Here is a 56097-nt window from a genome sequence, read left to right on the forward strand (position 1 = left end):
CCAAAAAACGTATGGCCCGCCCCGTCCGCAAGAGTTTTTATTCGACTGGCAACTGACTGGTCTGCATCAACGTATACGGCATAACGGCTGGGCCGTTGCCAAGATGGAGAGCCGCACGTCCCTGGCCTCATAAAAGTCACGGCATCAAGTGCCATTTTTTTGGTCAGGCTGTTGGGACGTCGGTGAACCGTCAGGCCATCTTCAAAATTCCTCCCGCAGACATTCCGTGGATCACCAAACAGGTCGTCTGCCGGTGATCGATTGCATCAAGCGACTATCGCCGGTTTAAGAGAAAACACGGCCTTGTGCCTGATCAGCGCCCAGACGATCCGAGCCATTTTGTTGGCCAGCGCCACAACGACCGCGTTGCGATGTCGCCTTGCGAGCAGATCACGTAACCATTGCCCCAATGCTGAGTCGGTTTTCTCCAGAGTGGGCAGCGCGGCTCTCGCGCCGTGGATCAATAGCGTCCGCAAATACGTGTTCCCACGCTTGCTGATACCAAGCAACCTGGGTCTGCCACCGGTGGTGTGCTGCCTGGGCACCAGACCTAGCCAGGCGCCAAAATCTCTCGCGTGGTCGAAGCCTTCGGCGTTTCCGGCCGCGGCCAGTAGCGCCGTCGCGTTAAGCGCGCCAATCCCCGGGATCGAGGTCAGTCGTCGCGCAGTTTCGTCGGCACGAGCAAGTGCAACAAACTCTGTGTCGAGATTGCCTATCCGGGCGTCCAGACCTAACCATTCTTCGCGCATGTCGACCACGAGCTGCCGCACACGTCCTTCGGGCAAACGCTCAGGATCGTTGAGCAGCCCTTCAATAGCCTGTTCGAACTTGCGTCGCCCTTGAGGCGCAGTCATGCCCCGTTCGAGCAGCACAGCCCGGAGCTGGTTGATCAGGCTTGTGCGAGCGCCCACGAGACGGGAGCGCACCCGGTGCAGCGATTGAATATCAAGCTGCTCCTGCGTCTTGAGGTCGACAAAGCGCATCGTCGGACGCGTCGCCGCTTCCGCTATCGCTTCAGCGTCTCGATCGTCATTTTTCTGCGCTTTCACGTAGGGGCGCACATACTCCGGCGCCATCAGCTTGACCGTGTGGCCCTGAGACGACAGCAGCCGGCCGAGATAGTGCGCTCCGCAGCATGCCTCCATCGCGATCGTACAATGGGGTTGCTTTGCCGCAAAACTTACAATCGTCGCCGGCTGCATCCGACGCCGCAAAACCACCGCGCCGCTCTCATCCAGTCCGGCAAGGCTGCAGCTGTTCTTGCCTAAATCGATTCCGATCATCACAATAGTCATGGCTCGTTCCTCCTCTATTCAAGCACCGGCATTGTAACCGATGTCGGGAGAGTTGGGGCGGGCCATTCCATAAAAGCGCGACTGGCGGGGCGTGAAGATCGGCTGATCCCCGGTGAGCCTGTCGGCTTGTTGCTTTTCTTAACAGTTTGCCGTTAGCGTGGCGGCGCTCACGGAGACGTGGGCGGAGGCGTCGAAACCTTCATGACATAGAGCCGGTCGAGCTTATCGACCGGGTGGCGGACGCGTATGTCCAAGGCCACCCGGCCCAAAGGCGGCCGCGCCTGAACTATGTCTCAGGTTTCGAACACCCGGTTCCAGGGCCGGCACGTCTCAAATAAGGGGCGTGCCGCCGGCTGTCCGGAACACTTGGCGCGACAATGAGCTTGGAGAACCTTTTGACCGAGTAGGACATGCGTGAATAGTCATCTGCCTGTCGGCCGCCTCGCCGATCGTCTTCACTCCCTGCCGCGCGAACGCGCCTGGTTCGCGATCCTCCTCAGCGTCACGGCGCTGGCGCTGGCGAACGCACATTTTCCCCGGATAGGTCTCGCGCCGCTCTATATCCCGATCGTCTGCGCCGCCTGCTGGGCGCTGGGAAGCCGCGCGGGCTATCTGGTGGCAATCGTTGCGGCGGTCCTCGCCGTCGTGCCGCATGTCGCCGAGCTGCCCAGGCTCTCTCCCGCCCTGCTAGGGGCAAGGATGGCCGTGCGTGCCGTCACCTATGTTATCGTCGCCGCCATTGTTCTCAGCTTCCGCCGGTCCTTCGATCGGGAGCGTCACCTGGCGGCGCGCGACCGCATGACCGATGCGCTCAACAAGGAGACATTCCGGGAGCGCGTGATCCATCGTCTCGGTCAAGCAGTGCCTGCCCGGCAATCCTTCCTGCTCGCAATCCTTGATCTCGACGACTTCAAGGGCATCAACAACCGCCACGGCCATGTTGCCGGCGACGAGGTGCTGCGCGCCTTCGCGCAGGGCGCACGGAAGATCATCCGGCGCGAGGATGATTTCGGCCGGATTGGCGGCGACGAGTTCGCCTTCTTGCTTCCCGTCCATTCGGCCGAGGAAGGGGTATATTTCGCTCGATCGCTTCACAAGCGCCTGTCGTCGGTTCTGGCCGGCACGCCTCATCCGGTGACGTGCAGCATGGGCGCGCTGCTGATTCAGCCCCATACCCCGCGCGACGAACCCTCGTTGATGCACGCGGTCGATCAGCTCATGTATGCGGTCAAGCGCGCCGGGAAGAACGCCGTGGAGATCGGCCGCGCAACGACCGAGCGAGGCCGGGATACCCCTGTTACGTCCAGGCTCCGGGTAATGGAGGCCACATGACGAGCAAGCAGCCGGAGAGGGCTCATCAGAGCGATGGGCGGAGCCGCATGGACGAGCGGGCACAGGAGATCGCGACTGCGATCAGCCTCATGAAGAGGGCGATGGCATCGCTCGACAAGGCCGACGAGCGCGGCAATGTCGCCGTGCACCTTCAAGCGGCGCTTGACGCGGCCGAGGACAAGTCCCCCGAGCAGCAACGGGCCGAAGCCGTGTCCTTGAGGCGCGGCTGTTCCCTCCTGGGGAATGACAATGCAGCCATCCGATGCTTGCTGCCGAAAGCGGGAATAGGAGCCCCTCTATCCCCGCAATCCGAGGCGCGCAGGCCTAGCAGCCAGCATCGAGCGCGCGGCAGAGCGCCCCGACCACAAGCTCGCGCGACGCGGGCTTGTGGCAGATCGGGCGTGAGGCGTGGACAGCCGGGATCATGCTGGTCGCGCCCGTGGCGAAGATGAAGGGCACGCCGCGCCGATTCAGTTCGTCCGCGATCGGGAATGAGGTTTCGGAGCCAAGTTGCACATCGAGGCTGGCAACATGAGGCGACGAGTCCAGCGCCGAGAGGGCGTCCCGCACGCAATCGACAGGGCCGACGACTTCTGCGCCGGCGTCGGATATTATCTCAACCAGCGTGGCCGCGACCCAGTAATCATCTTCAACAACCAGCACACGAAGGCCGCTGATCCCGTCTCGTGTAGTCATGTCGCACCAAGCATTTACGCAGCCGTTCCACCGACCAGCGCAGCAACGCGCCGTCTGGCTCTGCGCTCCACGCGGACATGCAAAATGTTCGTCTTGGGCGATCGATTGATCTAAATAGCCGGGTAGGGGGCGCGTAGAGTTATGGTCGATACTGAAACCCGGATTCGTGAGCTTGAGCATCGGTTCAGGAACATTCTCACTATCGTTCGTTCTCTTGTCAGCCAGAGCTTGCAGGCGGCCGATTCGATCGAAGACGCCCGATCGACCATTGACGAGCGATTGGCGGCGCTGGGTAGCGCGACCGAGCAGCTTCTATCCCATAATTGGGAGACCGCGCCCCTCCCGGCGCTGGCCGAGAATGCACTGGCGCACTTCACCCTCTACGCGGAGCGGCTTCGCCTTGATGGCCCCACGGTCACGATCGGCCCCAAGGCGGCGATGACGTTGACCCTCGCCTTTCACGAGCTGGCGACGAACGCGATCAAATATGGTGCGCTGTCCAACGAAACAGGCACTATCGAGCTGACGTGGAAAGTGCTGGGATCGGGCATCGAGGCCGAGCTTTGGATGCAATGGGCCGAACATGGCGGCCCGCCAGTCGTCAGGCCCGAGCGGCGGGGCTTTGGATCGCGGCTGATATGCACGGCCGCAAGCCGCAGCTTGCGCGGCCGTGCCGAGTTGGAATTTCCCGTCTCGGGCGTCGTGTGGACCTTGCTCGCCCCTCTGGCCGCGGTCGAGCTATGATCGAATCCGGATACGGGTCATCCCCGCCGCTAAGCCTTGGGTTCATCGCGCATGCCTGTCTCTTCGGCCCACGCTCCTTGTCCGACTGGATCCCTCCCGTCACTTTGATCGTCTCTTTTGTCAGGGTCTGAAATCCGGAGCACGTCTGTATGTCCAAACCGCTCTCCCCCGAAACAATGGCTTTGGTGAAAGCTACGGCGCCTGCGCTCCAGCAGCATGGCGTGGAGATCACCACGCGCATGTACCAGCGCCTGTTCGTCGATCCGGAGATCAAGGCGTTGTTCGACATGGCCGCGCACGAATCCGGCGCGCAGCCCAAGCGGCTCGCGGCGGCGATCCTCGCCTTCGCGCAGAATGTCGATAAGCTCGACGCGCTGAAACCGGCGATCGAGCGGATCGCCGCGCGTCATGTCGAAACACACATCAAGCCCGAGCATTACCCCACCGTGGCGAACGCGCTGCTCCCCGCCATCCGCGATATTCTCGGCGAAGCCGCGACCGAGGAAATATTGACGGCATGGGGCGAGGCCTATTGGTTTCTAGCCGATATCCTTATCAACCGTGAGGCGCAGCTCTACCAGACCAAGGCGGCATGATCGCCGCAGCAGGCCGCTCCTCCCAAAGGATGTGAGAAGCCGATCCTAGAATCGTGGCTGCGGTAGCCAAGATGCTCATTGTTCGACGTCATTTGCCAGTTTGAGAAGCTTGGTCTCGATGCCTTTCAGGCCGGCAATGGCCTCATGGTCGGCGACTGACCAACCATCGCGATCTACATGTTTCTGGTTTCGCTGCATCCTTGCGATGATCGAGGCTGCCTCATAAACCTCATTCGCCCCGCCATGACCACCAACATCAAGTCGGTGCGCCAGCGTCGTGAGGCGATCCACAAAGTTCGTCCGGGCTGCGATACCAGTGCTACGGGCGAGAGCCTTCGGCCCCGCTTTGAGGGCGTCTCCCAAGGTTTTCAACGCTTCCTGATGTGGGGAATCGGACACGGCACCCCGGAGGGATCGTCATCATCGTTCATAATCACGAAAGTGAAGGACGACGGGATGTTCCCGTCGTCCCCCGTCTCAGAAAGGATAGGTCGAGCCGTAATAGCCATAGACCTGCTCGCCATAGGTGCGATCGAAAGCAGGTTCTTCGCCCGCTCGATAGCGCGGCGCGCCTTCGAGCCGTTCTTTTGTTAGATCGACGACATAGCCGCCCTGGTCCGTGTCATAGGTGAGCTGGTCCCAAGGCAGCGGATGATATTCCTCGCCGATGCCGAGGAATCCGCCGAAGGACATGACCGCATATTCGACACGACCCGCGCGCTTATCGACCATGAAGTTGTAAACCGAGCCGAGTCGATTGCCATTACGGTCGTAAACAGCCGTACCTTCAACCTTGTTGGAGGCGATCAGGCGATTGGTTTCATCGGTAGCGATGTTGGTGTCTGCCATTTCTGGAGTCTCCTTTCGTTAAAGGAGAACGACACAGCCCTGATGGGTTTCCGATGAAATCGAGCAATGGGTGGCGCAGAACGATAAAGCGGGCCAGCGCCTTCAATTTGGCGGCATGCCCATAGACGACTAGCGAGCGTTCTGATCCGAAAATCAAAAGTTTCGGCTCGTGGCCGAGATCGCGCAAATCCGCACCTCTTTCCGATGCAATAATCTGACGCTGGCTGAAGCGTGATTCACATGCCGTTCTATGTATGATAATGTCCTTTATCATACATAGAACAGGCCGTGAATCTTGGCGGCTAGATATTGTCACTTATGTCATTTATTGCGTTTGCGGCGTTTATGCCCTACTTCAAGGGAGAAGGAGTCCACCATGAACATGCTCGCCCATCGCCAGATGCCGCCGACACCGCAGGATGCCGCCATAGCGCGCCTGTCGGGCCAAGTGCTTGCCGGCTATGCCCGCCAGAAACGCCCGCTGACCTTGCGCGTGCGCGACGCCGAACAGGAGAAGCCCATAGAGCTGCCCGCCGGCGCGGTGTCGCTGCTCATGGATATTCTCGACGCGATGGCCGCCGGTCGCGGTGTGACGATCATTCCCGAGGATGCGGAGCTGACCACCGTGCAGGCGGCCGACATGCTCAATGTCTCGCGCACTTTCCTCATCAACCTGCTCGATACCGGCGTGATCCCGCATCGCAAGGTCGGCACGCACCGCCGTATCCGCATGGAAGATTTGATGGCCTATAAGGCCCGTGACGACCGCGACCGGGAAACCGTGCTGGATGAACTGGCCCGAGAGGCCCAGGAACAGGACATGGGCTATCGTCACGCATGAGCCATTATACGGCGCTGCTGGACGCTAACGTCCTCTATCCCGCCTCCATGCGCGATCTGCTGATGCAGATTGCCGTTACCGATCTGTTCAAGGCCAAATGGAGCGCGGACATTCATCGCGAGTGGATCGAGGCGCTGGTACGCAACGAACCGCACCGCGACCGAGCCGCGCTGGAACGCACGCGCGACCGCATGGACAGGGCGATGCGCGACGCCCTTGTGACGGGCTATGACACGCTGATTCCATCTCTTGATTTGCCCGATCGCGGCGACCGGCATGTGCTGGCCGCCGCGATCGTCGGGCGCTGCGACGTGATCGTGACGCAGAACCTCAAGCATTTTCCCGCTTCGTCCCTCGCGTCCTATGGCATCGAGGCGCAGCATCCCGACGAATTTCTGACCAGCCATTTACACCTCGCACCCGGCGTCTTTTGCAGCGCCGTTGCAAAGGTGCGCGCCCGTCTTACCGCGCCGCCCTATACGGTCGAGGAATATCTCGCGATCCTGACCCGGCAAAGCCTGGTCGGCACCGTCGCCGAGTTGGCGCCATTTTCAAACCTTCTCTGAAAGGCCCGGAGCTGCCGGCAACCACCCATCTTGGCCATTTATCATGGCATCATGTGGCCAAATAGCGTGGCACTCAACATAATTTTTGTGCACCCGAAAATCATTGCTTCCTCGATTTAATGGGTGTACGCTATTTGCTATGGAAATCGAGTTCGACCCGGCCAAGGATGAAGCCAATATCGCCAAGCACGGCGTATCCTTGCGAGCTGCGGAAGATTTCGATTGGGATACGGCGTTTGAGCGCGAAGATGATCGCTTCGATTATGGAGAGGTTCGTTTCGTCGGCATGGGCCTGATCGGTGATCGCCTGCATGTGCTTTTTCACCGAAGGCTCTCATGACGATGCGGTGCGCGCCATCAGCCTACGCCCAGCAGAGAAGCACGAAGTGAGGTTCTATCATGGCCAAGTTTGATCCGAAGGTTCACGATGACAATCCGCCGATGGATGCGGCGTTCATGGCCGGGATGAAGCCTTCCCGGCGCGGGCGGCCGAAGTCGGAAGCGCCGAAGGTGGAGGTGAAAATCCGACTGGATGCAAAGACGGTGGAGCATCTGCGCGGCAGCGGCCCCGGATGGCAGACCCGTGTCAATGCCCTGCTGGGTCAACTCGTTGCAACGGGGCAGCTTTGATTCGTCTGACTGATCTTGAGGCGGCTTCATAATGCGCGCGGTTCACGACAGCATTGAGGGTCCGTTCGCGATTGGCGAGGACATGGCGCTCTATGGCACCATCACCGGCAACGCGACCCTGCAGGGCGGCGTGCGGTTCATCCTGCACGGCACGATCATGGGCGACTTGACGATCGAGCCGAAGGCACGCGCCATCCTCCACGGCACCATAGCGGGGCGCATCTACAACAAGGGCGGGCGGGTCGAGATATTCGGCATGGCCGGCGCGGTCGAAAATCTCAGCCGCCATGCCGAGACGATCATTGATCCTGGCGCGCATGTCCGGGGTGGACGACCGCGCCGCGAGGGGAGCGCGCGCGCATGAGCGGGATCGCCCACACGGCACCCCCGCAGCGCCGGCCTGTCATTCGCGCCGTCAGCTTCGATGAAGTCGGCGCGGCAATCGGCCGTTTGCTGCCCGTCGCTCTGCCCGCCACGCGCGCGGCCGAGACCGGCGCATCGCGCAAGGTGGCCGATTTCCTCCTGGCCTGGTGGAACGGCGACGAGTGCGGCCATTTCCCGATCCTGCACCTGTGCAACCTCGATGCCGTCATTGCCGAGGATATGCTGACGATCATGGCCTGGCTGGCGCAGGAGCCGACGACCTACGCCGACGCATGGGGCTACCGCGACGCGATGGGCGGCCTTTGGGTGCGCTATCGCGGCGACCCAGGCGAGGCCGTTTAAACGATCCCGAGATCCACCGCCGAAGGAAGCGATATGGACGACGACGAGGCTTTCGCTGACAACTACGCCGAGCGCGACCAGGCCAAGGCGCTGCGCGAGCAGGCCCGTGCGGGCGGGCTACGCTTCGAGGCGTATCTGACCGGCGATCAGGCCGATTGGCTGTTGGAGCGGGTCGAGCGCGGCATGTTCGTTGATCCATCCGAGGCGGTGTTCGCGATCGTCCAGAACTTTCGTGAATTGGAGCCGTACCGCGACCTACGCGACGAGTTGCTAGGCCGGGTGCTGGACGCATCGGCGGCCGAACTGGAATCGGTCCGCCCCGCCGACGAGGTGTTTGACGAGCTGCGCCGGGAGCTGGCGCAGCCGTGTCCCGAACCGGCGCGCTGGGAGAAGATTGCACGATGAACCAGCTCGCCCTCCTGCCCTCGCCCACGCTGGCGCTGCCGGCACTGATTGCGGCGGCCGACGACGCAACGCGGCTGCGCTTCCTTGAGTTCTTTGCCGTCACCATCCGCAACCCGCACACACGCCGCGCCTATGCGCGCGCGGCGGGCGACTTCCTGGCCTGGTGTGAGGCGCGCGGCGTCGCCTCCCTTGCCGGCGTGCAGCCGCTCCACGTCGCGGCCTGGATCGAGGCGCTGGGGCGCGAGCTGGCCGCGCCCAGCGTCAAGCAGCAACTCGCCGGCGTGAAGCATCTGTTCGATTGGCTGGTGACGGGCCATGTCGTGCCAGTGAACCCCGCCGCGTCGGTGCGTGGGCCGGCGCATAGCCAGCGGCGCGGCAAGACGCCGGTGCTGGCCCCCGACGAGGCGCGGGCGTTGCTCGACAGGATCGACGTGACCACCCATGCCGGCCTGCGCGATCGGGCGCTGATCGGGTTGATGGTCTATTCGTTCGCGCGGGTCGGCGCGGCGCTGGCGATGCGGGTGGAGGACGTGTTCGTGCAGAACCGCCGCCTATGGGTCCGGCTGCACGAAAAGGGCGGCAAGCGCCATGAGATGCCCTGCCACCACAATCTTGAGCATTACCTGGCCGAATATCTCGACGGCTGCGCGCTGAGCGACGATCGCAAGGGGCCGTTGTTCCGCACGATCGGACGCAAGACCAAGCGACTAAGCGATACCCCCCTGCCCCAGCCCAATGCGTTCGCGATGGTGCGCCGGCGCGCGGCGGCGGCCGGGATCGGCACGGCGATCGGCAATCACAGTTTCCGCGCGACCGGGATCACCACCTATTTGAAGAACGGTGGCACCTTGGAGACGGCCGCGACGATGGCGAACCATAGCTCGACGCGCACCACTCAGCTCTACGATCGCCGGCCCGATGACGTGACGCTGGACGAAGTGGAGCGCGTGCTGATCTAGCGTCTCGAAATTCGAGGGTTTTTCCTGGAAGTCGGCAAGGATGACGGGCTGCGCCTCTCGACCTTCTCCCGCTTCAATTTCAACAGCGGAAAGGGGAGCTTGAACGCCGATCTGTTCTATCCGCTGCCACGATTGTTGGGCGGGGGACCCGATTTTTATCTCTTTGGGCAGTCTTTCATCGGCTATGGTGAGCATCGTCATCTGGGCTGCCGACAGGCGGAGCGCGACCTCATGAGCACGGGGCCACATGAACTTTCTGCGCTCGAGACGCTTCGCATACACGCATAGCCCAGACCCGTCCCAGACTAGGGCCTTCAACCTGTCGCCCCTTTTCCCGCAGAACAGGAAAACCGCCCCCGAGAATGAATCAAGCTGGTCGAGGCAAGCATCTCGCCAACAGAGGCGGCAAAGCAGCTCGGCATCGGCTGATCGACCATCTATAGAGAAATGCGCCGCCTCGGCGTGGAAAGGCCTGTCTGAATGTCCAGACCAAAATCTGCCCATGATCTTTCGGGCCTGATGAAATATGTGGATCGTGAGCCCTGGGATGAAGCGATGGCCGAAATGCTGTCCGCACATCTGGAACCGGCGTGCGAGGCAACGGGACTGGAGCCCGACGCCATATTCGAAATCATCGGCGATCACTGGCAAGGGTCGCTATGGGGCTGCGCCTTTGAAGATCTGCTCACGCAGGAACTGGAACCGGACGGTGGCAATCTGGTCGATGACTATCTCAAGCGGCGGGGCTGGAACGAAAAGGCGCCGAACAAGGCCTATATGCGCGCACTGCGCGATACGGTCATGTCGCTCTATGAGGTGAGCGAGGTTCTGCCCGGCCAGTCGATGACCTTGCGCGATCTGCTGCGCGACGTTGCCCCGGTGACGGTGCGGGAACACGGTGCAACCCAGACCCTCGTCAACTGGGACAAGATCGCCGCAAGGATTGTTGACGTGAACGGTCGCCACGGCATTTCCGGAGCGCTGCTGCCGTTCAGTGCTGAAGGTGCCGCACGCGTAATCGACGCATTTTCCCGACTTTCCGACGATGTTCAGGACACTGCCGGATTGCCCCCCCTCGACCGGGACGCTCTCCTGCGGGCATCGGGACCGATGTTCACGAATATGTGGCTGCTCGATTGCCTGGGCAAGGCGATGCCCGGCAGCACTCCGGATATGATCAACGCGGACGGCGATGATCTCGTATTCCACCGAATCATTTTCCCTCTGGCAAAGGGCGTGATCGGCAAGAGCGTGGCCAGAAGGCTGGACGCAGCCCCCTGGCTTGAGCCTGCCAGCGACAGTTTCTGGAACTGGCTGGCTCCAGTCAAAAAGGGCGGGAAGTCCCAATCAAGCAAAGGCAAGCAGGCCTTCGTCACAACGATGGAAGACGACACGCCGGTTTTCGCCAATGTGGAACTGACAGGCCGCAAGCTGATCGTCGAGGTGAACAGCGCCGCCCGTGCGGAACAAGCGATTATACAGATACGCGAATGGCTCGGTGATTCCGTCAGTGCTCCCATGACTGAAATTCGGACACTGGCCCAGATCATGGCCGATGATGCAGCACGCGCCCCGCAGGACGAGACGCTGGATATACCGCCACACGAAATGGAGCGCATCGTTCACGACATGCTGACCCGTGAATATACGAAAACGCTCGATGAGCCGGTTCCTGCCCTCGGCCACAAGACTCCGCGTGCTCTAGCCCGCACAAAGGCCGGACGGACGAAAGTGGCCGACTGGCTCAAATATATTGAAAACGGCGCGGCAAAATCCGACGCTGCCGATCCGATGGGCACCTATGACTTCACATGGATGTGGGCAGAGCTGGGGCTCAGCGACCTCCGGCGGTAACGGCAATCACGCCATTCTTGATATGTTCTCGCTTAGCGTTGTCTGGCGTACCTTCCACGCTATGCCCTCAAGAAGGCGGTGCGCTGCACGATTGAGGTGAAGCCGGCAAACGCTCAGCGTTGACTGCACTTCAGGGCGACCGTGCCCCTTGCCAAGGCAGAGGGCGCACCGCCCGCGCGCGCCACCGCACGGGGATCGTCTGTCGGGACGGGTTGAACAAGAACGGTGCCGTGCCGATCGCCGATCGCGAGCATCAAGGCGATAATGGTGGAAGCCTTGTGGCGCATGGGCATGGTGTGGATTGAACCAAGGAAGGCAACAAGCATCGCAGACCGAGCGTATCGTGACACTCTATAGACTTTTGTGAATCAATGACCGGCAACTGATTCAAAAAAGTCATCGGACTTTACGGGGTCGATTTTGTAGGCTTTGCGCCATGAAAGGCGCAATCCCCCCTGATCCGATCGAGTTGGTGGCGCTTGACCCGACGCGCAACATTCGCCGGCGTTATAGCATTAGCGCGAGTTTTGATCTGTTCGGCATGATCATTGTCGAAACCCGTTGGGGGCGGATCGGCGCAGCCGGCCAAACCCAGTGTCACGCCTTTGCCGATCGTGCCGCAGCTGATCGTCATATCGCCGCGATTCTCCGGAGACGTGGTACGGCCGAAAGGCGGATCGGGATTGCCTATCGGCCGGTAGAGAGAAGCGGAGCGTAACGAGAAACTCTTCAATTGCCTCGCTCCGTCAGTTCGATCGTTGCGAGATCGTGGCAGGGCATGCCGGCGTTGCCGGTGGCCTCACTGTGGCGGATGAATATCGCCCTCATAGCGCGTCCCTTAGCCGACTATTGATAACCCGCCTCCCTTTGGTGGCGCACGGCCAACAGCGCCACCGTCTCACCATCGAAGTGATACAGGACAACATAGCCGCTGTTTCCAAAGTCGATCAGCTTTTCCCGATACTCGGACTCCATATCTTCAGTTGGTCGGCCGATGTGCGGGGTTGCCGCCAGAATCCGAACCCCTCCCCGGATCGCGGCGACCGCGCGTCTCGCTGCGTCGGCGTCTTTGGTCTTCAACCAGCGATGGAGCCGGTCAACATCGGCCAGTGCTTCGGCCGTCCAGATCAGACGTGGCACTTAGGCGGCTCCGCATCCTCACCCGCTTCGAGCTTCGCCAACCAGACATCGGCTTCCTCAAGCGTCACATGCAAGCCCGTCTGCTGATAGTTTTCCCATGCCCGAATGGCGTCCTGTTTGAATGCCTCGCGCTTTTCCTCGCGCTCGACATACTGCGCGATAGCTTCGCGCATAATCCAATGCGAGCTGCGCCGGCGCGCGTTGGCCAGGTGCTGCACACGCCCTTTCAGGGCATCGTCCAGCTTAATAGATGTTGCCGTTGCCATCGTGCTACCTCCATAATGAAAGGTGTTACCCAGCACTACTATATGCTGCCTGCACTCAGCCGTCCATCCTCTGCCGTTACTGCGCCCCTAGTTGCTCGCGCTTCCCAAACTCGCAAGCGGACTCGCTCAAGGTGACGATCCACTGGCAAGCGAGAGCGGTCAGTCATATCCGAGCCAAGCGGCACATCATTGACGATGAGCCTTTGAGCGGTTTTGGGCATTGAAGGCGGCCAGTGCCTTCAGGCTCGTTTATGTCAATATAGGGTATAGCCTATCTGGACGTCAGGCAGCCGCCGTAAAATATGTCAGATAAGAGCCGTCTTTCGAATTTGTTGACATATGACGACTAATATCTAAAGCTCAACCTGACAGATCAGGTATCAGGAGGCAAAATGAAGGGGCAAAAGATCGGCTATGTCCGGGTCAGCGCCTTTGATCAGAATGTCGACCGTCAACTGGACGGCATCGCCCTCGACCGGGTCTTCACCGATCGCGCTTCCGGCAAGGATGTCGGCCGTCCGCAGCTAGCCGCCCTGCTCTCCTTCATCCGCGAAGGCGACACGCTGGTCGTCCACAGCATGGACCGGCTGGCACGTAATCTCGACGACCTGCGCAAACTGGTGCAGTGGCTGACCCGTCAGGGCATCCGCATCGAATTCGTCAAGGAAAGCCTTTCCTTCACCGGCGAGGATTCTCCGATGGCCAATCTCATGCTCTCGGTCATGGGCGCCTTCGCCGAATTCGAGCGCGCCCTGATCCGCGAACGCCAGCGTGAAGGCATCGCGCTCGCCAAGCAGCGCGGCGCCTATCGTGGGCGCAAAAAGATGCTGTCAGAGGAAAGGGTCGCCGAACTGGTGCGGCGGGTGGGCGATGGCGAGAGGAAATCCGTCATCGCCCGCGATATGGGGATCAGCCGGGAGACGCTTTACCAATATTTGCGGGCGGTTGCCTAAACCCGGGAAGGGTCGGCTTTACTGCGCCGATTGGCCGCGCGTAGTCTGCTCGGCCGCGACTTCGAAGGGCGAGGTGGTATTGGCAGTCGGGTCATAGGAACGGTCGATCCGGTTGCGGATCCGGTTCTGCACCCGGTTCTGGATTCGGGTGTTGACTCGGCCCATCGGCCCGGTGTCGATGGCCGTGGCGGTTTGGCGCTGCCCTACCTGCCCTACCGCCGACTCTGCGATCTGGCCGGGGCGGTTTATCTCCTGCGTCGGGTCAGTTTGGCGCTGCTCCATTTGTCCCATCGGCAATTGGGTGATCTGGCCGGGGCGGGTCGTCTGCTGCGCCTGCGCGGCGGAGGCCACGGTTAGCAAAGCCGCCGCCATGCCGAGGCTGGATATGCGAAGTCTCATGGCGCTGTCCTTGCTGGCGCGGGGCGGATCGCGATACGATCGATTTGTCCCGACACGCCCCCAATGTCATCGGTCGAGCGTGCGACTAGCGCCAGCATCTGCACCGGGCAGTCGGCGGGCACGCGGATGGCCCCTTGGAACCGGCCGCCGGCCTGCGAGGAGTTGGGCAGTTCGACCCGGCCGATCTCCCCGCCGGTCTGGCAGCGCACGATCCAATAGGGCCGCGAGCGCGCGGGCTGCTCGATCCCGATACTATGGCCTTCCAGTACATAATCGCCGGCGGGCAGCATCTGAAGCTGTTGCAGCAGAGGGCCGCCATTGCCCATCGACACGGTAAAGTCGAACAGGCCGTTTTGCGCTTCCGGCAGGATCGCTGTTGATACGCCTGTGCCGTTCACCGCTGACCAGTCGAGCACAGTGCGTGCTTCGACCGTGTTCGTGAAGGCGGGATCGCGCGACTGCCGCCGGTCGCTGCCGGGATGAGCGGCCGCGTAATAAGCCCAGGCATCGTCGAACAGTTGGGCCGCCAGCAGCCGGTTGATGACCGCCACGCCGGCTGCATCGGGCACGGGAACGCGTCTTGCCTGCAAAGCCCGGAAGAAAGCGGCGCTCGCTGCCGGATCAACCTCGCTTCGTGCGGCATGATGGATGAACCCGGCCGCCCACTTGGGTTGACCACCAAGGGTTTTGACCAGCTCTGTGCGGATCGCGGGGTCAGGCAGGGCAGAGGTCAGTACCGGAAAAAGCAGCTCAGGCGCATTCTTCTTGGTACGAAGCGCGATATCATAATGCCGCAGCGCACCGGAAATGTCGCCCTGCGCCACGGCCAGCTCGATCGCCATCAACTGCGTGCGCAGGTCCCGCCGTGACAGTTTTTGCGAATAGGCAAGCAGACGCTCGCCTTTGGCCTGGTCGCCGCGCGCGAATGCGTCGGCGGCCAGCGTTGCTACCGCTTCAACGGCTGTCGGATCATGCTGTAGCGCGTCGCGTGCGATGGTAACTGCGCGTGCCTGGTCGGCTTCGCTTGCGCCGGAGCGATAAAGCGTCTGCGACAGACGCCCCGCAATGCGCCCATTATGGGGCGCTAGCGCATGAGCCTCCTCGATCCGGCTGTCGGGCAGCACCAGCGCCACCGATTGCATGACTGAGAGATAGCCGATCCAGCCGACCGCTCCGGCCAGAACGAGGCGCACGCCCCATTCAAGCGGCGAGCGCCGCTGCCGGGAGCCTCTGTCCTTCATCAGGCGGCGTCAGGCTCCGCCTTGCGGCCGTAGCGATAGCCATATTCATAGCCATAGCCATAGCCATAATGGGCCTTCTTGGCATCGAACTTGGTCAGTACGCAGCCGATGATGCGAACGTTGGCGGTGATGAGACGGCCGAGCGCCTCCTTCACCAGGCCGGTGCGGATGCCATGGGATTCGACGACATAGATGACGCCCTCGACCTTGGCGGCGATGAGCGGTGCGTCGGCAAGGCCCATGACCGGCGGAGAGTCGATTACGACATGATCGTAGGTCTCAAGCAGCTGCACGATCAGCTGCGAGAGGCGGCTGCCGGTCAGCAATTCCGCGGCATTGGGCGGCAGCGGCCCTGCCGACATCGCGGTGAAGCCCAGATCCTCCATCGGGAAGGTCAGGGCGTCGATATTGTCTTCGCCGGTCAGATAGTTGCTGAGGCCCCGATCATGCCTGACCCCGCCCAGATGATGGACCGACGGATTACGCATGTCGCCATCGATGAGGATGACGCGCTTGCCGCCGCGCGACAGCGTCGTCGCGAGCGCAAGACAGGTGGTCGACTTGCCTTCGATCGGCCGCGTCGAGGTGACGGAGAAGGAGCGCGGCACACCATGCTCGGTGGAGAAGGCAAGGTTCGTCTGCACCGTGAGATAGGCGTCGACCAGGTCGGATTTGCGGTCGAGCAGGATGTCCTTGGGCGCCTCGTCGATCTTGGGGATCGAGCCGAGCAGCGGCAGGCCAAGCTCGCGCTTGGCTTCTGCCGGATCGGTGATGCCTTCGTCGATCTGTTCAAGGCCAAAGGCGAGCGCTGCGCCGATCCCAAGACCCGCCAAAAGGGCAATGGCCAGATTGATCAGCAATTTTGGGCTTGAAGGCAATTTCGGAGCTTGGGCTGGATCAACTATCGAAATATTGTTGACGCCGACGCCACCGGCGACGCCGATTTCCTTGAAGCGTTGCAACAGGCCGTCATAGAGCGCCTGGTTGGTATCTACTTCCTGCTGGTAGATATTATATTGGATGCTGCGGCGACGCAGGTCGAGATAATCGCCCTTTAGCTGCTCGACCTTGGCCTGGAGTGCTTTTTCCTGCTCTTCTGTTCGACGATAGTCGGCGAGAAGTGATGAGGTCACGCGGCCTTCCTCGCCGGCGATGCTGCGGTCGAGCTGGGTAATCTGCGCTTGAATAGCCTGCGCGGCGGGATAGCCCGGCTCGAACTGCGTCATCAGCCGCCGATATTCCGCCGCCAACTCCGCGCGGCGTTGGCGCAGGCTGTTGATCGCCGAATTGCTCAAGGCTTCGGCTGATGCACCCGCCCGCCCGCTTTGCTGATAGCGTGCCTGCGCTTCGATGCGGCTCGCTGTCGCTTGCGCCAGTGACGCATTGAGCGCGGCCAGATCGTCGACGACGATCGAACGCTCCGAACTGGATTGGCCGTTGCCCGATTGCGCGGGCAGATTGATGATCTTGGCGGAAGAGGCGTAATTGACCAGCTGCCGCTGCGATTCATCCAGGCGTTGCTTTAACTGCCCCAACTGTTTCTGGAGAAGATCGCGACCATAGGAGGTCGCCTGGATCTTGCGTTCCAGATTGGTCTGGATGAAATTTTCGCCCCATGTGTTGGCGACCTTGGCTGAAAAGGCCGGATCGGGGCTAGTGAATTTGATCTCGACCAGACGCGACATGCGCGTGGGGCTGATGCTTAGATGCTCGCGCAATATTTCGCCGGCAACACGCTGCCGCGTGGCACGGCCCGATGCGGGGTAACGGCCATTGGCAAGGGCAAAGGCCGGATCATCGCTCTCGAAACCGAACATTTCGAAGAAATTCTGGGATTCCGTCAGCTTGAGCTGCGTTGCGACGCGCTCGGAAAGTGCCCGCGATTCCAGCAGGCCATATTGCGTCTGGTAGAATTCCTGGTCGGCAATACCAGCCTCGCGCTCGACCCCCTGAAGATCGGTGACCTTGTCCGCCTCGCGCGAAATTTCGATCGTCGAGGATGCCGTATATTGCGGCGTCATCAGCAAGGTCGCGATCAAGCCGATCAGGAAACAGACCGCAACCGCGCCGAGGATCACATAGCGCCAGCGCATGGCGATGCGCAGATATTGGCGCAATATGGGTGGGCTGCTATTTTCCGATTGCGCCTGCAACAGGGCTGCCGGGACCATCGGGTTGCCCGGGTTCAAAGCGATATTAGTCATATAATTGCAGGCCTCAGCGCAGGACCGCGACGAGGGGTGCCGCGATGAGAGGTGCTAAAGAAACGACATCCCGGAAAAGACGACGCTGCGGAGAATCCCCGATGATGACGACATCATTGGCATAAACCGCCGGGTCGGCATAGGCGCCCTGACGGATCGCGGCGATGTCATACAGGCCGGCCATCCTTTGATTGTCGACGGTGCGCAGGATGACGACCTGCTCCTGCTTGGCAAATTCCGACAGGCCCTTGGCCGAAGCAATGACGCGCATCAGCGTCATCTGGTTGGTGACCGGATAAAGTCCCGGCTCCTTGACTTCGCCATCGACCGTCACGACCTGACTGACCGAGCTTTTGATATTGACGGTTACTTGCGGGTTACGGACATAACGCCCCTGCAACGCGTCTTCGATCGCCTGCGCCAGTTCGTCGGCGGTCTTGTTGCGCGCGTCGACGGTGCCGATCAGCGGCATGGAAATGCGTCCGCTTGCGTCCACCTGCATTTCGCGGCTGAGCTCTGGCACGTTGAAGATATCGACGTTGATCGTGTCAAGCGGACCGATCAGCGCGGGCCGGTCAGAGGCCGCCAGATCGCTGCGATTAGGCGCGGGTAGGCCTTGGCTGTCGGGGATAACGGTCAGTTGCGCGCTGGACTGTGGGGGCGGCGTGCCTGCGCAGCCGGCAAGGCCGGCAGCGATGATGATCGAAACAAGAATTTTGCGCATGCGCTCCACATCTTCCCGCTGAAGAGACTTTCGCCTTAGATGCTGATCGCGATCAGGTAAAGTCGGCCCTCATGGACGCTGTCTTATTGGGCAGAGCCATAAGCCAGCAATGACGATCATCGCCATCATCATCGGCGTGCGCGCCGGATAGTCGAAGGCGCTTGCGACAAAGACGAGAAATAATATGGCCGACCCTAATTTGGGCAGGACAGAGTGTCGCCCACTTCCCCGCCAGGCCCTCATGCTCGCCATTCCATACCATCCGATTGCAACGAGCATGAGCAGAAGCGCAGGCAGGCCACCGTCGAGCACGATCTCCAGAAAATCATTATGGGCATGATTGAAATAGGTCGGCTTGAGCAACTGAAACGGCTCATGCAGGCGAAATATTGGATCGAAACCGCCGAAACCCGCGCCGGCGGGGAAATAGGCGGCGATCATCGACAGTACCGTCGGCAGCCCGCGCGTGCGCATATCCTGCCCGGGATCGATCTCGAACGCGCGGCGGACGGATTCCGCCCTGTCGGCGGCAATGCTGACCAGGATGAATAGGGCGATGACGCCGATGATCGCCGCGATCAGCGTCGGGAACACCCAGCGCGGCGCTCCGTGCAAGGCGCGGCGGACGTTATGCCAGCATAAGGCGAGGCCCAGCGCCAGTGCCAGCAGGCCGGTCAGGATACCTGCGCGCGATCCGGTTGCCAGGATGATGAGCGCGAAGAGCGTCATAAGAGCCAGTGCGACCGGTGCGCGCCACCTTGCGCTCTGTTTTCCGGCAAAGGCCCATACAGGTGCGATCAGACAGCCCATGGCCAGGAACAGCGCGAAATGATTGCGATTGGCGAATGTACCGCCGACGCTGCCCCTTGAGTCATTGATGAACGGATTGTCGATGATGAAGCCGGAGAACTGGAGCAGCCCTACCAGCATCGAGAGGAATATGGCCCCGAGCATGATCGCCGGAAGCCATGCCCTCTCCTCCTGCGGCATCGCGCTGACGAGATAAAGGGTGACAACCGGCACGATCAGGGACGAAGCGGCGTTGATCGTCGTGGAGGGCGCGAGAGACCAGGGACGCCATGTTTCCTGGCTTAAGGGCGCGCTCAGCAGAAATTCCCGGCCCGGCAGTGCCGCCCAGAGGCTGGGGGGCAAGGGCACAAGCTGCAGCAGGACGAGCAGCACTGTCGCCAGCAGCAGCCAGAAAATCGGCCCCGTGCTTCTGCCCATGGGCCGCACGCCGCACAGGATCGCCAGCACCAATATCAGCCACGTCGCGGTGCGGGTAACGACCTGACCCGTGACATCGGCATGAGAAGCGCCGCCTGCGACCCATAATGTGCCGAGCAGCAGCAGGAAGAGCAGGAGCGCAGGGCTCAGGCGATAGGACGGAAAGGCAGACCGGATAGGCATTTTCAGGGCAGCGTTTCTTCCGCGCGTACGGCTTCCTTCAACACATCGCCGATGGCCTGCGAAACGCGCGTCATATCGTCGGGAGAGAGCGTCGGGTGGACAAGGAACATGAGGCTTGTCTCGCCCAGTTCGCGTGCGACCGGCAAGGGCGCCTCGGGCCGCCAGCCGGTGCCGTCAAATGCCTTTTCCAGATAGACTTCGGAGCAGGAGCCCTGGAAGCAGGGGATACCCCGCTTGCCGATTTCAGTGACGATCTGATCCCGCGACCAGCCGGGAGCCAGATTTTCCGGCCGGACATAGACATAATATTTGTAGAAGGCGTGGACCGACCCTTCCGGCCAACTCGCGTCCTGGCCAAGCGGGCCGCCCAAGCGGATGATCCCATCACGTCCTGCAAAGGGCGTCAGCGCATCCTGAAGGATCGTCGCATTGGCCGTCCGCGCACGCGTCCACTCCGCCATGCGGCGAAGCTGGATGCGGCCGATCGCGGCCTGCATTTCGAGCATCCGCCAGTTGGTGCCGATGCTTTCATGCAGCCAGCGGAAGCCCGGCGGGTGCGCGCGTTCATAGACCGCGTTCCAGCTCTTGCCATGATCCTTGAACGACCACATGCGCGACCAGAGATCGCGATCGTTGCATGTCACCATGCCGCCTTCGCCGCCGGTGGTCATGATCTTGTCCTGGCAGAAGGACCAGGCGCTGACATGGCCGATCGACCCGACGCTGCGCCCCTTGTAGCGCGCGCCATGCGCCTGCGCGCAATCCTCGATCACCTTGATACCGCGCGCGGCGGCGAGGTCCATGATCGGGTCCATGTCACAGGGCCAGCCCGCGAGGTGGACCGCGACGATCGCCTTGGTGCGTGGCGTAACGACCGCTGAGATCGTTTCAGCGGAGATATTGCCGCTGGCGCGCTCGACATCGGCGAAAACCGGCTTGGCGCCGGCATTGGCGACGCAGGAGATCGACGCGATGAAGGTGCGTGGCGTCACGATCACCTCATCGTCGGCGCTGCCGCCGTTGGCGCTGCCGATGCCGAGCCCCTGCAATGCGAGATCGAGCGCAACTGTGCCGTTGGCGACGGCAATGGCATGGTTGCTCTCCGCCCAGACGGCGAACTCCCGCTCAAAGGCGCGGCATTCCTCGCCGGTCCAATAGTTGACGCGGTTGGAGAGCAGGACGGCGGAAACGGCATCCGCTTCCTCCTGCGTGAAACTTGGCCAGGGCGCGAAGGAGGTGTTGAGCATGTCAGTTTTTCTCGAGAATGCGGGCGGGGTTGCCGACCACGGTTACGCCTGGAGGAACATCCTTGGTTACGATCGCGCCCATGCCGACGACGGCGTCCGCGCCGATCGTCAGATTTTGGCGGATGACCGCGCCCGAGCCGATATAGGCGCGATCGCCTATCCGAATATTGCCGTTGCAGCGCACCCCCGGCGCGAAGGTGACATAATCGCCGATCACGCAATCATGCTCGACATAGGAATAGAGGTTGGCATGGAAGCAGCGGCCGACTTTGATATTGGACGTAAAGGTAACATAAGGTGAGACGAGCGCGCCTTCGGCGATCTCGACATTGTCCATCACGATAGCGTCCCTTGCCCAGACGGACAGCAGCGGCAAACCGGCTTCATCGCATTTTCGCGCCATTTCCGCTCGAACCGCTGATGCCGCGACGGCTAAAGCGACATGCTTGTCGTCCGCTTCTTCTTCATTGAAGCGTGCGAAGGACATGACGGCATGGCCGTTGATATGGCTTTGCGCTGCGCCATCGTCGATGAAGACAAGCCGAGCGTCTTCGGCAAGCAGCATGGCCCGCGCGAGCGGCATGATCCCGCGGCCGCATCCACCGGCGCCATATATGCCTATGAGGCGGGTCACAGTCCGGTCTTGCTCCCGGTAAATTTCGGCATCGTCGCCTCCCCCGCCGCGCTGATTCCATCACGCACCAGCACCTTGCGCACCGTTAGCCACAGGATTTTCAGATCGAGCATGAAAGAGCGATTGTTGATATACCAAAGATCGAGCGCGAACTTCTCATCCCAGGAAAGCGCGTTGCGGCCATTCACCTGCGCCCAGCCGGTGATTCCGGGGCGCACTTCGTGCCGTCGCGCCTGCTTGGGGCTGTAAAGCGGCAGATATTCCATCAAAAGGGGGCGAGGCCCGACGAGGCTCATGTTGCCCTTGAGTACATTCCAAAGCCCCGGCAGTTCATCTAGGCTCGACGCGCGCAGTGTCCGACCCAAGCGGGTCAGGCGCTCGGCGTCGGAGAGCGGGAAGCCATTGGCAGAAAATGCGTTTCGCATCGTTCGAAATTTCAGCATTTCGAACGGTTTGCCGTGCAGGCCGGGTCGAATCTGCCGGAAAAGCACCGGCCGTCCCATTCGCATGCCAATGAGGCAAGCCATTGTAAGCAGAACAGGCGACAGCAACGTCAATAGAGAGCATGCCGCCATAATGTCGAGCAGACGTTTCACTACATTATTCCTATGATGTAAGCACCCATATGCCTCAGTCCTGGGTCGATGTTTGACGGACCGCTAGCGACATTCCGCCTCCATCACGCGATTAATCTGACCGGCAATTCGCGACACCGTGGAATTAAAGGCGAATCTCGTGTCGTATGCCCGTCGCCCGCGAACGCCCATTGCATCCAGCTCGCCTTGCCGCAGCGACGCCAAATGTAACATGGCCTTGCTGAGCGCATCGACATCTTCCGGTGGAACGGCGATTCCAGCGCCCGCCTCGGTGACGATTTGTGCCGCAGCACCGCTCACACCGATCAATATGGGCTTGCCCATAGCCAGATAAAATTGGGTCTTGGACGGAATGGTGATCTGAAAAAGCGGATCGTCCTTCAAATGCGCGACGAGGACGTCCGCAGCAGCCAGAACGTCGCCGATGTGCGAAGGAGGAATACCATCGCAAATTTGGATATTCGAAGCTCCAAGATCACGAACGAGATTTTCCAGCCGCATCCTTTCGGTCCCGTTGCCGATCAGTGTCAGTTGGACATGGGGGACTTCACGGGCAACCAAGTGAGCCGCCTCGACCAGCGTTTCCAATGCTTGGACCGTCCCGAGATTGCCGGCATAAACGAAATTGAAACGGCCTTCGAAATTTAGCATCGCGACATCATAAAGGCCATTGGGTCGAGCTGCCTCTTCGTCCGCCCAATTGAAAAAGACATCGGCCCTCTCCGAAGAAACCCCCCGTTCGACCAGACGCGCTGTCATTCCTTCGGACTGACCGAAGACAAAAGCGGCGCGCCGATACACAAAATTGCAGATGGGCCCTAATATGCGGGAGAGCGCCGAAGTGGCGGACATTCCCGACGCAGCGACCGAATCCGGCCAGAGATCCTGCACCTCCAACATAAAGGGTTTTCGCGTAATTAGGCCGCTGAGAGCCGCAGCGAGACCGGTGGTTATGGGTGGGTGGTAGACATAGATAAGATCATACCGCCGCGCCCGAAAAAGGCAGAACAGAAAAGCAGACAAAAAGAAGGACAGATAATTAAGCATCCGCCCAATACTGGACCGGTCGTGACTAGGAAAAAGAAAGACGCGATGCACTGCCACGCCGTCTATTTCTTCGCGCATATGAGGCGAAAGGCAGTAGCCTGGCGCCAACTTTCCCGACGGGTAGTTGGGAAAGCCAGTCAGGACCTCGACATCAAATCCTCTAGCCTGCAGACTGCGGGCTAACTTATGTCCCGCAGTGATTGGCTCGGGCAAGAACCACTGGCTCAGATACAGGATGCGCCGCGGCACACTCAATATTCCTTCCAGACCGTACGCCGCACGTAATCGGTATAGCTGAGGATGATGCGCAGCACCTTGTCCGAAACGTTGGTGGGAGCATAGTCGCGCACGAGATTCAGCGTTCTGGTGTCTCCGCGGCCCTGCGTGGCCAGAACGTCCAGTCCCTGAAGCACGCGGTCGGCGCTAAGCCCCGTCATGATGACTGCCGCCTCCTCCATCCCTTCGGGACGTTCGTGGGCTTCGCGCAGGTTCAACGCCGGGAAATTGAGGATCGACGATTCTTCGGTGATGGTGCCGCTGTCGGATAACACCACCCTCGCTTGCTTCTGCAACGCCACATAATCGAGGAAACCGAACGGCTTCAGCAACTGCACATACGGGTCAAATTCGAGGCCGAACGCTTCCACGCGCGCGCGCGTCCGCGGATGCGTGCTGACCAGAACCGGTTCGCGAACCCTGGCAGCGACGGCATTCAAGCATTCGGCAAGTCGCCGAATCTGTCGTTCGGAATCGACATTCTCTTCGCGATGGGCGCTGACGACCACATAGCGGCCCGGCTCAACGCCCAAAGTTTCCAGCGCACGCGATGCGTCGATGCCGGGCTTATAATGGGATAACACCTCGCGCATCGGGCTGCCGGTGCAGATGACGCGGTCGGGCGCTACGCCTTCGCGAAGCAGATATTCGCGCGCGATGGCCGAATAGGTCAGGTTGATGTCGGCGGTGTGATCCACGATACGCCGGTTGGTTTCCTCCGGCACGCGCTGGTCAAAACAGCGGTTGCCCGCCTCCATGTGAAAGATCGGGATTTTCCGGCGCTTGGCCGGAATGACCGCGAGGCAGCTGTTGGTGTCGCCCAGGATCAGGAGCGCATCGGGCTTTTCGCTCTCCAGGACTTTATCGACTGCGATGATGATCTTGCCGATAGTCTCGGCGGCATTGGCGCCGGCAGCGTTGAGAAAATGGTCCGGCTTGCGAAGGCCGAGATCGCGAAAGAAAACTTCGTTCAACTCGTAGTCATAGTTTTGCCCAGTATGGACGAGCACCTGGTCCGTATGTTCCTCCAGGCGCGCGATTACGCGCGACAGGCGAATGAGTTCAGGCCGGGTTCCCACGACCGTCATAACCTTCAACTTGCTCACAAACCTATACCTTCTCGGCAACTGTGTCAGGGCGGACCCGGTCGAATATCTCGTTCGCCCACAGCATCACGACCATCTCGGCATCGCCGATGTTGGTAATATTGTGGGTCCAGCCCGGAATTGTCTCGACGATGCGGCCATCGCCCCCTTCCGTGACGATTTCATGTTCCTGGTTGGTCAGGATATGACGAAACCCGAAATGCGCCTTCCCGGTGAGGACAAGGAATTTCTCTGTCTTGGTATGATGATAATGCTCCCCCCGCGTCACGCCGGGGCCAGCGGTGAAATAAGAGAATTGCCCGCAATCGGGGGTTTTTAGCATTTCCACAAACACCCCGCGCGTGTCAGCATGGCGCGGAACGTCGTATGCAAAATCCTCAGGTTCCAGATAGCTGAGATATGTCGAATAAAGCGCCCGCGGCAGACCCTCACCGACGCGATCGGTGACCAGGGTCGCGCGACTGGCGGCGTAACCCGAAATCGCGGCGGCCACAGTGCCCACCGTCGTGTCATATACCGGTCCGGCTTCAGCGAAACCCGCCCCCGACGGCATATCGTCCAGCAAATCGAGGAGCGCCGTGCAAACGTCATCGACGTGCACGAGTTGAAGCGGGGCGTGTTCGTCGTTCACCGTGATCGGCAAACCGCGTGCGACGTTATGACAAAAGGTCGCAACTGCCGAATTATAGTTGGGCCTGGCCCATTTTCCGAAAACATTGGTGAGCCTGAGTATCCTGACCGGCGCGCCCGTTTCCTGGGCGTGACGAAGCAGTATGGTTTCGCCTTCGCGCTTGCTATGCCCATAGGCGTTGTCTCGTTCGGCCTGTGTGGATGAGGCGTAGACGATCGGAACATGGCGCCCCGCTGCCTTAAGAATTGCGGTCAGGCGATCCATCGTCCCGACGTTGCCCGCTAAGAAGTCCTCATCGCGTACGGGGCGATTGACGCCCGCGAGATGAAACACGAAGGCAGCTTTGCCCAGCGCCTCGCGCCAGCTAGTCTCGTCCGAATCCGAACCGAGGCCAATTGCTTCGACCCCGCGTTCCCGCAGGCGCATCATTAGATTGCGTCCAATGAAACCATTGGCGCCCGTGATGACGACAGCCATGCTTCAATCCTCCAACACGGCGGAATCGCCGCGGAGCAGCCGCTGGATGAAGTCCAACTTCAAAAGCAAAGCCTTCATGCCTTCGACATCAAGGCGCTCGGTGTTGTGCGAGTTATACTCATCACCTTCGTGAAGACGCGCGTCGCCCTCATCGACAAATTTGCCATAGTTCAGATCACGTCCATCAGCCGGGACGCGGAAATAGCCCCCCAGATCATCTGCCCGGGCACGCTCTTCTTTTCCCAGCAGCGATTCATAGAGCTTTTCACCGTGTCGAACGCCGATCACGCGTACATCGTGATCGGGGCGCTCGAACAGTTCAAGCAAGGCCTGAACGAGCGTCTCGACCGTGGCCGCAGGAGCCTTTTGAACGAAGATATCGCCATTCTGACCGTGCTCGAAAGCATAGAGGACCAGCTCCACGGCATCCTCGAGCGTCATCATGAAGCGCGTCATGCTCCGCTCGGTGACGGTGATCGGCTTGCCTTCCAAAATCTGATTGACGAAAAGGGGGATTACCGAGCCGCGTGACGCCATCACATTGCCATAGCGTGTGCCGCAAACCATCAGCCCAGCTTCCTCCATGCTCCGGGACGAGGCCGTCATCACTTTTTCCATCAACGCCTTCGTAATTCCCATGGCGTTGATCGGATAGACCGCCTTGTCGGTGCTCAGGCAGATGACCCGCTTTACCCGGTTCGCCATGGCGGCACTCAGAACATTTTCGGTGCCGAGGACATTGGTGCGAACGGCCTGCATGGGATGAAATTCGCAAGACGGAACCTGCTTTAGCGCGGCGGCATGAAAGCAGAAATCCACGCCCTGCATTGCCGATGCCAAACTGCGTTCGTCCCGAACGTCGCCAAGATAGAATTTCAGTTTCGAATGCGCATACCGCTTGCGCATGTCGTCCTGCTTTTTCTCGTCGCGACTGAACACGCGGATCTCTGCTATGTCAGACGAGAGGAAGCGACGCAGCACTGCATTACCAAACGAGCCGGTGCCCCCGGTGATCAGCAGGGTCTTGCCTTCGAACATGTTTGTCATCCTAGGGGAAAATTCGATAAACTAGCGGTTTGAGACGTCGTCAGCCCTGATGGAAAGGTCTCATTGCGGGCGGCGGCGTAGAGCATATTGCGATTGGCGTCTATGTCGCTTGCCGCTTTTTGCGAGTCATTTCCCCTGACGTGCGCTGCTGCTCGCATGGCTTGCCTCTGTACCGCGTCTAACTGGGCAAACGCCTCGATCCACGCTACGAATTCTTCGGGAACGTCGAGCGGCAGGTCGGCACCGACATTCTGGGCAACTAAGTCACGCCAAGGTGTCTGATCACTAATCAATATTGGTAGCCCCGCAGCCAAAGCCTCGCGGATGACATGCCCATAATTTTCGCCATGGGTCGGGAAGAAAAAGAAATCATATTGCGCAAGAACGCCGTTGACCTCTTCCGGGCGAAGGGAACCTTGAAAACAGGCCTGAACATGCGGGGGTAGAGTTTGGATCACGGCTTGGCACTCCACCCAAAAAGCCTCGTCCTCGATAACGCCGTAGATATCGTAGATCAGAGGTACGCGCACATCCTTCAACATCTTCAGCGCGCCCAGCAGATTCTTTTTAGGGGCAATTCGCGAAAGGAACACCGCGCGCAGCGCCGTGTCGGCATCGTCCTGCGGAATAACATCCAGCAACGGCTCGCCGCGACCCGGCACGTCAGATGCCACCGATATTTTCACATCGCCGAATTCACGGCGAATGTCGTTCTCCTCATGCTGCGATGAGGCCTGAAAGATGACGTTGTCATATAGTCTCAAAGCCTTGGCGACAGTCAGGAAAGTTCGCTTTTTGAACGCCTTTAACTGAAGGGCTCCGGGCGACAGTTCGCCACGCGTGGCCAGTAGAACGGGCGCTGGCGCCAGGCGGCCAAAGCGGCGCTGGATCAACGGACGCAGTGTATGCGTGCTGCAAAACAAGCTGTTCAAATAGACAAGGTCGATATGAAGCCTTTGCAGGCTGCTATGCAAGGCGCGCCAACCAGCCACACCCGGCGTCTGGTAAAAGACGCTCGCCTTGCCGCACCGGGTCCAACGATCGACCTCGACATCATCGTAAGGACCAGCGTCGCCCAAATCACGGTCAGAGGTGACGATACGAAAATCAAATTCATCACCTAGTTGGTCGACCATATTGGCCAGCGAACGGAGGGCTCCGCCCGCTTTATATCCTGGCAAATAATTGCTGATATATGTCAGGATCGTCAATTTGGTCACGCAACACTCCGCATTTTCCCAAGGCAGAAATCAAGTTTCTCTGAAGGCAGCTTGCAATACAATGTTGCCGCCTCGCGCGGCTTCCGCTGAAAATTCGTTTGCCATCGCAAACGATCGCTCGAAATTGCTATCGATAATTTGTCCGAAATCGAGCGCTTCGATATCATCGGTATTCGCATAAGGCATATGCAATTCGTCGAAAACCGTTCGCATTTTTGCGTTAGTCGCGATTCCGAATGACGGGACACCTTGCCCGACGGCGATGATTGCCGGGTGCATCCTCGTCGTCAAAAGCAGCGAGGCGGTTTTCAGGACGGCTGCGACTTCGGTCGTGCCGATCGGGTCGGGCGGGAGCCATTCGAAGCCGGGAACCACGCTCCAATCGACAAGATTGCGGACTTCGAGATCATAGCCGGGCCGGATCTCCGAATGCCAGCCCCGAACCTCATATCCACGCTGCGCCGCATCGGCACAGAGTGCCACGATTTTTCGTAACGCCCCCTCGGGCTGAGCAATGACACTGGGGGATACGATCAACCTCTTCACTCGATCGACGGCGCGTCCAACCCCATGCCAGCTTACGGCGGCGGGAAGGAGTTTGTCGAGCATGAAGACCGCGTCTTTGCTCTGAAATATCCTGCAATCCCTTCCTTTGAACAGCGAGCGTGCATTGTCATAGGATTTTCCGTCTCGGAAAATAAGCGTGACATTATCGCTGCCCAGATAGCGCCGGGCCATGAAACGCGCCACGGGCGACAGCGGCCAGTCCATTCCGACCGACCATGCAATAAAGGGAACGTCGTACGCGCGCGCCGCGCGGGCCATGTGGCAAACCCGGGCCAACATTCCGAACAATGGATTGGGGATGCGATGCTCTTGGAGTTGCTGACCCCCGCCGATCACCACGGCGTCGAAATCACGCACCTTTTTCAAGACCTCGGTACTTGCCGTTTTGAAATTCAGCATCGGCACGGCCGGGAGGCCCAAACTGCGCTCGACATAGTCTGGGTCCAGACAAGCGACGGTCACATCGACCCCCGCCTCAGCCAGAAAGCGCGACATGCAATAAGCTATCGCATTGTCGCCAAGATTTGCCAGCCCATAAGGCCCATCGAGCAGAACGCGGCGGGCGCGCCCTCCATTATCACTTCGGGGCATTTTTATCTCGCTGCTAGAAAGCCGGTCCCATATTGCAGGACGCTATCGATGTATCCGATACTCTTGAAAGACAGATAAGCCATCAGCAATAATACGAGGGGGTGACCTGTTCTGGATTCGCGGACAACGATGTAAACAAAAACTGTTGCCGTTATCATATTCATCCGCCCTCCGCCGAAGACGAACGTAGCGATGAGGGGCAAGGTCAGCATCATAAGGACATGCAGGCGCTCTCTTGAAACGAAAAGCGCAACGGCAGCCAGAAGCGCGCCCGAAGCAACTTCCATAACATCATAAGCTTGGTAAGCTTCTATTTTCTCTGTATATGACTCTCGCGAAAGGATATAAAATATAGCAAATGAAGATAAGATAACAATTAGGAAAGCTATGCTGGTCAAAGCTTTCAACCCCCCGGCTCGAAGCGAATCTATCGCTAACCTTGCTCTCTCCGGAAGAGAAGTAGACAAGAATATAATCATTACAGAAAAATGACTGAGCAGTGAGCATGCCGCTGCTGCCAATCTCCATGCCGGAGGCAAGACGATAGACAGAACTGCGAAGAGATATGCGAACTTCAATCGTTCGGCACTAGTCAGCAAGACCAATATGTAATAGTTTGTAATTATAAGCAATAAGAATAATATATTGACCCGGCTTCTTAGCAGCCAGTATGATGTCGTAGACATAAAAATAGCATTTACGACAGATATCACCGTATCTTTTTCAAATAGACCAGAAAAAATCCACATAAGAATGCCATATAGAGGCTCTCTCGACCCGGTATAATTATACTGGGTTTCTGGGATTGCATAAAATGGGGTATACCGCAAAGAATTATACAGAGCGATATAATACCTCTGATCGCCTCCGACATAATATCTCAGTATCCATATCGAAAATATATATGTCGATATAAATATAAACGCCGATACTATGATCGCATTGCTTTTCTTGGCCGCTCTCATCTCGAGCGCCTCCCCAAGTCCCTGCTCGCCGCGACAACCAGGAAAAGCCCGCGCAAAATAGATGAAGCCAGGACAGCATAGGCAACGGCCAACGCCCCAATTCCGACCATCAGGTAGGTTATAACGAGAAGCGACATGGACCAAGCGGCCATTCCGGCAAGATTGGTTATCGGTCTGTCATTGATCAAAAGGACATTCACCAGCGGTTGTTGACCGGAAATAAAAACGCCCGCGGTGACCATGACAACCAGAGCCAACCTTTCGGAAAAGAATTCGGGGCCAAACTGGCTCATGATATAGGGCGAAAAGATCACCAAGGGCAAACCTACGACAAGCGCAGAAAGCATCTGGATTGAAACGATCGATGCCGTAAATTTCCTTACTGCTCCATGGTCTCCGCGCGCCTTCAATGAAGACATGATGGGAAGAGATGCGCGATTTGTGATGGTGCTGAACAATATGACTATACCAAGAACATTATTGCAGAATCCGAACACACCAACGGACGCCAGCCCTCCAGGAGAAAATTGTTTCAGCATGATCTGCGCTAACCACATCGTCGGCGCCCACAATGCGGAACTGAGAAACACCGGTACCCCAAATGTCAGCAGTAGGGGGGCGTCGGACCGGCGCGCTGGCGTAAGTGGGCTCACCCCTTCGGCACCCAGCAATCTCAAATAATGGACGATCAGGAGGGTTGCCTTTGCAGCTTCGACCGCGACCAGCGCAATCGCGGCCCCGTAAAATCCGGCGTGCATCGCTGACAGTGGAACCGCTACAATCGAAATCAGCGCGCCAACGAGAGATACTTCTCCCATCGCGCGACCCTTTTCAAAAGAAAGCATTATAGTCAGCAGCAAGCCGTTCACCGCCGTCAGCAGAATCCAAGCTACGATCCAGTAGGGGATCGGAGAACTAGCAGGCAGTTCAAGCACGAAAGTCGCCAAAAATGGCGCCCCAGCAATTCCTGCCAAAGTCAGCACACCGGCCGTGCTCAGAATCGTCAGTGCACATAGGTTGATGATTTCGACGGCGCGAGCAAAGCTCTCCTCAAGCATCGCTGGTATGTATCGCGCCAGAACCGAACCTGCTCCGAGAACAATGAATAGCTGCGCGGAATTCACGAATCCCTGCGCCAAGGTAAGACGCCCATATTCCGCAGCACCCAACACATTAGCCAAAAAAACAATGACCGCAGTCTGCGCTACCTTATCCAAGGCAAATGCAATCATTGTCCAGCTAGCTATCTTTAAGAAGCGACGCAACGTTTCTGAACGCTCAATCCATGATCGTACAGGTTTCGGCAATATTCGTAGAACGAGCGCCTGATTCATTAGTCTGGATTCCGATCGTACGACATAGAATGCTTTCACGTTCGAAATAAAAAAATCATGATTCAATCAATAAATTTTATTTAATGAATTAAAACTAAATTTCTAAATAATATTTATTATATCAATGTATTGAATTTTTGTATTCTGGAACAACAATTCGCAGAATTGAAAGTGATTCCTCTGTATTTCCTTGACTAAGAAACTCTTGAAGATTGTCTAGAATAATTGACAGTGTCTTCCAAGGATGGACCTCTTCACGCGCCTGCATGATCCGCGAATGCACCGTTGGCGCTGGATTGTCGCCGATCAGAAGCTCTTCATATAGCTTCTCGCCAGGCCGTAATCCGACCTCGACGATCTCGATGTCACCCTCCGGCGTCGCCGCATCGCGCACCGACAAGCCCGACAATCTAACCATCGTCTCAGCAAGATCGCGGATGAGCACCGGCTGGCCCATGTCGAGAACGAAGACTTCGCCGCCCTCGGCCATGCCGCCGGCCTGGATCACGAGCTGAGAGGCTTCCGGGATGGTCATGAAGTAGCGGGTGACGTCTCTGTGTGTGATCGTCACCGGGCCGCCCGCAGCGATCTGCTTCTTGAACAGTGGGACCACTGAGCCGCTCGATCCCAGCACATTGCCGAAACGGACCATGGTGAAGAGCGTCTTGTCCTGTTCCTGCGCGCGCGCTTGCAAGATGAGCTCGCACACCCGCTTGGACGCGCCCATGATATTGGTCGGGCGCACCGCCTTGTCGGTGCTGACCAGGATGAAGCGCCGGACGCCCACCGCCTCGGCGGCGAGCGCGCAGTGGAGGGTACTGAAGATATTGTTGCGCATGCCTGCGATCGGATTGCTCTCGACCAGGGGCACATGCTTGTAGGCGGCCGCATGATAGACGGTTTCGGGCTGCCAGCGGCGGAAGATGCGGAAGACAGAGTCCCGGTCGGCAACGTCGGTCAGTTCGGGGATCAGGTCGACCTCGCAACCTTCGGCCAAGGCCATCTGCCGCAACTCGCTCTCGATCGCGTAGAGGAAATATTCCGACTGTTCGACCAGGATCAGCCGCTTCGGGCGCGAACGGATGATCTGGCGGCAAAGCTCGCTGCCGATCGAGCCGCCCGCGCCCGTCACCAGCACATTCTTGGCCAGCAGCGAGCGACCCATGAGCAGTTCGTTGGGCGCGACCGCATCGCGGCCGAGCAGATCTTCTACCTGGACGTCGCGGATATCGTTGACGGCGAAATGCCCGTCGATGAGCTGGCCGATGCCCGGCAGCATGCGCACATGGATCTTGCGGGCCTGGAGCGTAGTCACGATCTCGCGCCGCCGCACGCGCAGCGCGCTCGGGATAGCGAGCACAACCTCGTCCACCCGGCGCTCTTCGAGGATGCGATCGAGGATGGAGGAATGCCAAACGGTAACGCCGTCGAGCTGCTGGTTGCTCAGACGCTCGTCATCGTCGATATAGCCGACCAGCGCCAGATGCGGCTCCTGCCGCAGCGAGTTCGCCAATTGCTGGCCGCCGCGCCCCGCGCCATAGATGAGCAGTCGCCGCCGTTCTTCGGTCTTGCCGCGCGCGAGATGCAGATAATCGCTGACGACGAAACGCATACTAAGGCGCAGGAACAACATCAGCAGAAAGAAGATGATCGGGTGAAGGATGGCGATCGTGCGGGGTACGCCGCTTATCTGGATAAAGCCGAAAATGACCGCCAGTGGCACCGTCAGCAGTGCGCAGGCATAGAATAGCCGGCCCGATGCGCGGGCGCCGGAGAAGCGGATAAGGTTGCGATAGACCCCGGCCGGCCAGGCGATCACTGTCCAGAAGGCGAGCGTGGTGGCCGTCAGAATCAGTACTGCGTGCAGACTGTTCGGCCATTCTCCCAGACGCAACGCGAGCGCGATCCAGGCTGCAACGAGACAAAGCAGTCCATCAAAGCCGAAGACCAGCCATCTGCGTACGGAACGCGGCAGGCTGGTCAGGGATTCCAGCAGGGTAAGAAGGGCGCTGCGCGTTTCCTTCGTCATGTGCCTTGAACGTCCTTGATGAGCGTGGCGACCGATGCGCCCTGAGATTTTCCAGGAAGGCTGATGCGACCAAACTTAGCCTGACGAGGTAGGATTGCGCCTTTACTCCACCGTGACCGATTTCGCGAGGTTGCGTGGCTGATCTACATCGGTGCCTTTTATGACGGCTACATGATAGGCCAGCAATTGTACCGGTACGCTGTAGACCAAAGGGGCGATCAGCGGGTGGACCTTGGGCATGGTGATCGTCGCCAGGCAACCGGCGCCGGCTTCCTGAATGCCGTCATAATCGCTGATCAGCACTACCTTGCCGCCGCGCGCCTGCACCTCCTGCATGTTGCTGACGGTCTTTTCGAACAGCGGACCCGAAGGCGCGATGACGATGACCGGCACATTCTCGTCGATGAGCGCGATGGGGCCGTGCTTCATCTCGCCGGCGGCATAGCCCTCGGCGTGGATGTAGCTGATTTCCTTGAGCTTTAGCGCGCCTTCGAGCGCGATCGGGTAGTCGGTGCCGCGGCCTAGATAGAGCACGTCGCGCGCCATCGCGATCTCGGCGGCGACGCCCTTGATCGTTTCCTCATAAGCCAGCGCGGCGTTGAGCGCAGCCGGGGCTTCGGCAAGATGCTTGACGACTGAATGCTCGTCCTCGTCCGACAAGCGCCCCTTGGCACGTGCCAGATTGGCAGCAAGCGCGGCGAGCACCGCCAGCTGGCAGGTAAAGGCCTTGGTCGAAGCCACACCGATTTCAGGACCGGCATGGGTCGGCAGAAGCAGATGGGCCTCGCGCGCCATGCTGCTGGTGGGCACATTGACCACGACGGCAATTTTCTGCCCCTCTTCGCGGGCATGGCGCAGTGCTGCAAGAGTGTCCGCAGTTTCGCCTGACTGACTGATAAAAAGCGCCAGCCCGCCCGGCTCGATCACCGGGGCGCGATAACGGAATTCGGATGCGACATCGAGATCGACCGGTACGCGTGCAAACTGCTCGAACCAATATTTCGCAACCATCCCTGCATAAAAGCTGGTGCCGCAGGCTACGATTGTTACGCGCTTTATCTGGGAGAGGTCGAAATCTGGGATAGGTAGCGTCAGCGTCTCGTCGATACGCCGCAGATAGGATCGCAGGGTCTGAGCAACGACGATGGGCTGCTCATAGATCTCCTTGATCATATAATGGCGATGGTTGCCCTTTGAAATCAGCTCACCGTCGACACCCGACAGGGTGACCGGGCGCTGGGTTGGCTGATTATCCTGATCAAAGATCCGCACGTCATCGCGTGAGCAGATGACCCAATCGCCTTCCTCCAGATAGATAACACGCTGGGTCAGTGAAGCGAGTGCAAGCGCGTCTGAGCCCAGATAGCTTTCCCCTTCCCCGATTCCTACGACCAGCGGAGAACCAAGTCGTGCTCCGATTAATAAATCAGGCCGATCACGAAACAGGATCGCCAGAGCAAAGGCGCCGCGGAGTTGAGGGAGCATCTCTCGTACTGCATCTATGGGATCGGCCCCGGCTTCCACCTTCTCGCTGATCAGATGCGCCACGACTTCAGTATCGGTCTCACTTGTAAAGATGCGACCGCGGGCGATGAGCATATCCCGGAGCGGCTTGAAATTCTCGATTATGCCATTGTGAACGACAGCGACCTCAGCAGTGGCATGGGGATGAGCATTGTTGATGGTTGGGCCTCCATGGGTGGCCCAACGTGTATGCGCGATTCCAACGGCTCCAAGCAGAGGGGCGACCTGGAGTTCATTGGCCAGATTGTTCAGTTTCCCGGAGGCCCGCCGCCGCTCGATCGTTCCGTCACCGCAAGTGGCAATACCGGCGGAGTCGTACCCTCGATATTCTAGGCGCTTAAGACCATCCAGCAGCCGAGCTGCGACATCCTTATGGCCTACAATCCCAACTATTCCGCACATGAAAACGGCCCCCTAAATGCGAGCGCGTCTTAATCATAACAGGCTTTGTAAAGCAAGTTATCTGCCTTACCGATGATCCCGCCTCGGCACCGGTCGCAGACGGACAACCAAGCTGATCACGAGGGGCCAGAATAAAGTATTGGCGATATCCAGATATGTGTCCGCTTGGCGCCAGCCATAGGCCATATAGTCGAGAATCTCATTGGTCGCCTCAGCCAGAATCACGAAGAAAAAAGGAATAAACGTTCCTAGCGACCGAGCGCAAATAAGGCGTGCCGTCAACAGCACCACCAATCCGGCATGTATATGCAAAATGGGGTCGGATAAGCCCGTTGTGCGGCTGATCCATAGAGTGATCTCGTGGTAGAATTCGGGAATGTTCATTTTTGGTGAGAGGTACTGCCTCGCTCAAGAATATGACAAACTTCTACCAAAAGACTATCTGGACGCAGGAATGGCCTGAGTGACATAGGGGTCACTCATGTGGATTGTAGTCCTCAAAGCTTTCATCCAGAGGATGCTAAATCGGATGAACTGCCGAATTCTCGGTTTCACGCCGCATCGCTTCATAGTATAGGGGGATGGCAACCTTAGGGGTGAGGCTTCCAATGATATTTCAGGATGGAGAATTGCGCCGCATCGTGAGCAGCAAGCCTATGCTGTTTGATGGATGGGCGTATGTGCCTATAGAATTAGTTCCCGACGTCCCTGAAACGCCGTCTATATTGGAACATGAACCGGCAGAACCGGACATGTCGCCTGCGCCGACTCAGGCTAGATAAGGCCTGAAAGCTAAGATTATGGCTAGTGGCTAATCTGGCTGATTAGGTCAGTTGAATCGGTAATCCCGATTCTTTGGCATTCGCCTATCTATATAATGCCGATGCGCTACTCGCTTGGCTGTAGTTGCCTTGGGAATGCACTCAATCCGGCGATAATTTAAGGCCTTATTTCACGACATCAATTGCTATCTGGCTTGCTATCGTTATCGTCAGCCACGATCACGATAGCACCAGCAACAATCGCAGCGCCTCCCAAGAGGGCGATTAGGGGGCCCCCCTCCAGCAGCTTGCTCGATTTCTTGGACGAGGTCACAGCCTTCACATTTGCCGCCTTGGCGACGGAAAGTGATGAAGCGGAATTTGCCATAGCCGGCGCGGCTATCAGAGACGATGTCATTACGCCGGCAAGGAGGACGCGGAAGCCCATATCGATTATCCCTTTCGAGGAAATTTTTTTTAAAATATCACTGACCGTGTGGTCGTGCAAGCCAATTCCTGCATCCACTTGTTGTCTGAACTCGTCATGCACCCTTATGTTGCGGCTGTTGACAGCTTTGTTGTAGGATCCACCGCTCGCCGCCCTCAAATCCCATCGCGGTCAGTATGCCCGAGCGATAAGCGCCTGTATCCAATCCAATTCGACCGGGGTGCTCGACTATCTTCTCAAAGATGGTATGCCCATGGATGATCAACATACCAGGAATGATGGGTCTATTTTTATTGCCAGGTGCGCGCAAGAAGTCGTCGCGGATCCAACGCAGATCGTTCGCTCTTTGCTTTTCAAGCGGTATGCCCGGGCGGACGCCGGCATGGACAAACACATAGTTACCCTCGACAATCATATCTTCGAAGCCTTCGAGGAAGGCTCGGTGGGCGGATGGAACGGCGGCTTGCAGCATCGTAGCAAGCTCGCTGAAGTCGGCTGCTTCATATGCGTGCGGCGCGATGCCATAGTTCAGGATCGTCTCCGACCCGCCGATACGATCAAAAAATCGGAGGGCATCGCGGTGACCATCCAAGGCGGTCAGGAAAGCCTCCTCGTGATTGCCGAGCAGGAAGCGCGTCTCAGGGCGTTCTGCCTTTAACGCAATTAGCCGGTCGATGACCTGGGCTGACTGTGGCCCGCGGTTAATCAGGTCGCCCAGGAAGATCAATTCGCCTTTGGGTCCACCGCGCGCTGCCTCATCAGCGCGGATCTGCGCGAGCAGACCATCGAGCAGGTCAAGATGGCCATGAATGTCGCCGATGGCATAGAGGCGACGACCATCAGGCGCGCGCGCAGCGGGTCTTGGAGCTTTTACAAAGCGGGAGAAAATTTTCGCAAGCATCGGTGGATGCGGTACCTTGCCGGCCTTGAGCAGTGAAAATGAGAGCGATGGTGAAGCATAGCAGGGTTTCAAGCATAAAACGCTGGAAAAGTAGCATGTTGGGCCTGGCACTGATAGCGGCAGCCCCAGTCCTTATGTTCGGGGTACCGACATTGGCAGATGAGATGCCTGCCTTTGAGGCCATTCGGGCAGTTGATGCGGAGATGGCGAGCATCGGCTACCGCCTCGCCGTCTCCAATGCCAGCCTGTGTGATCGGCAAGAGCCTGGATTGGGGCTGCTGCTTCATACACCCGATCAATATTCGCTTGATGTGCGTGAGGCGGCGATTCGCCACTTTCGCTTCGATGGGCCGTTGGGGGTGGAGGCGGTCATGCCCGGCTCGCCGGCGGCGGCGGCGGGAGTACGTGCTGATGATACATTGTTGGGCGTGGGACAAAGGCGTTTCAGTCCCGTCGATCCTGAAGCCAAGGCGAGCACTGCCGCGCTTATCAATGCGACGCGCCAGATCATGGCGCTCCCCGCAGACCGTCCGCAGGTGCTCCACATGCGTCGTGATGGGGTCGACCAAGAGCGCATCGTCATTCCGGCCCCAGCATGCCGTTCCCGGTTTGAGGTGGTGCTGGGCTCTGATTTTGTCGCTCAGGCAGATGGTGAGATAGTGCAAATAGGCAGTCGCTTCTTTGCGGATTATCCTGAATGGGTCACTGTGCCGATAGCCCATGAACTGGCACATAATATCTTGCGGCACCGCGAGCGGCTCGAGGCAAAAGGCGTAAATTACGGCCTATTGTCAGGTGTCGGCCGCAATGTTCGTTATTTTCGGCAGACTGAAATAGAAGCGGACATTTTGTCTGTGTCACTCCTTGCCAATGCGGGATATGATCCAAAAATCGCCCTGCTTTTCTGGCGCGCGTTCGGCCCTGTGCATGGTGCGGGCATATTGCGCAGCCGCTCGCACCCCGCCTGGAAGGATCGCGTGGCCACTATGGAGCGCGCGATCGCCGAACTGGAACCAGAAAGCCCGCGCCGACCTGCCATCCTAACCGCGCGCAACCGGCCGCTCGACGGAAACTGGCAGGCTCTACTGGAGAAAAGGCGCTGACCGTCACGGCATTGCTCTTCATTCAGCGCGTTGCTGCTCGCTCGTAATGTGAGGTGGTGCGGGAAATTTGGACAGGTTGTTAAGCTAATCCCGACCTGAGGAAGGACGGGAATGAAGACGACGAGAAAGCGCTACAGCGCGGAGTTCAAGGCGGAGGTAGCGCTGGAGGCGATCCGTGGGGATCTGACGCTGGCCGAGCTGGCGGCGAAGCATGGCATTCACCACAGGATGATCGCGTCGTGGCAGCGCCAGGCTGTTGAGGGAATGGCAACGACGTTCTCCGGGGCGGGCGATGCGGCCAGAGCCTCCAGCGAGGGGGAAGTGGAGAAGCTGCACGCCAAGATCGGTCAATTGGTCGTGGAGCGGGATTTTTTAGGCAAAGCCTTCGATCGATGAGCGTGGACCGAAAGCGATCGATGATCGAGCCTTCGCACCACCGCCTATCGATCTGGGCGCAGTGTGGACTACTGTCGATCAGCCGATCATCCTATTACTACACGCCGGTTCCGCAGACCGATGCGACATACCTGGACATGCCTTGGTATGGCAGCCGCCAGATGAGATTCAGGGGTTTCATTGACGCAGCCGGATCGAGACTATGGCGGCTATCGTCTTTCAGTTGCGCTTGAGAGAGGCAGGAACGGCCGGCCAGTGGCGCGATAATATCTATCATTTGTATAGCACATCGCTATCATTATTAAGTCATTACGATATAATAATAGAATGTCTGGCGCGTCCTGCGGGCGCGGCTCTATCCCCGCGTTACCGCTCCGACAAGCCCGCAAGCGGTCTTGCGCGTGATCGCGCCGTTTGGACGCTTCGGCGAAGCGGGATTGAGATTATAGGCGTCAGGCAGTGACGGCCGCCGCACATTCCCAGCGGTCCACCGCCCTATGAAACCCCACCCGCTCCGCATTGCTGATCCGCGGGCGGCTCGCCTTTGCGCCAGAAGGCGCGCATCTTGCCCCGATCGTTCAGAGGGGCGTCGGCGACGATCGCGCGCGCGGCCTGGATGAACTGCCCATGCCGAACACATAGACCAGCGATGCAGGCGGTATGGCGGCGAAGCGCGCCAGCGCTGCGTCGCAGCGCCGGAGCAAGGCGCGGAAACTCTCTGCCCCCTCCCCGTCGCAATAATCAGGATCGGCCGCGCTCCAATAGCGTTCGAGGTGCGGCATCCGTTCGGCGCTGTGCGTGCCGTTCAGCGCGCCGGTTGCAGATAGGTGAACTCCTCTATCGGCCACGTCTTCACCGGCGCGTCGGGAAAGCGGGCGATGGTCGGTGCGGCGGTTTGCCGGGTGCGGGTATAGGGCGAGGTGACGATGAGCGCAGGTGCTTCGACCCAGTTCGCCGTGATCGCGCGCGCCTGTTCGTGGTCGCGCTCCGTCAGCGCGATCGTCGCCAAGTCGTGACAGGGAACACCGGCGTTGCCAGTGCTTTCCCCAGGTCGGATGAATATCGCCCTCATGGCTATTTCAGCAGTTGCGCAGCGATTCCCTGCCCGTCCAGCAGTTTGACCGCCGTTTTGTCGAAGGACACGAACGTCTCCCCGCCGAGCCATTGGCCGTCAAAGGCGATCACCCCATCCGCGAAATCGCCGCCGGCATCGAGGACGGCTAGGCCGGCATCGACCGCAGGGCGATTGACGACGACGTTCTCCGCTTCGATCACGCCCCGAATCGCGGTGGCAATTTCGGACCGAGCTTTCTTGTAGAGTCGTTCCAAAACCCAAGCGAGTTCGCACAGCGAATGCACGCTGATGGCAACAAGGCTTGCGTTTTCCATCGCTTCGACGGCGGCGAGGCCCTGTGCTTCGTCATCCGCCAGAACTAGGCGCAGCAAGACGTTCGTGTCGGCCGTGATCTTCATTTATCGTCCAGACCGGCCATACCGGCAGCAGCGCCCGCGTCTGCGATAGCGTCGTTGATTTCCTCGATCGTGAACCGGGGGCCGTTGCCCTTTCCTTTGAGCATTCCGTGCAGCTCCCGCCACGAGCCTTTTGGCCGATCCGCTTTCAATTCCGCCCGCCCATCGGGCAGTAGGTCGAGCCTGATTTTGCCTCCGGGCTGGATGCCGAGATGCTTCAAAATTTCCTTCCGGAAAGTCACCTGGCCCCGCGCAGTTATGCTTAATGTCGTCATGGCTATTACCTCCGTATCGAATAGAGGTAATGCAGAATCGCCTTATTTTCAAGGCCGCAATCCTGATAGGCCCAGTCGGCCCCAAGCTGCGATTTTGGCCAAGTCGGAGAACGTTTTGGGAACGTGGCATTCGGTATTGACGATGGAAATCATAGAAGAGGACAGTTCGCTCCATCATAGGGAGTGGGTTGATGGATCGGAGTATTCCGGGCGGGGATTTGATCGGACGATGGAGCCTGAGCTTTGCCGATATTGATTTTGTAAATTCGAAGCCGGCCCTGACGCGCCTTGGCCTCGCCGCGCAGCTGAAATTCTTCGCTTCCCTGGGGTTTTTCGCGATCGATCCCGGCTCAATCCCTACCGATGGCCTCTCGTATCTGGCCGAGCAACTCGGTGTCGAGGCTGGCGAGATAGCCGGTTATGACTTTTCCAGTCGGACAGCACGACGGCATTGTGCGGAGATCCTGATCCATCCTGGATATCACCGCATGAAGCGGGTGGATCGCGCGCAATTGACGGAATGGATTGCTGGCGAGCTGTGCCCGGGCGGCCAGTCGATCAATGCCATGCTTGAGCATGTTTTCCTGTGGTGCCGGGACCGGCGTATTTATGGGCCGTCGCGCAAGGAGCTTGAACGTGTCGTTCGCTCACAACGGCAAGATTATCTGGACACCTGGCTGATCGGAGCCAGTGATCGGCTTTCGTCAGATGCGGTGGCGTTATTGGAAGCCTCGCTTGCCGATCCGGACAGCTCGACCGGATTCAACAGGATGAAGGGTGACGCCGGACAGGCAACGCTCGACAACATTCTCGACGTGACCGAGAAACTCGCCTTTATCCAGAGACTTGATCTTCCCCATGATCTCCTGACGGCTACGGGCAAGCCATGGGTCGATCAGATTGTTCGCCGCGTTGCCGGTGAAAAGGCCTCGGAGATGCGCCGGCATGCGCCGGCGCGACAGCTCGGCCTTTATGCGATTTATCTAATGTCGCGGGAGGCGCAACTCACTGACGCGATGATCGACCTGCTGATCGAAACCGTTCACAAGATCGGAACGCGCTCGAAACGCAAGGTGGTGGGCGATATCGCGAAAGACATCGAGCGGGTCTATGGAAAGGAGCGCCTGCTGGTCGAGATCGCCAGCGCCTCGATCAATGAACCATCGGGGCGCATCTGCGATGTCATTTTCCCGATCGCCGGTAAGGCCAAGCTGGCGGCGATCGTCAAGGAGAGCCATGCGAAGGGCGCTCTGGACCGGCGCATCTACAAGGTGATGCGTGGTTCCTGGGCCAATCATTACCGGCGCATGCTGCCAAGCCTGCTTTCCGTACTTGAGTTCCGGTCGAACAACGCGGTGTGGCGGCCGGTCCTGGCGGCCCTCGACTGGATCAGGAGCAAGGTGGATGGCGGATGCCGCTTCGTGCCATTGCAGGATGTTCCGATCGATGAGGTGATTCCAGCGCGATGGCGCAGTTCCGTCATTGATGACGATGGGCGGGTAAACCGGATCAGCTATGAGCTTTGCGTCCTGACGCAACTGCGCGACCGCATCCGCTCCAAAGAAATCTGGGTGGTCGGGGCGGATCGCTATCGCAATCCCGATGACGATCTTCCCAAGGACTTCGAGATCAGGCGAGATGCGTACTATTCCGGCCTCAGCCTGACGCCAGATGCGCAGGCGTTTTGCGCCTCGATCCGGGAGGAGCTTGAACGGGAACTGTTGCTCCTCAATGCCAATATTCCACAAAACGACAAGGTCCGGCTCCTGTGGCGCGGCGACAACCGGATATCGATTACACCGTTCAAGCCCTTGCCCGAACCGAAGGGTCTCGCTTCGATCAAAAGCGAGATCGGTCAGCGCTGGCCGATGACCGGACTGCTGGACGTGTTGAAAGAGGCTGCTCTGGACACGGGATTGATGGATGCTTTCGAAACGTCGGCCTCGCGGGTTACCCTGTCGAAAGCAGCCTTGGCTCAGCGTCTTTTGCTGTGTCTCTATGGCTTGGGCACGAACGCCGGGCTCAAGCGGGTCGCTGGCGCAACACCCGATGTCAGTTACGAGGAATTGCTGCATGTCCATCGCCGTTTCATCCACGCGCCAGCGCTGAGGGAGGCGTGCGCGCGGGTAGCAAACGCGACACTGGCAATCCGCAATGCCGCAGTATGGGGAGATGCGGGCACGGCATGCGCGTCCGATTCAACGAAGTTCGGCGCGTGGGACCGCAACCTGATGACGGAATGGCACGCCCGCTATGGCGGCCGTGGCGTCATGATCTACTGGCATGTGGAGAAGCGCGCGACCTGCGTTTATTCCCAGCTCAAGCGGTGCTCTTCCTCGGAGGTCGCCTCCATGATCGAAGGCGTGCTACGCCATTGCACCGACATGGAAATCCAGCGCCAGTACGTCGATAGCCACGGCCAGAGCGCAGTCGGCTTTGCGTTCTGCCGACTCCTTGGATTTGAGCTTGCCCCGCGGCTGAAAGCAGTGGCACGCCAGAAACTGGCCCTTCCCCAAGCCGGCATGCGCACGCGGCTTTCCAATTTACTGCCGATCCTCTCCAGCCCGATCGACTGGGACGAGATCGAGCAACAATATGACGAAATGGTCAAATATGCCGCTGCCATGCAATCGCGCACCGCCGATCCGGAAGCGATCCTGCTCCGGTTTGCCAGAGCCGAAGTGATGCACCCGACCTACAAGGCGCTGAGTGAACTCGGCCGCGCGGTCAAAACAATCTTCCTATGCCGGTATTTGCGTCAGGAGGCATTCCGCCGCGAGATCCACGAAGGGCTGAATGTGGTTGAGAACTGGAACGGCGCTAATGGTTTCGTGTTCTTCGGCAAGGGCGGCGAGATCGCCACCAACCGCATCCATGAGCAGGAAATCTCCGTTCTGGCGCTACACCTCCTGCAAGCGTCGCTGGTGTATGTGAACACCCGCATGCTTCAGACCGTACTGGTTGAGCCGAAGTGGGCGGGGCGGATGACGCCGGAAGATTATCGTGGTCTCACGCCGTTGATCTACAGTCATGTGAACCCTTATGGCCGCTTCGACCTCGACCTGAACGACCGGATTGATTTTGGACGGCTTGCAGCGTGAGGCGGCTGATCGGCCTATAACATTTGGGTACACCCCAGAGTGATAGGGCCGAGTGACACCATTCGTCTGTCACAAAAGGGTGGGTTTGCGCTCAATGTGACGATACACTGCAAGAGCCACCCTAATGTGACGGATTTTGCACTTGGCTCGTATCGGATATGCCCGCGTCAGCACCACGGACCAGGATCTGGATATCCAGATTGGCCGCCTCAAGAATGCAGGTTGCGAAATTATCCGTTCCGAGACCGGATCGGGGGCCTCGCGGAGCGGGCGCACGGAACTGGAAACGATCATGCAGTTTATGCACACCGGCGACGAGCTGGTCGTGCTGCGGCTCGACCGGCTCGGCCGCTCCACGCGCGATGTCCTGAACCTGGTGCATGAGCTTGATGAAAAGGGAGCTTCGCTGCGCATCCTTGAGCCAGAGGTGACGACGGCGGGCGACATGGGGCGAATGGTCATCACCATACTCGGCATGGTCGCCGATATGGAGCTGAAGTTCATCAAGGATCGTCAGCGCGCCGGGATCGAAGCGGCGCGCGCCGAAGGCGTTTACAAAGGCCGGAAGAAGAACGTCGATGACGATGAAATCCGCCGTCGCCTTGCCGCCGGCGCCAGCAAGGCCCGCGTTGCCCGCGACCTGAAGGTCTCACGAATGACCGTCTATCGGGCGCTCGACATTATTCCGTCACAGACCAAACTGCCGGAAAAGCCGCCCACTGCCAGCATCGCCCTGCATCTGATTATCGAGAACTTCAACAAGCGTGGAAGAGGTAGAAAACCCGCTCGGGAGCGGATTGAGGCGATGCTGGAACGCGACTACGCCATGGTAAAAAACGGCAATTGTGATTACAAACTGACCGTCGCCTATGACCCCGATCCGGATGGCATTTCCCTTGATGAGGAAATCCAAAGCCTCCTCTCCGAGATGTTCAACATCGCAGAGAGCTACAATTGCTCCATGGAAGCCGATATCTACGAGGTCGGTGGTCAGCAACGGTCCTGGTAGAATCAATCAAGCGTTCAGTGTTCGTTCTTCAACCTGGCCAAAATCGCAGCTTCGGGCCGACTGGGCCTATAACGCGCTCGTCACGCCAACTTGCGGTAGTGGCGCAGATAGTCGGGATATTCGATCCCGCGTGCTTTCAAGAGATTAATCGTCGCCTCTTCGACCAGGGCGGCAACGGACGTTTGTTCGCGCTCAGCAAGGTTTTTGATCTCTGCCGCCAGCTCGGGTTTCACCGACGCTGCGAGATTGCGCGTGTTCGCGCGGCTCGGCCGACGCCGGGGCAAGGGAACCGGGAGAAGGGGGTCTTCCTGTCTTTTCGGGCGAGCCATAGGTCTAAAACACAAGAGGTTGATGTGGTGCCGGAATAAGCGTGTTGACACGCTTAATGGCTGTAATGTGGTTGCACGGCAAGAGAGGACAAGCCGGGTTGCCCTCGCCGTCAAAGCGAGGATAGACATATCCTTATCGGTAAAAGGGAATAAATCACGATGCCGCATAGCGACGATTGGCAGTATGATCCGATCCTGGAACGCGAACTAACCACCCGCCGCCCCGCTGGGGGAATGATCCAAGCGGTCGAGATTGCGCAGTTGCCGTCGAGTGAATGGATCATCAACGTTAAAGTATCGTGGCATGGCGATAAGTGGCTGAATGTCTGCCTATTCGAGCAACCGACGCTTAAAACATACAAGCGACTGTCAAGTGCCGTGCGGCATGTCGTGCTCGATTACGGATATGAGGATGACCATATCCGATTGGTCCCCGACAAACAATGCAGCAACAAATTGGCGTTTTAGGCTTCCCTTTCCCCCTCATCGTGATATGTGCATAAATCTCGATGACGAGGGAGAAAGCGATGAAAGCTTTTAATTTCGCGCTCGCGGCCGCCTTGGTGGGGGCTGCGGTGCAATCGACCCCCGCTGTAGCGTCGGATAATACTTGGGCATGTGAGGTTGTTCTGTGCATCTCCAACCCGGGTGGTCCGACGCAATATCCAGCCTGTGTTCCACCGATAACGAAACTGTGGCGGGTGCTGGCTCTCGGCGGCAGCTTCCCGACATGCACGGGCGGGGGTATCGCCAAGACAAAATACAAGAAGCCGGATGATGGGAGGCCTGGTCGCTTGACGGTCACTTGGACTGACGGGCGGCAACAGACCTACTATCAGCCGCGCAACTGACCGGGAGCGGGAACGTGTTCCTCGAAACCGGAGCCGTTCTTTCGCTGGCGGCGCAATGCGCCCCAGCGGTAGCGCCGCATACGATCGCCGCGATCGTGGATGCGGAATCTTCCAACTATGTTTTTGCGATCAACGTCAACGGCGTGGCCAGTCAGCCGCGCCGTCCGCGCAATGAGGCGGAGGCTATCGCAACCGCGCGCTCTTATGTTGCGCGCGGCTACAGCGTGGATCTCGGCCTCGGCCAAATCAATTCACGCAACATGGGCTGGCTCGGCCTGACGTGGGACACTGTTTTCAAGCAGTGCGCCAATGTCGAAGCGGCAGGCCGTGTGCTCCTGTCCAATTTCCGTTCGGCCAAGACGGGTCGCACCCCGCAAGAGGCCCTTCGGGTCGCACTCAGCATGTATAACACAGGCTCTCAATCGAGAGGTTTCCGCAACGGCTATGTCGCCCGCGTGGAGAATGCAGGTCGCCGCGTCAGCGGTCGGCCTGCGACCGCAATCCCGACTGTCATCGTGGGCGATCAGCCCGCCAGCGCCGCCGTGAGCGACACTGGCGCCGGTCGTGTGCCGGTGGAGCTGGCGGAAATCGCAGCGGAGAACATGGAGGCGGCTCCACCGCCTGCACCGCCTGCGTGGGATGTTTTCGGCCGCGCCCAACACGCGCGGATTGGTTCGTAAGGCGAAGATAGGAGTTGTCGAATGTTTCGTATCTGGAAGATCAAGGCTGAATCCCGGCTCGACGCGCTGCTCGCGCGTCTCAAGCCCTCGCCGCTCATGGCGCGCGCGCTGCCCCTGTCGCTGCTGGCAAGCCTGCTCATAGCGGAGCCGGCTTTTGCGCAGGCAAACTTTGAAGGCCTGGCCGACAACATTCTCGGCCTGCTGAGCAACGGCTTGCTCCGCACGCTGGCGATCATCGCGATCATCGTCGTTGGCCTTCTGTGGTTCCTCGGCCGCGCGTCGGTGCAGATGCTCGTCACGGTCGTAGTTGGCGTGGTGATCGTGTTCTCCGCGCCGTGGATCGTCGACACGATTACGGGGTGATCGGGGATGGACGGTCAGGAAGAAATGACAAAAGACCCGCTGTTCTTGGCCGTCACCCGCCCCGCTTTGTGGGCGGGTGTTCCCATTGAGGCGGGCGCGCTCATCATCATGGCGGGCGCAATCACGTTGGTTGGTTCGGGCAATCCTCTCTACGGCGGCGCGGCCGCCGTCGCGCTTTATGCGATGGCGCGGCTCATCGTGCGGCATGACGTGAACGCATTCCGGCTGATCTTCCTTTGGGGCCGGACCAAAGCGGCGAACCGGAACCGCGTCTTTTGGGGTGGGTCGAGCTACACGCCGCTACCGCTCTACGGAATCAAGCGAAAGGGATTTGGTCGTGGTGTTCGGTAAGAGCGCGCTCGCGGAGAAGGTGCCTTTTGACAAGGCCAAGCGGGAGGAAATGCCAGAGAAATTCTTGCCGTATTCGCGGCATGTCAATGAGCATGTGGTCGCCCTCGATAATGGCGATCTTATGCTCATGCTCGAACTGGATGGCCGTCCTTTCGAGACTTCGGACGTGCGCGATCTGAACGATTGGCACACGCGCCTCAACGGGGTCTGGCGCAATATCCATGACGAGCGGCTTTCGATCTGGACGCACATGTTGCGGATGCGTGTGCGCGACTATCCGGGCGGCACGTTCCGCTCCCATTTCGCCGCGAAGCTCGATCAAAAATATTATGAGCGGATGACGGCTGAACGGATGTTCCGCAACCGCTTCTTCATGACGGTCGTGATCCGCCCAACAGCAAACGCGACCGACAAGCTGATGGATTTCCTGCGCAAGAAGCAGGAGGACAAGAACGCCAATATCGCGGAAGCTCTAGAGCTGCTGGAAGACAAGGTGCGCGATCTGGAAAAGCTGCTGCTGCGCGTTCGTCCGCGCCGTGTCGGCATCTATGAGCACCGGGGCCTCCTGTTCTCCGAACCGCTGGAAATACTGAACCAGGTGATGACCGGGCGCTATCGGCGCTGTCCTCTGGTTCGTGGTCGCCTCGGATCGGCGCTCTATGCGAGCCGCGCCATTATCGGCGCTGAGACATTTGAGGTCCGCGACGCCGATCATTCGATGTTCGGCGGCATTTTCGGCATTCGCGAGTATCCGTCATCGACAACGCCGCGCCAGTTTGAATCGCTGCTCTCGGTCGATTTCAGCCTCGCCATAACGCAGTCGTTCACGTTCCTGTCGCGCACAGCGGCAACAGAACGGTTCCGGCTTCGCCAGACCCAAATGGCGAACGCCGGTGACAAGGCGATCAGTCAGATGGATGAGTTGATCGACGCGGCGGACGATTTGCAATCGAACCGCTTTGTGCTGGGGGACCATCATTTCACGCTGACGGTGTTCGCGGAAGATTTGAAAAAGCTGCGCGATAATATGTCGATCGCGCGCGCTGCGCTGGCCGATACGGGCATGGTCGCCGCCCGCGAAAGCGCGGCGCTGGAAGCTGCCTATTGGTCGCAGCTGGTCGGCAATTTCGCGTGGAGGGCGCGCCCCGCACCGATCACGTCCTATAACTTCTCTGCGTTCTCGCCCTTCCATACGTTCCCGGCAGGGCACGAGGACGGCAATCATTGGGGGCCTGCGGTCGCGCTGCTCAAGACAAGCGCGCGCAGCCCATATTACTTCAATTTCCATTCGGCGGACCTGGGCCATTCGATGGTCATTGGTCCATCGGGCGGCGGCAAGACGGTGCTGGTCAATTTCCTGATGGCGCAGCTCGAAAAGTTCAACGCGCGCCATATCTTCATCGACAAGGATCAGGGCGCGGAGATTTTTGTCCGCGCCAGTGGCGGCACCTATCTCGCGCTGCGCAACGGGGAGCCTACGGGGTTCGCTCCGCTCAAGGCACTCGACAATACGGCTTCTCATCGCGCGTTCCTCGGTCGCTTCATCCGCCAGCTGGTGAAGCAAGAGGGTGCGCCGATCACGGTGCAGGAATCGCACCTGATCGACGATGGCATTGAAGCCGTGATGAAGCTGCCGCGCGAGCAACGCTCGCTGTCGGCGCTGCGGACCATGCTCGGTATGTCGGACTCGGGCGGCGTCGGCGCGCGCCTGGTCAAGTGGACCTCCGAGGGGAACCTTGGCTGGGTTTTCGATAATGAGGAAGATTCCATGTCGCTCGAAGCCCGTTTCGTGGGCTTCGATATGACCGACTTCCTCGAAAACGCGGAAATCCGCACGCCGGTCATGCTCTACTTGTTCGAGCGGATAGACGCGCTCCTGACAGGCGAGCGCATGGTGATTGCGATTGACGAATTTTGGAAGGCGCTGGCCGATCCGGCGTTCACAGCATTTGCGCAGGATGGCCTCAAGACATACCGCAAGCGCAACGCGTTCCTCGTCTTTGCAACGCAGTCGCCTGCAGACGCGCTGCGGTCCACGATCAGCCATTCGATCTTGGAGCAGGTCGCGACGAAAATCTTCCTGCCCAATCCGTTCGGCCAGCGCCGGGATTACATCGAAGGCTTCTCGCTCTCGGAGGCGGAATTTAAGCTGGTGCGCGAAGAGCTGTCGCCGGAAAGCCGCAAATTCCTCGTGAAGCAGGGCCATGACTCCGTTGTGGTCGGCCTGGATCTCATTGGCATGGACGATGAACTCGCCGTGCTGTCGGGGCGCGCTGAGACAACGGGCGTGGCCCGCGAAGTGATTGCCGAACTGGGCAATGATCCGAAGCTCTGGTTGCCGGAATTTCACCGGCGCCGGCGCCCAAGCTGAAAGGAGTGAGACTATGAAGCAGCTTTTCTTGGCGGCTGTGTCGATCGGGAGCCTTGCGGCCGCGACGCCAGCCAGTGCGCAGGGTATCCCTGTGTTCGATAGCACGTCCGTGCTCAAGCATATCGAACAAATCCAGAAGACCATGCAGATGATTGAGCAAGGTCGCCAGCAGATTGCGGAAGCGCAGCAGCTCTACCAAGGGCTGAACCAGCTGACCGATGTTTCCTCGATCGCCAACCAGCTCAAGACGGATTCGCTTCGCACGCTCGGCGTCGATGTGAACTCCCTCGAACGCATGGCGCGCGGCGATTTCAGCGGCGGCGGCGGCTACGGCGGCCGTTCCGATGCGATCTATCAGGACATGCTCGAACGTCTCGGCGTGTCCGCGAATGGCGATCAAACCGATGTTCGCTACCAGACAGCTCGCTCGATCGCGATGGACAAGGCCATGGCCGAAGGCATGGGCGAAGCGGCCACATCGCGCGGCGAAGGTCTGGAAGAGCTGCGCAATCGACTTGCGACCGCATCGACCGCAAAGGAAGTTGCGGACCTTCAAGCCCGCATCCAGCTCGAAAGCGCGTCGATGATGAACGATCAACTCCGCGTCGAAGCGTTGGAGCGAGCGCGCAGAGCAGAGGCCGCGGCGCACACGGCCGAAGCTTTTGCGGACAGGTCGCGCAAACGCGATGAGCAGCGTGCGCGAGCGCGCGCGGCAGCTGGAATCTGACATGAAGAAGATGGTCCTTCTTGCGATCAGCGCAGCCGGCTTTCTCGCCGGCTGCGAACGCGCGCCCACATTTCCCGAGATTCTGATGACCTATCATGATGTTGATTGGCTCAAAACTCATGAGGATCAGATTCCGGTGATCGTCGCTGAGTGCGACAAGATCGTGAACAGCGAACTCAAACAGTCGGACCTCCCCATGCCAGTGGCGCGCAATTGCGGAGGCATCAAGAACAAAATCGCCTCCATTGAAAGGTCGCGCAAACGCGATGAGCAGCGTGCGCGAGCGCGCGCGGCAGCTGGAATGTAAGGCTGAAAAAACAGCTTGAATTACACCTAATCGGAGCGGGCTGGTGGAATACGATCTCTTTACGAATGCCTATCAGGGCTTCACCAACGAACTCAATTCGGTAGTTGTATCCAACTATGCTGGGTTTGTTGGGTGGATCGCTGGACCGCTCCGCACTGGCATGATCATTTACATAATCTTGCTAGGCTACGCGATCATGCGCGGGGCGGTGCAATACCCCTTCCGCGAATATGTCTATCGCTCGCTGATGCTGGCCGCGCTCTATTATGCTGTGACAAACCTCTATGGAGCATCGCTCGCACAAATGATCGTGACCGGCCTACCGCATGAGTTTGCCTCGATCGTAGGCGGCTCACCGGAAGGCGTTGGCGGGTCTTTCGATGGGATGTGGGCGCGGGTCGATGATGCACTGCTCGCGATGCAGGATGCGACCGAGAAATACGCAGAGGAACACGCCTCACTGACTGATATTCCCGGCGCTGCCGCCGCAATTATGCTGTGTATCGGTGCCACTATCATCATTCTTTTGACAGCGATCGCGGCCCTGTTCGCCCTGGCCGTTGGCTTCGTAATCGTGCTCTACGCGCTCTTTGCGCTTGCATGTCTGGCGGTGGTCGGGCCGATCTTCGTAGCAGCGCTGCTGTTCGATTCCACCAGAAGCTATTTCTTCTCGTGGCTCGGCAGCGTCCTCAATTTTCTGATGTTGTCGCTATTTGCGATGCTTCTTGTGCTGGTTGTGGCCAATGTCGCTGAATCCGCAACAGCAACATTCGATGGCGATTTTGACAACATCTGGAGCACCTGTATCCGGATCATCGCGTTCTACATTCTCGCCTGCTTTTTCTTCATCCAAATCCCCGGAATTGCTGCCTCGCTGGGTGGCGGCGCGGCTGCAATGGTGACGCAGTTCGGCAACGCGGTGACGAAGGGTGGCGGCGCGATGGCAACGGGCGCAGGCCACGCGGCCAGCGATGCCCGCGCCATGGGAGCCAGCATGGGACGGGGCTTCTCGTCGGCGGTTCGCCGTTGGCGCAACCGAAACACAATCACCAGAGCTTGAGGGAACGAATATGCGCAAGTTGCTTGGACTCGGAATCTGCCTGGCGCTGGCGGCCTGCGCAGGTCAGCCCGTAAAAAAGCCAGCCAAATGTGAGGGGCCGATGCGGCCTGCCAATCCGCATGGGCTTACCCTCCCCTCAATCCCGGATCAGGCCGCACAGCGAACCGCGCCGGCAAATGTGGACGTGTTCAATCAGGGTGCACCGGCAACGCCGGACGCGGCCCCGGCAGACCCATCCACTCCGGGCAATGAACAGTCGGACGCATCGCGGGCGGTCGAAGTGCCGCGTCTAAGCGCCTCGCTGCGCGGCCCGATCTACTCGAATTGCTGAGGTGTTACGATGGCAGTTGGTATTCCAAAGGACGAGCTGAAAGCCTATTTTGAAGAGGCTGCAAGCTGGGAACGTGACAAGCTTGCGGCGGCCGAGCGCTCCAAAAAGCTGGCGTGGGCCGTCGCTGGCGTTGCTGGCGCGCTGGCGACTGCTGGCGTTGTGGCCGTTGCAGCCCTGACGCCTCTGAAAACGGTCGAGCCATATGTTATCACGGTGGACCGTAACACGGGCGAGGCGTCGATCGCCGCCAAGCTCCACGGTGACGCGACGATCACCTATGACGAGGCGGTCCGTAAGTATTTCCTCGCTACCTATGTCCGCTATCGCGAAGGCTGGATAGCGGCCGCTCGCGAAGAATATTTCGATGCGGTCATGGTCATGTCGGCGCGGCCCGAACAGGATCGGTGGTCACGCTTCTACAAGACCGACAATCCCCAAAGCCCGCAAAACATCCTTGCGAACCGCACTGATGTTTTTGTCGAGATCAAGCGGGTGTCGTTCCTGGGCGGCAACGTCGCGCAGGTCTATTTTACCAAGGAATCTGTGACCGGCTCGAACTCGACCAAAACCGATGCCGTCGCGACCATCAAATACAAGGTCGATGGCACGCCGAGCAAGGAAGTGGACCGCTTCAAGAATCCGCTTGGCTATCAGGTCGAGAGCTATCGCGCTGACGTGGAGGTGCCCCAATGACCGTGTTGAAGTGGAGCGCCCCGTTTGCGCTCGCGATCGCGCTGGCTGCGTCGCCGGCGATGGCCGAAGAAACGCCCCATGCGACTGTGCTCGATCACCGGGTTCGTGAAGCGAACTACAATGATCGGCAAGTCTATGAGATTCCGGGCGTGTTCCGCATCGCCACGGAAATCGTCTTCGCCAAGGATGAAGTGGTCGAGCATGTGGCGCTGGGTGATACCGTGTCCTGGGAAGTCGCACCGGCTGCCAATTCGCTCTTCATCAAACCACGCGAGCGAGCGGGTCGCACGAACCTGACAGTCATTACACGTTCGCGCTATGGCCCGCGCAGCTATCGGTTCGCTCTGTCGCCAACGCAGCGGGGCAGCGGCTTCTATACGGTCGTTTTCCGCTATCCTGAACAGGAAGCGGCCGAAGCGCAGGCGCAAGCCGCAATGGCCCAGCTGGCCCAGCTGAAAGCCTTGGAACGCGGCGCGGTGAAGTCCGCGCTCGATATTGGCGTGCTGGAAGGCACGCGCAACGCCGACTACATCATGCAAGGATCGACCGCCATCCAGCCCTCCGAAGTGTCTGACAACGGACAGTTCACGGTAATGCGCTTTCCCAACCAGCGTGAGTTGCCGGCGTTCTTCATCGTCAATCCTGATGGATCGGAAGCCATCGCCTCCTTCGATGTGCGCGATGAATATGTGGTGCTGCACGGGGTTTACGGGACAATCCGACTGCGCCGGGGCCTCGAAGTGCTCTGCATCCACAATCAGAAGACTGACTATTACGGGCGCGATCCCAAAACTGACACGGCCTCGGGGCTGGTCGAGCGAACCACAGGGGTTGAGTAAGATGGCTGCGAACGATCATGACAATGCGCCGCATGGCGACAACATCATTTCGCAGGGCGAGACGGTCGAGAACCGGCCCCTTGCGTCGGAGCCGGTGCCCGATCCGGAAGACATTGAGCGGCAAAGCGAGCGCCAGGCGAAGATTGCCGCCCTGCCGAACAGGTCGATCGACCCCAAAAAGGCGGTCGTTCTCGCTGCGGTTGCCTGCGGCGCGATCGTGCTCGGTTTTAGCACCATCGACGCGATGCGGAGCGATCCAACCGAAAAGGCCGAGAAAGCGGAAAAGCCGGATGAAAGGCAACTCGCCAACTACGATCCGAAGTCAATCATAGCCCCAACGCTTGCCGATGCGCCGAATGATCCGAACGCCCCGGTGCCCATGACGGAAGTGCCGGCGCTTGATGGAAGCCAAGCGCCCCGCACGGGCGGCGCGAATGGCCGCCCCCAAAAGTCTGAGGGACAAGTCATCGCTGAGGCCCAACGCCGCGCCGGGATCATGGCCTATGGCGGCGAAAACGGCGGCGGGGTCGGTGGAGCGGTGGCAGCTGCCACCGGCCTGCCCATGGGCGGCGGCGCAGGAGGACAGGGCGCGCAGTTAATTGGTGCGTCGGCCGATGGGGATGGGCAAGGTGGATCGCGCCGGACCAATCTCGAAAACATGCGCCAGACCTCGCAAATCGATCGGGTGTCAGGCCGCGACATTGGCAACCGCGATATGCTGATCCTTGCGGGGTCGTTCATTCCGTGCGTGCTGCAAACCGCAATGGATTCCAGTCAGCCCGGATATGTCAGCTGCATCATTCCCCGCGACATTTATTCGGACAACGGCCGCGTCGTCCTGCTGGAAAAGGGAACGCGCGTCTTGGGCGAATATCAAACCGGCGTCCAGCGCGGCAAATATCGTCTCTTTGCGGTATGGAACCGCGCGGTCACGCCTCGCGGCGTGGCGATCGACGTAGGTTCGCCCGCCAGCGATGCGCTTGGCCGTTCAGGTATGGCAGGCGGCGTGAAGAACTTCTTTTGGGAACGCTTCGGGGCCGCGCTGTTGTTCAGCTCGCTCAACGATGCCGCCTCGATCGCCGCCTCGGAAGTCTCCGACGCGGATAATGTCACACGGGTTCCCAGCCAAGCATCGGACACGATTTTGCGGGACACGATGCAGATTCAGCCGGTGCTTCGCATCAATCAGGGCGCGGAAGTGGGGATCATGGTCGCGCGCGACTTCGACTTCTCCAACATCTACGGCCTTCGGCTTCGGCGCGGCCAATGAGCAATACGGCTGTCCTCGAAAACGCCTTGCTGCCGCTGCGCCCTCTGCTCGCGCGTGAGGACGTAACGGAACTGGTGATTAACAAGGCTGGCGAGGCGGCGATTGAAACGCGCGATGGGTGGTCCTGGGAGACATTGCCTGACCTCAACGAAAAGTCGCTGCTCGCGCTCGCGCGGGCAGCGGCGGCTTTCACGCATCAGGACATAAGCCAGTCCACACCAATCTGCTCCACAATCCTCCCCAGCGGTGAGCGTGTGCAGCTGGTTGTGCCGCCTGCTGTCCCTGCCGGCACGGTGTCCATCACCATCCGCAAACCGTCATCGGTGACGTTGACGATGGAGGACTTCGAGCGCGGTGGGCTGTTTAGCGAGACAAAGATCGCAACCCGGCAAGTCTCACCGCTCGATGTTGAATTGCGCGATCTGCTCGATGCAGGAAAACATGTCGAATTTTTCCAAAAGGCAGTTCAGGGCCGCAAAAATATCCTGATTTCGGGCGCTACCGGCTCGGGAAAGACGACGCTCTCTAAAGGGCTGATCCAGCTTATTCCGCCGCATGAGCGGCTGCTGACGATCGAAGACACGCGCGAATTGGTCGTTCCGCATCGCAACGTGGTCCACATGCTCTACGCGAAGGACAAGCAGGGCACCGCGAAAATCTCTGCAAAGGATCTTCTGGAATCGGCCCTGCGTATGCGGCCTGACCGGATACTGTTGCAGGAGCTGCGCGACGGCACCGCGTTCTTCTATCTCCGCAACGTCAACTCAGGCCATCCCGGCTCGATCACGACGATCCATGCGGACTCGGCCGAACTCGCGTTCGAACAGCTGACATTGCTGGTCAAGGAAAGCGAGGGCGGCGCCGATCTGGCCCGTGACGACATTCGCAGCCTGCTCAAGCTGCTGGTGGATGTGGTCGTGCAAACCAAGAAGGTCGAA

At 59.3% G+C, this 56097-nt stretch carries 60 protein-coding genes and 5 pseudogenes (1 of these 65 only partly in view); 31 read left to right on the forward strand and 34 right to left on the reverse strand.

Annotation, left to right across the window (positions count from 1 at the left end):
* Window positions 1-266 precede the first annotated feature (266 nt).
* Window positions 267-1295 carry an IS110 family RNA-guided transposase gene (locus V474_RS23000; RefSeq protein WP_059153006.1) on the reverse strand — a complete coding sequence of 343 codons (1029 nt, stop codon included), beginning with the start codon at window positions 1293-1295 and terminating at the stop codon, window positions 267-269.
* Window positions 1296-1709: 414 nt separating this feature from the next.
* Here V474_RS23000 and V474_RS23005 point away from each other — a divergent pair, with 414 nt between their 5' ends.
* Entirely contained in the window at window positions 1710-2627 is a 918-nt protein-coding gene (locus V474_RS23005; RefSeq protein ID WP_059153560.1) for a GGDEF domain-containing protein, read from the forward strand.
* A gap of 324 nt (window positions 2628-2951) precedes the next feature.
* Here V474_RS23005 and V474_RS25890 read toward each other — a convergent pair whose 3' ends face one another.
* Window positions 2952-3323: a response regulator gene (locus V474_RS25890; protein WP_169795129.1), complete on the reverse strand. Its 372-nt coding sequence runs from the start codon at window positions 3321-3323 to the stop codon at window positions 2952-2954.
* A 141-nt stretch (window positions 3324-3464) separates the two neighbouring features.
* Here V474_RS25890 and V474_RS23015 point away from each other — a divergent pair, with 141 nt between their 5' ends.
* Both V474_RS23015 and V474_RS23020 read left to right on the forward strand, forming a co-directional pair.
* On the forward strand, window positions 3465-4067 hold the full coding sequence (locus V474_RS23015) for a sensor histidine kinase (RefSeq protein WP_010337034.1): 603 nt from the start codon (window positions 3465-3467) through the stop codon (window positions 4065-4067).
* Window positions 4068-4216: 149 nt separating this feature from the next.
* Window positions 4217-4663 (forward strand): globin domain-containing protein, encoded by a 447-nt coding sequence (locus V474_RS23020; RefSeq protein WP_029547632.1) that lies wholly within the window; start codon window positions 4217-4219, stop codon window positions 4661-4663.
* A gap of 75 nt (window positions 4664-4738) precedes the next feature.
* Here the strand turns inward: V474_RS23020 and V474_RS23025 are convergent, their stop codons facing one another.
* Complete coding sequence (locus V474_RS23025) at window positions 4739-5062, reverse strand: hypothetical protein (RefSeq protein ID WP_148649532.1); 324 nt, start codon at window positions 5060-5062, stop codon at window positions 4739-4741.
* Window positions 5063-5140: 78 nt separating this feature from the next.
* On the reverse strand, window positions 5141-5512 hold the full coding sequence (locus tag V474_RS23030) for a PRC-barrel domain-containing protein (protein WP_059153563.1): 372 nt from the start codon (window positions 5510-5512) through the stop codon (window positions 5141-5143).
* Between the two features lie 376 nt (window positions 5513-5888).
* Between V474_RS23030 and V474_RS23035 the strand changes: the two genes are divergently transcribed.
* From V474_RS23035 to V474_RS26725, 9 genes and pseudogenes are all read left to right on the forward strand, one after another.
* Window positions 5889-6353 carry a helix-turn-helix domain-containing protein gene (locus V474_RS23035; protein WP_030092865.1) on the forward strand — a complete coding sequence of 155 codons (465 nt, stop codon included), beginning with the start codon at window positions 5889-5891 and terminating at the stop codon, window positions 6351-6353.
* Window positions 6350-6919: a PIN domain-containing protein gene (locus tag V474_RS23040; RefSeq protein WP_059153564.1), complete on the forward strand. Its 570-nt coding sequence runs from the start codon at window positions 6350-6352 to the stop codon at window positions 6917-6919. The genes V474_RS23035 and V474_RS23040 overlap by 4 nt, the downstream gene beginning before the upstream one ends.
* Window positions 6920-7058: 139 nt before the next feature.
* The gene (locus V474_RS25260; RefSeq protein WP_231746350.1) at window positions 7059-7259 is read left to right on the forward strand and encodes a BrnT family toxin; all 201 of its coding nucleotides are present in this window, start codon (window positions 7059-7061) and stop codon (window positions 7257-7259) included.
* 59 nt (window positions 7260-7318) lie between these two features.
* Window positions 7319-7549: a BrnA antitoxin family protein gene (locus V474_RS23050; RefSeq protein WP_030092868.1), complete on the forward strand. Its 231-nt coding sequence runs from the start codon at window positions 7319-7321 to the stop codon at window positions 7547-7549.
* A 31-nt stretch (window positions 7550-7580) separates the two neighbouring features.
* Entirely contained in the window at window positions 7581-7913 is a 333-nt protein-coding gene (locus V474_RS23055; protein ID WP_030092869.1) for a hypothetical protein, read from the forward strand.
* Entirely contained in the window at window positions 7910-8275 is a 366-nt protein-coding gene (locus tag V474_RS23060) for a DUF7673 family protein (protein ID WP_030092870.1), read from the forward strand. The genes V474_RS23055 and V474_RS23060 overlap by 4 nt, the downstream gene beginning before the upstream one ends.
* A gap of 33 nt (window positions 8276-8308) precedes the next feature.
* A complete protein-coding gene (locus V474_RS23065; RefSeq protein WP_030092871.1) occupies window positions 8309-8680 on the forward strand; it encodes a hypothetical protein in 372 nt (123 codons plus the stop codon).
* On the forward strand, window positions 8677-9639 hold the full coding sequence (locus tag V474_RS23070; RefSeq protein WP_059153565.1) for a tyrosine-type recombinase/integrase: 963 nt from the start codon (window positions 8677-8679) through the stop codon (window positions 9637-9639). Before V474_RS23065 ends, V474_RS23070 begins: the two co-directional genes overlap by 4 nt.
* 15 nt (window positions 9640-9654) lie before the next feature.
* Window positions 9655-9927: pseudogene (locus tag V474_RS26725) on the forward strand (hypothetical protein); the annotation flags it as partial.
* Here the strand turns inward: V474_RS26725 and tnpB are convergent.
* Window positions 9886-10218: pseudogene (tnpB, locus tag V474_RS27030) on the reverse strand (IS66 family insertion sequence element accessory protein TnpB); the annotation flags it as partial. The pseudogenes V474_RS26725 and tnpB overlap by 42 nt on opposite strands.
* Between tnpB and V474_RS23075 the strand changes: the two are divergent.
* Window positions 10120-11493: a DUF2384 domain-containing protein gene (locus tag V474_RS23075; RefSeq protein WP_059153566.1), complete on the forward strand. Its 1374-nt coding sequence runs from the start codon at window positions 10120-10122 to the stop codon at window positions 11491-11493. The pseudogene tnpB and the gene V474_RS23075 sit on opposite strands and share 99 nt — an antisense overlap.
* A gap of 113 nt (window positions 11494-11606) precedes the next feature.
* On the opposite strand, the gene V474_RS26730 is transcribed toward V474_RS23075, so the two are convergent.
* A complete protein-coding gene (locus V474_RS26730) occupies window positions 11607-11819 on the reverse strand; it encodes a hypothetical protein (protein ID WP_059153567.1) in 213 nt (70 codons plus the stop codon).
* Between the two features lie 110 nt (window positions 11820-11929).
* Here V474_RS26730 and V474_RS25275 point away from each other — a divergent pair, with 110 nt between their 5' ends.
* Window positions 11930-12211 carry a WGR domain-containing protein gene (locus V474_RS25275; RefSeq protein ID WP_082635049.1) on the forward strand — a complete coding sequence of 94 codons (282 nt, stop codon included), beginning with the start codon at window positions 11930-11932 and terminating at the stop codon, window positions 12209-12211.
* Between the two features lie 14 nt (window positions 12212-12225).
* Here V474_RS25275 and V474_RS25900 read toward each other — a convergent pair.
* From V474_RS25900 to V474_RS23090, 3 genes and pseudogenes are all read right to left on the reverse strand, one after another.
* Window positions 12226-12321 (reverse strand): annotated as a pseudogene (locus tag V474_RS25900) (histidine phosphatase family protein); the annotation flags it as partial.
* A gap of 18 nt (window positions 12322-12339) precedes the next feature.
* The gene (locus tag V474_RS23085; RefSeq protein WP_059153568.1) at window positions 12340-12633 is read right to left on the reverse strand and encodes a type II toxin-antitoxin system RelE/ParE family toxin; all 294 of its coding nucleotides are present in this window, start codon (window positions 12631-12633) and stop codon (window positions 12340-12342) included.
* On the reverse strand, window positions 12621-12899 hold the full coding sequence (locus tag V474_RS23090) for a CopG family ribbon-helix-helix protein (protein ID WP_059153569.1): 279 nt from the start codon (window positions 12897-12899) through the stop codon (window positions 12621-12623). The genes V474_RS23085 and V474_RS23090 overlap by 13 nt, the downstream gene beginning before the upstream one ends.
* A 392-nt stretch (window positions 12900-13291) precedes the next feature.
* On the opposite strand from V474_RS23090, the gene V474_RS23095 reads away from it, so the two are divergent.
* Window positions 13292-13852, forward strand: coding sequence for a recombinase family protein (locus V474_RS23095; protein WP_059153570.1), 561 nt, complete (start codon window positions 13292-13294; stop codon window positions 13850-13852).
* Window positions 13853-13870: 18 nt separating this feature from the next.
* Here V474_RS23095 and V474_RS23100 read toward each other — a convergent pair whose 3' ends face one another.
* The 21 genes from V474_RS23100 to V474_RS23200 all read right to left on the reverse strand — a co-directional run bounded on the left by V474_RS23100 (window position 13871) and on the right by V474_RS23200 (window position 37633).
* Window positions 13871-14251: a hypothetical protein gene (locus V474_RS23100; protein WP_148649534.1), complete on the reverse strand. Its 381-nt coding sequence runs from the start codon at window positions 14249-14251 to the stop codon at window positions 13871-13873.
* Entirely contained in the window at window positions 14248-15492 is a 1245-nt protein-coding gene (locus tag V474_RS23105) for a tetratricopeptide repeat protein (RefSeq protein WP_059153572.1), read from the reverse strand. The genes V474_RS23100 and V474_RS23105 overlap by 4 nt, the downstream gene beginning before the upstream one ends.
* Window positions 15492-17609, reverse strand: a complete 2118-nt coding sequence (locus V474_RS23110) for a GumC family protein (RefSeq protein ID WP_236711412.1) — start codon at window positions 17607-17609, stop codon at window positions 15492-15494. Before V474_RS23110 ends, V474_RS23105 begins: the two co-directional genes overlap by 1 nt.
* A 100-nt stretch (window positions 17610-17709) precedes the next feature.
* Window positions 17710-18420: a polysaccharide biosynthesis/export family protein gene (locus V474_RS23115; protein ID WP_059153574.1), complete on the reverse strand. Its 711-nt coding sequence runs from the start codon at window positions 18418-18420 to the stop codon at window positions 17710-17712.
* Window positions 18421-18489: 69 nt separating this feature from the next.
* Window positions 18490-19677 (reverse strand): O-antigen ligase family protein, encoded by a 1188-nt coding sequence (locus tag V474_RS23120; RefSeq protein ID WP_169795130.1) that lies wholly within the window; start codon window positions 19675-19677, stop codon window positions 18490-18492.
* A gap of 155 nt (window positions 19678-19832) precedes the next feature.
* Window positions 19833-21077 carry a DegT/DnrJ/EryC1/StrS family aminotransferase gene (locus tag V474_RS23125; protein WP_059153576.1) on the reverse strand — a complete coding sequence of 415 codons (1245 nt, stop codon included), beginning with the start codon at window positions 21075-21077 and terminating at the stop codon, window positions 19833-19835.
* Between the two features lies 1 nt (window position 21078).
* Window positions 21079-21711 carry an acetyltransferase gene (locus tag V474_RS23130; protein WP_059153577.1) on the reverse strand — a complete coding sequence of 211 codons (633 nt, stop codon included), beginning with the start codon at window positions 21709-21711 and terminating at the stop codon, window positions 21079-21081.
* Window positions 21708-22307: a sugar transferase gene (locus V474_RS23135; RefSeq protein ID WP_059153578.1), complete on the reverse strand. Its 600-nt coding sequence runs from the start codon at window positions 22305-22307 to the stop codon at window positions 21708-21710. The genes V474_RS23130 and V474_RS23135 overlap by 4 nt, the downstream gene beginning before the upstream one ends.
* Window positions 22308-22370: 63 nt before the next feature.
* Window positions 22371-23603: a glycosyltransferase family 4 protein gene (locus V474_RS23140; RefSeq protein ID WP_059153579.1), complete on the reverse strand. Its 1233-nt coding sequence runs from the start codon at window positions 23601-23603 to the stop codon at window positions 22371-22373.
* A 2-nt stretch (window positions 23604-23605) separates the two neighbouring features.
* Window positions 23606-24736, reverse strand: coding sequence for a non-hydrolyzing UDP-N-acetylglucosamine 2-epimerase (gene wecB / locus V474_RS23145; protein WP_059153580.1), 1131 nt, complete (start codon window positions 24734-24736; stop codon window positions 23606-23608).
* Between the two features lie 4 nt (window positions 24737-24740).
* A complete protein-coding gene (wbjC, locus tag V474_RS23150; protein ID WP_059153581.1) occupies window positions 24741-25844 on the reverse strand; it encodes a UDP-2-acetamido-2,6-beta-L-arabino-hexul-4-ose reductase in 1104 nt (367 codons plus the stop codon).
* Between the two features lie 3 nt (window positions 25845-25847).
* Window positions 25848-26882 (reverse strand): polysaccharide biosynthesis protein, encoded by a 1035-nt coding sequence (locus V474_RS23155; RefSeq protein ID WP_059153626.1) that lies wholly within the window; start codon window positions 26880-26882, stop codon window positions 25848-25850.
* 5 nt (window positions 26883-26887) lie between these two features.
* Window positions 26888-28111, reverse strand: coding sequence for a glycosyltransferase family 4 protein (locus V474_RS23160; RefSeq protein ID WP_148649535.1), 1224 nt, complete (start codon window positions 28109-28111; stop codon window positions 26888-26890).
* A 30-nt stretch (window positions 28112-28141) separates the two neighbouring features.
* On the reverse strand, window positions 28142-29269 hold the full coding sequence (locus tag V474_RS23165) for a polysaccharide pyruvyl transferase family protein (RefSeq protein WP_082699990.1): 1128 nt from the start codon (window positions 29267-29269) through the stop codon (window positions 28142-28144).
* Between the two features lie 2 nt (window positions 29270-29271).
* Window positions 29272-30234 (reverse strand): hypothetical protein, encoded by a 963-nt coding sequence (locus tag V474_RS25905; protein ID WP_148649536.1) that lies wholly within the window; start codon window positions 30232-30234, stop codon window positions 29272-29274.
* On the reverse strand, window positions 30231-31568 hold the full coding sequence (locus V474_RS23175) for an oligosaccharide flippase family protein (RefSeq protein ID WP_082699991.1): 1338 nt from the start codon (window positions 31566-31568) through the stop codon (window positions 30231-30233). The genes V474_RS25905 and V474_RS23175 overlap by 4 nt, the downstream gene beginning before the upstream one ends.
* Before the next feature lie 121 nt (window positions 31569-31689).
* Complete coding sequence (locus tag V474_RS23180) at window positions 31690-33597, reverse strand: polysaccharide biosynthesis protein (RefSeq protein WP_082699992.1); 1908 nt, start codon at window positions 33595-33597, stop codon at window positions 31690-31692.
* Window positions 33598-33699: 102 nt separating this feature from the next.
* Window positions 33700-35523 carry a glutamine--fructose-6-phosphate transaminase (isomerizing) gene (glmS, locus tag V474_RS23185; protein ID WP_059153586.1) on the reverse strand — a complete coding sequence of 608 codons (1824 nt, stop codon included), beginning with the start codon at window positions 35521-35523 and terminating at the stop codon, window positions 33700-33702.
* A 66-nt stretch (window positions 35524-35589) separates the two neighbouring features.
* Entirely contained in the window at window positions 35590-35907 is a 318-nt protein-coding gene (locus V474_RS23190; RefSeq protein WP_059153587.1) for a hypothetical protein, read from the reverse strand.
* A gap of 576 nt (window positions 35908-36483) precedes the next feature.
* Complete coding sequence (locus V474_RS23195) at window positions 36484-36792, reverse strand: hypothetical protein (RefSeq protein WP_236711414.1); 309 nt, start codon at window positions 36790-36792, stop codon at window positions 36484-36486.
* Window positions 36793-36826: 34 nt separating this feature from the next.
* The gene (locus V474_RS23200) at window positions 36827-37633 is read right to left on the reverse strand and encodes a metallophosphoesterase family protein (protein WP_059153588.1); all 807 of its coding nucleotides are present in this window, start codon (window positions 37631-37633) and stop codon (window positions 36827-36829) included.
* A gap of 152 nt (window positions 37634-37785) precedes the next feature.
* Between V474_RS23200 and V474_RS23205 the strand changes: the two genes are divergently transcribed.
* Both V474_RS23205 and V474_RS25280 read left to right on the forward strand, forming a co-directional pair.
* Window positions 37786-38736, forward strand: a complete 951-nt coding sequence (locus V474_RS23205; protein WP_148649537.1) for a M48 family metallopeptidase — start codon at window positions 37786-37788, stop codon at window positions 38734-38736.
* A gap of 111 nt (window positions 38737-38847) precedes the next feature.
* Window positions 38848-39296: pseudogene (locus tag V474_RS25280) on the forward strand (transposase); the annotation flags it as partial.
* 288 nt (window positions 39297-39584) lie between these two features.
* Here the strand turns inward: V474_RS25280 and V474_RS23215 are convergent.
* The 3 genes and pseudogenes from V474_RS23215 to V474_RS23225 form a co-directional block, all read right to left on the reverse strand.
* Window positions 39585-40204 (reverse strand): annotated as a pseudogene (locus V474_RS23215) (histidine phosphatase family protein).
* 2 nt (window positions 40205-40206) lie between these two features.
* Entirely contained in the window at window positions 40207-40605 is a 399-nt protein-coding gene (locus V474_RS23220; RefSeq protein ID WP_059153591.1) for a type II toxin-antitoxin system VapC family toxin, read from the reverse strand.
* Complete coding sequence (locus tag V474_RS23225; protein ID WP_059153592.1) at window positions 40602-40877, reverse strand: AbrB/MazE/SpoVT family DNA-binding domain-containing protein; 276 nt, start codon at window positions 40875-40877, stop codon at window positions 40602-40604. The genes V474_RS23220 and V474_RS23225 overlap by 4 nt, the downstream gene beginning before the upstream one ends.
* Before the next feature lie 191 nt (window positions 40878-41068).
* Between V474_RS23225 and V474_RS23230 the strand changes: the two genes are divergently transcribed.
* Together V474_RS23230 and V474_RS23235 are read left to right on the forward strand one after the other, a co-directional pair.
* On the forward strand, window positions 41069-43978 hold the full coding sequence (locus tag V474_RS23230) for a Tn3 family transposase (RefSeq protein WP_059153593.1): 2910 nt from the start codon (window positions 41069-41071) through the stop codon (window positions 43976-43978).
* Between the two features lie 142 nt (window positions 43979-44120).
* On the forward strand, window positions 44121-44987 hold the full coding sequence (locus tag V474_RS23235) for a recombinase family protein (protein ID WP_006953933.1): 867 nt from the start codon (window positions 44121-44123) through the stop codon (window positions 44985-44987).
* An 80-nt stretch (window positions 44988-45067) separates the two neighbouring features.
* Here V474_RS23235 and V474_RS26350 read toward each other — a convergent pair whose 3' ends face one another.
* Entirely contained in the window at window positions 45068-45220 is a 153-nt protein-coding gene (locus V474_RS26350) for a hypothetical protein (protein ID WP_006949649.1), read from the reverse strand.
* A 255-nt stretch (window positions 45221-45475) separates the two neighbouring features.
* Between V474_RS26350 and V474_RS23245 the strand changes: the two genes are divergently transcribed.
* From V474_RS23245 to virB11, 12 genes are all read left to right on the forward strand, one after another.
* Complete coding sequence (locus V474_RS23245) at window positions 45476-45784, forward strand: hypothetical protein (RefSeq protein ID WP_020819813.1); 309 nt, start codon at window positions 45476-45478, stop codon at window positions 45782-45784.
* A gap of 397 nt (window positions 45785-46181) precedes the next feature.
* Window positions 46182-46847 (forward strand): lytic transglycosylase domain-containing protein, encoded by a 666-nt coding sequence (locus V474_RS23250; RefSeq protein ID WP_059153594.1) that lies wholly within the window; start codon window positions 46182-46184, stop codon window positions 46845-46847.
* A gap of 21 nt (window positions 46848-46868) precedes the next feature.
* A complete protein-coding gene (locus V474_RS23255; protein ID WP_059153595.1) occupies window positions 46869-47210 on the forward strand; it encodes a TrbC/VirB2 family protein in 342 nt (113 codons plus the stop codon).
* A gap of 6 nt (window positions 47211-47216) precedes the next feature.
* Window positions 47217-47561 carry a type IV secretion system protein VirB3 gene (locus V474_RS23260; protein ID WP_006949650.1) on the forward strand — a complete coding sequence of 115 codons (345 nt, stop codon included), beginning with the start codon at window positions 47217-47219 and terminating at the stop codon, window positions 47559-47561.
* Entirely contained in the window at window positions 47548-49932 is a 2385-nt protein-coding gene (locus V474_RS23265; protein ID WP_006949654.1) for a VirB4 family type IV secretion/conjugal transfer ATPase, read from the forward strand. The genes V474_RS23260 and V474_RS23265 overlap by 14 nt, the downstream gene beginning before the upstream one ends.
* Window positions 49933-49945: 13 nt before the next feature.
* Window positions 49946-50659 (forward strand): type IV secretion system protein, encoded by a 714-nt coding sequence (locus tag V474_RS23270; protein WP_059153596.1) that lies wholly within the window; start codon window positions 49946-49948, stop codon window positions 50657-50659.
* 1 nt (window position 50660) lies between these two features.
* Window positions 50661-50966 (forward strand): hypothetical protein, encoded by a 306-nt coding sequence (locus tag V474_RS23275; RefSeq protein WP_059153597.1) that lies wholly within the window; start codon window positions 50661-50663, stop codon window positions 50964-50966.
* A 43-nt stretch (window positions 50967-51009) separates the two neighbouring features.
* The gene (locus tag V474_RS23280; RefSeq protein ID WP_059153598.1) at window positions 51010-52026 is read left to right on the forward strand and encodes a type IV secretion system protein; all 1017 of its coding nucleotides are present in this window, start codon (window positions 51010-51012) and stop codon (window positions 52024-52026) included.
* Between the two features lie 340 nt (window positions 52027-52366).
* Window positions 52367-53050 (forward strand): virB8 family protein, encoded by a 684-nt coding sequence (locus V474_RS23285; protein ID WP_059153599.1) that lies wholly within the window; start codon window positions 52367-52369, stop codon window positions 53048-53050.
* Window positions 53047-53889 (forward strand): TrbG/VirB9 family P-type conjugative transfer protein, encoded by an 843-nt coding sequence (locus V474_RS23290; protein WP_059153600.1) that lies wholly within the window; start codon window positions 53047-53049, stop codon window positions 53887-53889. The genes V474_RS23285 and V474_RS23290 overlap by 4 nt, the downstream gene beginning before the upstream one ends.
* A gap of 1 nt (window position 53890) precedes the next feature.
* A complete protein-coding gene (virB10, locus tag V474_RS23295; protein ID WP_059153601.1) occupies window positions 53891-55159 on the forward strand; it encodes a type IV secretion system protein VirB10 in 1269 nt (422 codons plus the stop codon).
* Window positions 55156-56097 carry the 5' portion of a P-type DNA transfer ATPase VirB11 gene (gene virB11, locus V474_RS23300; RefSeq protein ID WP_011627746.1) on the forward strand. 51 nt of this gene lie beyond the right edge of the window, so 942 of the gene's 993 nt are visible here — the first part of the coding sequence; the start codon lies at window positions 55156-55158; the stop codon falls past the right edge of the window. The genes virB10 and virB11 overlap by 4 nt, the downstream gene beginning before the upstream one ends.

The organism is Novosphingobium barchaimii LL02 (genome assembly GCF_001046635.1).
In the GTDB taxonomy this organism is placed as follows: domain Bacteria; phylum Pseudomonadota; class Alphaproteobacteria; order Sphingomonadales; family Sphingomonadaceae; genus Novosphingobium; species Novosphingobium barchaimii.

What these genes read in the sequence shown, in the direction of transcription:
- V474_RS23285 (WP_059153599.1), top strand. Translation starts at nt 52,367, where the DNA reads ATGGCAGTTGGTATTCCAAAGGACGAGCTGAAAGCCTATTTTGAAGAG.
- V474_RS23105 (WP_059153572.1), bottom strand. Translation starts at nt 15,492, where the DNA reads ATGAAGGACAGAGGCTCCCGGCAGCGGCGCTCGCCGCTTGAATGGGGC.
- V474_RS23290 (WP_059153600.1), top strand. Translation starts at nt 53,047, where the DNA reads ATGACCGTGTTGAAGTGGAGCGCCCCGTTTGCGCTCGCGATCGCGCTG.
- V474_RS23175 (WP_082699991.1), bottom strand. Translation starts at nt 31,568, where the DNA reads ATGAATCAGGCGCTCGTTCTACGAATATTGCCGAAACCTGTACGATCA.
- V474_RS23275 (WP_059153597.1), top strand. Translation starts at nt 50,661, where the DNA reads ATGAAGAAGATGGTCCTTCTTGCGATCAGCGCAGCCGGCTTTCTCGCC.
- V474_RS23090 (WP_059153569.1), bottom strand. Translation starts at nt 12,899, where the DNA reads ATGGCAACGGCAACATCTATTAAGCTGGACGATGCCCTGAAAGGGCGT.
- V474_RS23255 (WP_059153595.1), top strand. Translation starts at nt 46,869, where the DNA reads ATGTTTCGTATCTGGAAGATCAAGGCTGAATCCCGGCTCGACGCGCTG.
- V474_RS25890 (WP_169795129.1), bottom strand. Translation starts at nt 3,323, where the DNA reads ATGACTACACGAGACGGGATCAGCGGCCTTCGTGTGCTGGTTGTTGAA.
- V474_RS23230 (WP_059153593.1), top strand. Translation starts at nt 41,069, where the DNA reads ATGGATCGGAGTATTCCGGGCGGGGATTTGATCGGACGATGGAGCCTG.
- V474_RS25905 (WP_148649536.1), bottom strand. Translation starts at nt 30,234, where the DNA reads ATGAGAGCGGCCAAGAAAAGCAATGCGATCATAGTATCGGCGTTTATA.
- V474_RS23030 (WP_059153563.1), bottom strand. Translation starts at nt 5,512, where the DNA reads ATGGCAGACACCAACATCGCTACCGATGAAACCAATCGCCTGATCGCC.
- V474_RS23095 (WP_059153570.1), top strand. Translation starts at nt 13,292, where the DNA reads ATGAAGGGGCAAAAGATCGGCTATGTCCGGGTCAGCGCCTTTGATCAG.
- V474_RS23070 (WP_059153565.1), top strand. Translation starts at nt 8,677, where the DNA reads ATGAACCAGCTCGCCCTCCTGCCCTCGCCCACGCTGGCGCTGCCGGCA.
- V474_RS23075 (WP_059153566.1), top strand. Translation starts at nt 10,120, where the DNA reads ATGTCCAGACCAAAATCTGCCCATGATCTTTCGGGCCTGATGAAATAT.
- V474_RS23035 (WP_030092865.1), top strand. Translation starts at nt 5,889, where the DNA reads ATGAACATGCTCGCCCATCGCCAGATGCCGCCGACACCGCAGGATGCC.
- V474_RS23040 (WP_059153564.1), top strand. Translation starts at nt 6,350, where the DNA reads ATGAGCCATTATACGGCGCTGCTGGACGCTAACGTCCTCTATCCCGCC.
- glmS (WP_059153586.1), bottom strand. Translation starts at nt 35,523, where the DNA reads ATGTGCGGAATAGTTGGGATTGTAGGCCATAAGGATGTCGCAGCTCGG.
- V474_RS23000 (WP_059153006.1), bottom strand. Translation starts at nt 1,295, where the DNA reads ATGACTATTGTGATGATCGGAATCGATTTAGGCAAGAACAGCTGCAGC.
- wbjC (WP_059153581.1), bottom strand. Translation starts at nt 25,844, where the DNA reads ATGGCTGTCGTCATCACGGGCGCCAATGGTTTCATTGGACGCAATCTA.
- V474_RS26730 (WP_059153567.1), bottom strand. Translation starts at nt 11,819, where the DNA reads ATGCTTGTTGCCTTCCTTGGTTCAATCCACACCATGCCCATGCGCCAC.
- V474_RS25275 (WP_082635049.1), top strand. Translation starts at nt 11,930, where the DNA reads ATGAAAGGCGCAATCCCCCCTGATCCGATCGAGTTGGTGGCGCTTGAC.
- V474_RS23155 (WP_059153626.1), bottom strand. Translation starts at nt 26,882, where the DNA reads ATGTTCGAAGGCAAGACCCTGCTGATCACCGGGGGCACCGGCTCGTTT.
- V474_RS23050 (WP_030092868.1), top strand. Translation starts at nt 7,319, where the DNA reads ATGGCCAAGTTTGATCCGAAGGTTCACGATGACAATCCGCCGATGGAT.
- V474_RS23260 (WP_006949650.1), top strand. Translation starts at nt 47,217, where the DNA reads ATGGACGGTCAGGAAGAAATGACAAAAGACCCGCTGTTCTTGGCCGTC.
- V474_RS23115 (WP_059153574.1), bottom strand. Translation starts at nt 18,420, where the DNA reads ATGCGCAAAATTCTTGTTTCGATCATCATCGCTGCCGGCCTTGCCGGC.
- V474_RS23125 (WP_059153576.1), bottom strand. Translation starts at nt 21,077, where the DNA reads ATGCTCAACACCTCCTTCGCGCCCTGGCCAAGTTTCACGCAGGAGGAA.
- V474_RS23190 (WP_059153587.1), bottom strand. Translation starts at nt 35,907, where the DNA reads ATGAACATTCCCGAATTCTACCACGAGATCACTCTATGGATCAGCCGC.
- V474_RS23100 (WP_148649534.1), bottom strand. Translation starts at nt 14,251, where the DNA reads ATGAGACTTCGCATATCCAGCCTCGGCATGGCGGCGGCTTTGCTAACC.
- V474_RS23055 (WP_030092869.1), top strand. Translation starts at nt 7,581, where the DNA reads ATGCGCGCGGTTCACGACAGCATTGAGGGTCCGTTCGCGATTGGCGAG.
- V474_RS25260 (WP_231746350.1), top strand. Translation starts at nt 7,059, where the DNA reads ATGGAAATCGAGTTCGACCCGGCCAAGGATGAAGCCAATATCGCCAAG.
- V474_RS23245 (WP_020819813.1), top strand. Translation starts at nt 45,476, where the DNA reads ATGCCGCATAGCGACGATTGGCAGTATGATCCGATCCTGGAACGCGAA.
- V474_RS23020 (WP_029547632.1), top strand. Translation starts at nt 4,217, where the DNA reads ATGTCCAAACCGCTCTCCCCCGAAACAATGGCTTTGGTGAAAGCTACG.
- V474_RS23220 (WP_059153591.1), bottom strand. Translation starts at nt 40,605, where the DNA reads ATGAAGATCACGGCCGACACGAACGTCTTGCTGCGCCTAGTTCTGGCG.
- virB10 (WP_059153601.1), top strand. Translation starts at nt 53,891, where the DNA reads ATGGCTGCGAACGATCATGACAATGCGCCGCATGGCGACAACATCATT.
- V474_RS23065 (WP_030092871.1), top strand. Translation starts at nt 8,309, where the DNA reads ATGGACGACGACGAGGCTTTCGCTGACAACTACGCCGAGCGCGACCAG.
- V474_RS23015 (WP_010337034.1), top strand. Translation starts at nt 3,465, where the DNA reads ATGGTCGATACTGAAACCCGGATTCGTGAGCTTGAGCATCGGTTCAGG.
- V474_RS23165 (WP_082699990.1), bottom strand. Translation starts at nt 29,269, where the DNA reads ATGCCCCGAAGTGATAATGGAGGGCGCGCCCGCCGCGTTCTGCTCGAT.
- V474_RS23180 (WP_082699992.1), bottom strand. Translation starts at nt 33,597, where the DNA reads ATGACGAAGGAAACGCGCAGCGCCCTTCTTACCCTGCTGGAATCCCTG.
- V474_RS23200 (WP_059153588.1), bottom strand. Translation starts at nt 37,633, where the DNA reads ATGCTTGCGAAAATTTTCTCCCGCTTTGTAAAAGCTCCAAGACCCGCT.
- V474_RS23060 (WP_030092870.1), top strand. Translation starts at nt 7,910, where the DNA reads ATGAGCGGGATCGCCCACACGGCACCCCCGCAGCGCCGGCCTGTCATT.
- V474_RS23225 (WP_059153592.1), bottom strand. Translation starts at nt 40,877, where the DNA reads ATGACGACATTAAGCATAACTGCGCGGGGCCAGGTGACTTTCCGGAAG.
- V474_RS23270 (WP_059153596.1), top strand. Translation starts at nt 49,946, where the DNA reads ATGAAGCAGCTTTTCTTGGCGGCTGTGTCGATCGGGAGCCTTGCGGCC.